51 protein-coding genes, 1 tRNA gene and 2 pseudogenes (1 of these 54 running past the window's edge) are annotated in these 57,671 nt (G+C 37.8%); 42 read left to right on the top strand and 12 right to left on the bottom strand.

The window, feature by feature from the left end; genetic code table 11:
* The 3 genes from M030_RS0120615 to M030_RS0120605 form a co-directional block, all read right to left on the bottom strand.
* Window position 1, bottom strand: partial view of an LptF/LptG family permease gene (locus M030_RS0120615; RefSeq protein ID WP_027375128.1) — a 1-nt sliver only. It extends 1,457 nt beyond the left edge of the window; just 1 of its 1,458 coding nucleotides falls inside the window; its start codon straddles the left edge of the window (only 1 of its three bases is visible, at window position 1); its stop codon lies off the left edge, out of view.
* A 109-nt stretch (window positions 2-110) separates the two neighbouring features.
* Window positions 111-758 (bottom strand): LolA family protein, encoded by a 648-nt coding sequence (locus M030_RS0120610; RefSeq protein WP_027375127.1) that lies wholly within the window; start codon window positions 756-758, stop codon window positions 111-113.
* Between the two features lie 194 nt (window positions 759-952).
* A complete protein-coding gene (locus tag M030_RS0120605) occupies window positions 953-3,517 on the bottom strand; it encodes an FtsK/SpoIIIE family DNA translocase (RefSeq protein WP_027375126.1) in 2,565 nt (854 codons plus the stop codon).
* 633 nt (window positions 3,518-4,150) lie between these two features.
* On the opposite strand from M030_RS0120605, the gene M030_RS0120600 reads away from it, so the two are divergent.
* From M030_RS0120600 to M030_RS25120, 8 genes are all read left to right on the top strand, one after another.
* Window positions 4,151-7,111 (top strand): hypothetical protein, encoded by a 2,961-nt coding sequence (locus M030_RS0120600; protein WP_027375125.1) that lies wholly within the window; start codon window positions 4,151-4,153, stop codon window positions 7,109-7,111.
* Window positions 7,112-7,121: 10 nt separating this feature from the next.
* Window positions 7,122-7,622 (top strand): hypothetical protein, encoded by a 501-nt coding sequence (locus tag M030_RS0120595; protein ID WP_027375124.1) that lies wholly within the window; start codon window positions 7,122-7,124, stop codon window positions 7,620-7,622.
* 140 nt (window positions 7,623-7,762) lie between these two features.
* On the top strand, window positions 7,763-8,407 hold the full coding sequence (locus M030_RS0120590; RefSeq protein WP_081735634.1) for a cysteine hydrolase family protein: 645 nt from the start codon (window positions 7,763-7,765) through the stop codon (window positions 8,405-8,407).
* Window positions 8,408-8,475: 68 nt separating this feature from the next.
* Window positions 8,476-9,048, top strand: a complete 573-nt coding sequence (locus M030_RS0120585) for a Crp/Fnr family transcriptional regulator (RefSeq protein ID WP_027375122.1) — start codon at window positions 8,476-8,478, stop codon at window positions 9,046-9,048.
* Window positions 9,049-9,486: 438 nt separating this feature from the next.
* Window positions 9,487-12,741 carry a cytochrome c biogenesis protein CcsA gene (gene ccsA, locus M030_RS0120580; protein ID WP_027375121.1) on the top strand — a complete coding sequence of 1,085 codons (3,255 nt, stop codon included), beginning with the start codon at window positions 9,487-9,489 and terminating at the stop codon, window positions 12,739-12,741.
* A 388-nt stretch (window positions 12,742-13,129) separates the two neighbouring features.
* Entirely contained in the window at window positions 13,130-13,996 is an 867-nt protein-coding gene (locus tag M030_RS0120575; RefSeq protein ID WP_027375120.1) for an SPFH domain-containing protein, read from the top strand.
* Between the two features lie 58 nt (window positions 13,997-14,054).
* A complete protein-coding gene (locus tag M030_RS24670) occupies window positions 14,055-14,243 on the top strand; it encodes a hypothetical protein (protein ID WP_034722922.1) in 189 nt (62 codons plus the stop codon).
* Window positions 14,244-14,403: 160 nt separating this feature from the next.
* Complete coding sequence (locus M030_RS25120; protein ID WP_052003837.1) at window positions 14,404-15,792, top strand: T9SS type A sorting domain-containing protein; 1,389 nt, start codon at window positions 14,404-14,406, stop codon at window positions 15,790-15,792.
* A gap of 53 nt (window positions 15,793-15,845) precedes the next feature.
* Here M030_RS25120 and M030_RS25820 read toward each other — a convergent pair whose 3' ends face one another.
* Window positions 15,846-15,995 (bottom strand): histidine kinase, encoded by a 150-nt coding sequence (locus M030_RS25820; protein WP_027375119.1) that lies wholly within the window; start codon window positions 15,993-15,995, stop codon window positions 15,846-15,848.
* Between the two features lie 136 nt (window positions 15,996-16,131).
* Here M030_RS25820 and M030_RS0120555 point away from each other — a divergent pair, with 136 nt between their 5' ends.
* The 8 genes and pseudogenes from M030_RS0120555 to M030_RS0120520 all read left to right on the top strand — a co-directional run bounded on the left by M030_RS0120555 (window position 16,132) and on the right by M030_RS0120520 (window position 26,535).
* Window positions 16,132-17,682: an aldehyde dehydrogenase family protein gene (locus tag M030_RS0120555; RefSeq protein ID WP_027375118.1), complete on the top strand. Its 1,551-nt coding sequence runs from the start codon at window positions 16,132-16,134 to the stop codon at window positions 17,680-17,682.
* Window positions 17,683-17,795: 113 nt separating this feature from the next.
* Entirely contained in the window at window positions 17,796-19,121 is a 1,326-nt protein-coding gene (gene lat, locus M030_RS0120550) for an L-lysine 6-transaminase (protein WP_027375117.1), read from the top strand.
* 62 nt (window positions 19,122-19,183) lie between these two features.
* Window positions 19,184-19,411, top strand: a complete 228-nt coding sequence (locus tag M030_RS0120545; RefSeq protein WP_027375116.1) for a DUF2007 domain-containing protein — start codon at window positions 19,184-19,186, stop codon at window positions 19,409-19,411.
* Window positions 19,412-19,623: 212 nt separating this feature from the next.
* Window positions 19,624-20,132, top strand: a pseudogene (locus M030_RS24660) (GNAT family N-acetyltransferase).
* Between the two features lie 117 nt (window positions 20,133-20,249).
* The gene (locus tag M030_RS0120535) at window positions 20,250-20,705 is read left to right on the top strand and encodes a transcriptional regulator (protein ID WP_027375115.1); all 456 of its coding nucleotides are present in this window, start codon (window positions 20,250-20,252) and stop codon (window positions 20,703-20,705) included.
* Between the two features lies 1 nt (window position 20,706).
* A complete protein-coding gene (locus tag M030_RS0120530) occupies window positions 20,707-21,894 on the top strand; it encodes an efflux RND transporter periplasmic adaptor subunit (protein WP_027375114.1) in 1,188 nt (395 codons plus the stop codon).
* The gene (locus M030_RS0120525) at window positions 21,894-25,040 is read left to right on the top strand and encodes an efflux RND transporter permease subunit (RefSeq protein WP_027375113.1); all 3,147 of its coding nucleotides are present in this window, start codon (window positions 21,894-21,896) and stop codon (window positions 25,038-25,040) included. The genes M030_RS0120530 and M030_RS0120525 overlap by 1 nt, the downstream gene beginning before the upstream one ends.
* 79 nt (window positions 25,041-25,119) lie before the next feature.
* Window positions 25,120-26,535: an efflux transporter outer membrane subunit gene (locus M030_RS0120520; protein WP_051585200.1), complete on the top strand. Its 1,416-nt coding sequence runs from the start codon at window positions 25,120-25,122 to the stop codon at window positions 26,533-26,535.
* A gap of 119 nt (window positions 26,536-26,654) precedes the next feature.
* On the opposite strand, the gene M030_RS0120515 is transcribed toward M030_RS0120520, so the two are convergent.
* The gene (locus M030_RS0120515; RefSeq protein ID WP_027375111.1) at window positions 26,655-27,644 is read right to left on the bottom strand and encodes a BtrH N-terminal domain-containing protein; all 990 of its coding nucleotides are present in this window, start codon (window positions 27,642-27,644) and stop codon (window positions 26,655-26,657) included.
* A 134-nt stretch (window positions 27,645-27,778) separates the two neighbouring features.
* Between M030_RS0120515 and M030_RS0120510 the strand changes: the two genes are divergently transcribed.
* The 4 genes from M030_RS0120510 (at window position 27,779) to M030_RS0120495 (ending at window position 30,069) form a co-directional block, all read left to right on the top strand.
* Window positions 27,779-28,267 carry a GNAT family N-acetyltransferase gene (locus M030_RS0120510; RefSeq protein ID WP_027375110.1) on the top strand — a complete coding sequence of 163 codons (489 nt, stop codon included), beginning with the start codon at window positions 27,779-27,781 and terminating at the stop codon, window positions 28,265-28,267.
* Between the two features lies 1 nt (window position 28,268).
* Window positions 28,269-28,754: a MarR family winged helix-turn-helix transcriptional regulator gene (locus M030_RS0120505; RefSeq protein WP_027375109.1), complete on the top strand. Its 486-nt coding sequence runs from the start codon at window positions 28,269-28,271 to the stop codon at window positions 28,752-28,754.
* A gap of 173 nt (window positions 28,755-28,927) precedes the next feature.
* Window positions 28,928-29,689: a T6SS effector amidase Tae4 family protein gene (locus tag M030_RS24655; RefSeq protein WP_051585199.1), complete on the top strand. Its 762-nt coding sequence runs from the start codon at window positions 28,928-28,930 to the stop codon at window positions 29,687-29,689.
* On the top strand, window positions 29,674-30,069 hold the full coding sequence (locus M030_RS0120495; protein WP_027375108.1) for a hypothetical protein: 396 nt from the start codon (window positions 29,674-29,676) through the stop codon (window positions 30,067-30,069). Before M030_RS24655 ends, M030_RS0120495 begins: the two co-directional genes overlap by 16 nt.
* A 97-nt stretch (window positions 30,070-30,166) precedes the next feature.
* On the opposite strand, the gene M030_RS25815 is transcribed toward M030_RS0120495, so the two are convergent.
* A complete protein-coding gene (locus tag M030_RS25815; RefSeq protein WP_051585198.1) occupies window positions 30,167-30,799 on the bottom strand; it encodes a hypothetical protein in 633 nt (210 codons plus the stop codon).
* A gap of 359 nt (window positions 30,800-31,158) precedes the next feature.
* Between M030_RS25815 and M030_RS0120485 the strand changes: the two genes are divergently transcribed.
* The gene (locus M030_RS0120485) at window positions 31,159-31,383 is read left to right on the top strand and encodes a hypothetical protein (RefSeq protein WP_027375107.1); all 225 of its coding nucleotides are present in this window, start codon (window positions 31,159-31,161) and stop codon (window positions 31,381-31,383) included.
* 77 nt (window positions 31,384-31,460) lie between these two features.
* Here M030_RS0120485 and M030_RS0120480 read toward each other — a convergent pair whose 3' ends face one another.
* Together M030_RS0120480 and M030_RS0120475 are read right to left on the bottom strand one after the other, a co-directional pair.
* Window positions 31,461-34,070 (bottom strand): TonB-dependent receptor, encoded by a 2,610-nt coding sequence (locus tag M030_RS0120480; protein WP_027375106.1) that lies wholly within the window; start codon window positions 34,068-34,070, stop codon window positions 31,461-31,463.
* Window positions 34,071-34,422: 352 nt separating this feature from the next.
* Window positions 34,423-35,991: a T9SS type A sorting domain-containing protein gene (locus M030_RS0120475; RefSeq protein ID WP_027375105.1), complete on the bottom strand. Its 1,569-nt coding sequence runs from the start codon at window positions 35,989-35,991 to the stop codon at window positions 34,423-34,425.
* Between the two features lie 350 nt (window positions 35,992-36,341).
* On the opposite strand from M030_RS0120475, the gene M030_RS0120470 reads away from it, so the two are divergent.
* The 3 genes from M030_RS0120470 to M030_RS0120460 all read left to right on the top strand — a co-directional run bounded on the left by M030_RS0120470 (window position 36,342) and on the right by M030_RS0120460 (window position 38,006).
* Window positions 36,342-36,929, top strand: a complete 588-nt coding sequence (locus tag M030_RS0120470; protein ID WP_027375104.1) for a Crp/Fnr family transcriptional regulator — start codon at window positions 36,342-36,344, stop codon at window positions 36,927-36,929.
* A 55-nt stretch (window positions 36,930-36,984) separates the two neighbouring features.
* Complete coding sequence (locus tag M030_RS0120465; RefSeq protein WP_027375103.1) at window positions 36,985-37,668, top strand: MBL fold metallo-hydrolase; 684 nt, start codon at window positions 36,985-36,987, stop codon at window positions 37,666-37,668.
* A 264-nt stretch (window positions 37,669-37,932) separates the two neighbouring features.
* Window positions 37,933-38,006 (top strand) — tRNA-Ala (locus tag M030_RS0120460).
* A 110-nt stretch (window positions 38,007-38,116) separates the two neighbouring features.
* On the opposite strand, the gene M030_RS0120455 is transcribed toward M030_RS0120460, so the two are convergent.
* Together M030_RS0120455 and M030_RS0120450 are read right to left on the bottom strand one after the other, a co-directional pair.
* Window positions 38,117-38,296 carry a DUF2158 domain-containing protein gene (locus M030_RS0120455; RefSeq protein WP_027375102.1) on the bottom strand — a complete coding sequence of 60 codons (180 nt, stop codon included), beginning with the start codon at window positions 38,294-38,296 and terminating at the stop codon, window positions 38,117-38,119.
* Window positions 38,297-38,671: 375 nt separating this feature from the next.
* A complete protein-coding gene (locus tag M030_RS0120450; protein ID WP_027375101.1) occupies window positions 38,672-39,355 on the bottom strand; it encodes a hypothetical protein in 684 nt (227 codons plus the stop codon).
* A 380-nt stretch (window positions 39,356-39,735) separates the two neighbouring features.
* Between M030_RS0120450 and M030_RS0120445 the strand changes: the two genes are divergently transcribed.
* Window positions 39,736-40,113 carry a hypothetical protein gene (locus M030_RS0120445; protein ID WP_027375100.1) on the top strand — a complete coding sequence of 126 codons (378 nt, stop codon included), beginning with the start codon at window positions 39,736-39,738 and terminating at the stop codon, window positions 40,111-40,113.
* Window positions 40,114-40,146: 33 nt separating this feature from the next.
* Here M030_RS0120445 and M030_RS25110 read toward each other — a convergent pair whose 3' ends face one another.
* The gene (locus M030_RS25110; RefSeq protein WP_027375099.1) at window positions 40,147-40,779 is read right to left on the bottom strand and encodes a hypothetical protein; all 633 of its coding nucleotides are present in this window, start codon (window positions 40,777-40,779) and stop codon (window positions 40,147-40,149) included.
* Between the two features lie 147 nt (window positions 40,780-40,926).
* Between M030_RS25110 and M030_RS0120435 the strand changes: the two genes are divergently transcribed.
* A complete protein-coding gene (locus M030_RS0120435; RefSeq protein WP_228375318.1) occupies window positions 40,927-41,505 on the top strand; it encodes a C40 family peptidase in 579 nt (192 codons plus the stop codon).
* A gap of 101 nt (window positions 41,506-41,606) precedes the next feature.
* Here M030_RS0120435 and M030_RS24640 read toward each other — a convergent pair whose 3' ends face one another.
* A complete protein-coding gene (locus M030_RS24640) occupies window positions 41,607-42,794 on the bottom strand; it encodes an MFS transporter (protein WP_051585197.1) in 1,188 nt (395 codons plus the stop codon).
* Window positions 42,795-42,882: 88 nt separating this feature from the next.
* On the opposite strand from M030_RS24640, the gene M030_RS0120425 reads away from it, so the two are divergent.
* The 16 genes and pseudogenes from M030_RS0120425 to M030_RS25810 all read left to right on the top strand — a co-directional run.
* Window positions 42,883-43,731: an AraC family transcriptional regulator gene (locus M030_RS0120425; RefSeq protein WP_027375097.1), complete on the top strand. Its 849-nt coding sequence runs from the start codon at window positions 42,883-42,885 to the stop codon at window positions 43,729-43,731.
* Window positions 43,732-44,070: 339 nt separating this feature from the next.
* Complete coding sequence (locus tag M030_RS0120415; protein WP_034722921.1) at window positions 44,071-44,682, top strand: methyltransferase family protein; 612 nt, start codon at window positions 44,071-44,073, stop codon at window positions 44,680-44,682.
* An 83-nt stretch (window positions 44,683-44,765) separates the two neighbouring features.
* Window positions 44,766-45,578, top strand: coding sequence for a 2,3,4,5-tetrahydropyridine-2,6-dicarboxylate N-succinyltransferase (locus tag M030_RS0120410; protein WP_027375095.1), 813 nt, complete (start codon window positions 44,766-44,768; stop codon window positions 45,576-45,578).
* Between the two features lie 30 nt (window positions 45,579-45,608).
* On the top strand, window positions 45,609-46,778 hold the full coding sequence (locus tag M030_RS0120405) for a glycosyltransferase family 87 protein (RefSeq protein WP_027375094.1): 1,170 nt from the start codon (window positions 45,609-45,611) through the stop codon (window positions 46,776-46,778).
* A gap of 3 nt (window positions 46,779-46,781) precedes the next feature.
* Window positions 46,782-47,711: a glycosyltransferase family 2 protein gene (locus M030_RS0120400; RefSeq protein WP_027375093.1), complete on the top strand. Its 930-nt coding sequence runs from the start codon at window positions 46,782-46,784 to the stop codon at window positions 47,709-47,711.
* Entirely contained in the window at window positions 47,712-48,488 is a 777-nt protein-coding gene (locus M030_RS0120395; RefSeq protein WP_027375092.1) for a polysaccharide deacetylase family protein, read from the top strand.
* A complete protein-coding gene (locus M030_RS0120390) occupies window positions 48,485-49,582 on the top strand; it encodes a glycosyltransferase family 4 protein (protein ID WP_027375091.1) in 1,098 nt (365 codons plus the stop codon). The genes M030_RS0120395 and M030_RS0120390 overlap by 4 nt, the downstream gene beginning before the upstream one ends.
* A 247-nt stretch (window positions 49,583-49,829) precedes the next feature.
* Window positions 49,830-50,687: an ATP phosphoribosyltransferase gene (hisG, locus tag M030_RS0120385; protein WP_027375090.1), complete on the top strand. Its 858-nt coding sequence runs from the start codon at window positions 49,830-49,832 to the stop codon at window positions 50,685-50,687.
* 10 nt (window positions 50,688-50,697) lie between these two features.
* Complete coding sequence (gene hisD / locus M030_RS0120380; protein ID WP_027375089.1) at window positions 50,698-51,972, top strand: histidinol dehydrogenase; 1,275 nt, start codon at window positions 50,698-50,700, stop codon at window positions 51,970-51,972.
* A gap of 4 nt (window positions 51,973-51,976) precedes the next feature.
* Entirely contained in the window at window positions 51,977-53,008 is a 1,032-nt protein-coding gene (hisC, locus tag M030_RS0120375; RefSeq protein WP_051585213.1) for a histidinol-phosphate transaminase, read from the top strand.
* Window positions 53,009-53,014: 6 nt separating this feature from the next.
* The gene (gene hisB, locus M030_RS0120370) at window positions 53,015-54,109 is read left to right on the top strand and encodes a bifunctional histidinol-phosphatase/imidazoleglycerol-phosphate dehydratase HisB (protein WP_027375087.1); all 1,095 of its coding nucleotides are present in this window, start codon (window positions 53,015-53,017) and stop codon (window positions 54,107-54,109) included.
* Between the two features lie 2 nt (window positions 54,110-54,111).
* Complete coding sequence (gene hisH, locus M030_RS0120365) at window positions 54,112-54,690, top strand: imidazole glycerol phosphate synthase subunit HisH (protein WP_027375086.1); 579 nt, start codon at window positions 54,112-54,114, stop codon at window positions 54,688-54,690.
* A complete protein-coding gene (gene hisA, locus M030_RS0120360; RefSeq protein ID WP_027375085.1) occupies window positions 54,690-55,412 on the top strand; it encodes a 1-(5-phosphoribosyl)-5-[(5-phosphoribosylamino)methylideneamino]imidazole-4-carboxamide isomerase in 723 nt (240 codons plus the stop codon). Before hisH ends, hisA begins: the two co-directional genes overlap by 1 nt.
* Complete coding sequence (gene hisF / locus M030_RS0120355) at window positions 55,405-56,157, top strand: imidazole glycerol phosphate synthase subunit HisF (RefSeq protein WP_027375084.1); 753 nt, start codon at window positions 55,405-55,407, stop codon at window positions 56,155-56,157. Before hisA ends, hisF begins: the two co-directional genes overlap by 8 nt.
* Window positions 56,154-56,741, top strand: coding sequence for a bifunctional phosphoribosyl-AMP cyclohydrolase/phosphoribosyl-ATP diphosphatase HisIE (hisIE, locus tag M030_RS0120350; protein WP_027375083.1), 588 nt, complete (start codon window positions 56,154-56,156; stop codon window positions 56,739-56,741). The genes hisF and hisIE overlap by 4 nt, the downstream gene beginning before the upstream one ends.
* Before the next feature lie 361 nt (window positions 56,742-57,102).
* A pseudogene (locus M030_RS25810) lies at window positions 57,103-57,671 on the top strand (T9SS C-terminal target domain-containing protein); the annotation flags it as partial.

Genomic DNA, 57,671 nt, shown 5'->3' with positions numbered 1-57,671 from the left:
TGCGCCAAAATTAATCAAAAAGCCACAAAGTTTACTTGTGGCTTCTTATATTTTGTTATTTTTTTAACGTTAAAAGCAAATTTACCCTTTGTGAATTCGCTATCAGGTTTTTAAAGTTCCGTAATGACGTAGTTTTTAAACTTATTCTTGTCAAACACAAACATATTAGGATCCAGTTCCTGATTTTCCTTGTATTCTTTGATAGCGATTACTGCAACATCTTTATTGCTTCCGTGCTGCTCAAGCTTTACCATTTGCTTTTTGGCGGAATCTACAAAAAGATAGACATATTTTATTCCGTTTGACTTTACCGGAGTAAGCTTAATGAAATCTGCATTCACACCGTTTACTGTTTTCTTACCATTATACGTTACATTATAGTCGTTTCTGTAAGTGCTCAGGTAATTGATAGGGGAGAAGAGCGCACTGCTTCCGTTAGGCTTTGCTATCGTCACTTCCATATCATCAGCGTTGATGTTATAGATTTTATTTCCGTCAAAGATCTGTTCGGTATCCATGATCTTTAATTTATACTTATCTCCGGCAGAATAATAAATACCGGGTTCAGTTTTGGTTACCTGCTCGTTCAGACCACTTCCAAAAGAAAATTTGAAGTAAGAATTCTTTTTAGATTTATAGTTGGCTGTAATGTCATCTAATATTTTTTTAGCCTTTGCATCAATTTTCTGGGCACTTGCCATACTTACCGCACCTACAACGAAACTTCCTAATATAACTTTTGAAATAATATTTTTCATTTTACTAATAATCTTTTAAATACTTTTAACTTTAGGGATCAAATCACTCGTTTTCCCTGTATTGACGCAAATATTTCAAAAACTGTTCCAAAGGATGAGAGAGGCTGTTCCTGCTTTTGATTGTTGTTTGAAAATAAACAGGTTAGCAAATCGGATTCGTTTTTTTATTTGAAATCATTTTGAATCAAGACTGATTAATTTCTCAAATCTTCAAGAAACTGTTCCAGAGAATGAAGGTCACTGATCAGTACCTCTCTTGCTTTAGCACCGTTAAAACCTCCGACAATGCCGCTTGCTTCAAGCTGGTCCATAATTCTTCCGGCCCTGTTGTATCCCAGTTTCAGCTGTCTCTGAAGCATAGAAGTAGAACCTTGTTGCGTAGAAACAATAATTCTTGCCGCTTCTTCAAACAATGCATCTTTTTCGTTCGGGTCAAAAGCTCCTACCGAACTGCTGTTTGAATCTTCAGATACATATTCAGGAAGTATAAATGCAGATGAATATCCTTTTTGCTCTCCGATGAATTCTGCAAGTCTCTCAACTTCCGGTGTGTCTACGAAAGCACACTGAAGTCTCAAGATTTCATTACCATTAAAATATAGCATATCTCCTTTACCAATCAGCTGATCCGCTCCCGGAGAATCCAGAATCGTTCTTGAATCTACACTGGATATTACTCTGAAGGCCGCCCTTGCAGGGAAATTGGCTTTGATCATACCTGTAATTACATTTACCGAAGGTCTCTGTGTAGCTACGATAAGGTGGATACCTACGGCTCTTGCAAGCTGAGCTAATCTGGCGATTGGCAGTTCAACCTCTTTTCCAGCGGTCATGATCAGATCGGCAAACTCATCCACTACCAAAACGATGTATGGTAAGAAACGATGGCCGTTTTCCGGGTTTAATTTTCTTTCTGCAAATTTTTTGTTGTATTCTTTTAAGTTTTTACAGAAGGCATTTTTAAGAAGATCATATCTGGTATCCATCTCAATACACAAAGAGTTCAGGGTATTGATCACCTTGTTGGTATCTGTGATGATAGCTTCTTCCGCGTCAGGAAGCTTGGCCAGATAATGTCTTTCAATTTTTGAATATAATGAAAGTTCCACCTTTTTAGGGTCAACCATTACGAACTTCAGTTCACTGGGATGTTTTTTATAAAGAAGAGAGGTAAGAATGGCATTAATACCTACCGACTTACCTTGTCCTGTTGCCCCTGCCATAAGAAGGTGAGGCATTTTTGAAAGATCCGCCATGAAAATTTCATTAGAAATCGTTTTCCCGAAAACTACCGGAAGATCCATGTCCGTATTCTGGAATTTGTGAGAAGCAATTACAGAACGCATAGAAACCATGGTAGGGTTTTTTCTGGGAACTTCAATACCGATTGTTCCTTTACCCGGCATAGGTGCAATAATCCTGATACCTAAGGCAGAAAGATTCAACGCAATATCATCCTGTAACTTTTTAATTGCTGCTACTCTGATTCCGGCTTCAGGAACAATTTCATATAATGTTACTGTGGGCCCGATCGTCGCTTTAATTTCTGCTATACCAACGTTGAAGTTTTTAAGGAGTCCTACGATTTTATTTTTGTTTTCTTCAAGTTCTTCTTTATTGATAGAAATTTCTTCATTTCCATAATCTTTCAGCAGGTCCACAGGAGGCATCTGGAAATTGACAAGGTCCAGTTTGTGATCATAAAGGCCATGCTTTTCTACCAATTCCTGAGATTTTTTGTCAGAATCATCCAAAACATCAATCACCGGAGCAACTTCTACATTGAACTTAATGTTTTCCTGGCCCGGGATGGTTCCTGCAATCGAAGGAGATGGAGCTGAAGGCCTGATGTCAAAAGCATCTTCAGGACTTGAAACCGGAACAACAGGTTTTGTCGAAAGATTCAGACTCACGGGCTGAGGAATGTCCTTAGGTTCATCTTCAAAAGAAGTATGGTTAGGAGTGCTGATTGTTTCTATATTCGTAGAAACCGGAACCTCAGGGAATCCCTTCGGAACACTTACCGGTTCCTGCTCTTTCATTTTATTATTTGGAATATCCTGTGCAACTTCGCTTACAGTAATATGGGAAAGTTCTTCTTGAGCTTCCTCTTTCAATTCTTCATCTGCCTCAAAATCTTCTGAAGAATCCGGCATCATAGATTTTACTTTTCCGATCGTATTCTCGTTAATTTTACTCAGTTTTGCTTTTACAGAACTTGGACGCAGATTAAATTCCAGAATGAAATACAGCAAAATACTTGAGACCAATACAGTCCATAAACCTACACTTCCTATGATAGAATTGAGGTAATCCATGATCTGATATCCGTATACTCCTCCTAACACGCCCTGTCCTTTGGTCAATGCTCCCATAAAAATAGGAAGCCAGCAGATAAAAAACAAAGAATGCCCAATGGTTTTCCAAGGCTTGAATATTTTCTTTTTAAGGATTAATGTTCCTACTACAAGGAATAAAAAGGCAATAATAAAGGAGGCGATCCCTATACTTTCAAAAATGAAAATATTCCCGAACCAGTCTCCGGCTTTACCAAAAATGTTGGAAGATTTTATCGTTTTATCAAGCATGGTACCAGCCTGGCTTTGGTCTGCCTTCCAATTCATCAGATAAGAAATGAATGATAGGGCCAGGACGATTGAGAAAAGTATAAAACTTAGCCCGAAAAATATACGGGGCTTAGATAAAATTTTGCCTGATTCCGGCGTTTCAGTCTGTTTTTTTTGTGTCTTTTTGTCCATAATATCAATGTCGCAAATTTAATGTTTTTTCAATACTAAAAGAATCTTTTTTTCTTCAAAAAACATTTTGCAATTCCCCTTTTTACTGCGGTTGTTTAAGTTTGATGAAAAGAATATTTTCAAGTGTTAATTTGAATAAAATAAGGTAATTTTTTTTGTTTTTCCAAATCCGAACCTGTTAAATTGTATGAATGGGTATCCTTTTTCGCGTTACAGGGGCTGAGTGAGGGGAATAAAATTCTATTTAAAGCTTATGATATTTATAAAAAATAATAATTTATGGTAAAAAAGTTAATATTTTAAAACACTTCACTGTTTTTTCTTGTTGCATGTAGAGTTTTTTCATAAATTTAATGAAATATATTAATAAATTTATATAAATTATTGTAATTTCATTAAAAAAATATATTATACATTTGCGGTAAATATCAAAAAGATAAAGTTTATTCTTTAGCATTGTTTCTGTATTTCACCAGAAATTATAAGTCACAATGCCAGCTGTCCTACAACTGCCCTGATTAATGGCTTTATTTTTTTATTATTTTCCATATTCCACCTATTCCCAATGAATTAGTACATTTTTAAAGATTTACTAATTTTTTTAATTAAATACAAACCTTAAAAGATACATGAATGAAAAAGCAGTTATTCTTTGTGTTCTCGTTAGGTAGCTGTACGCTATGGGCACAATCTCCGGGTGGTGTCTCCGGTAATCTCCAGATTTGGGTAAAAGCGGACGCAGGAACGGGCACAACAACAGATAATACACAAGTTTCCATCTGGGAAAACCAAAAAGTCGGTGGAGTTAACGGGATAGCCAATCAGGGGATGCCAGGATACTATGGCGATCCGGGTATTGGGGCAAGACCCGTTTACCGTTCGGCCACGTCGATCCCCAGTTTTAATTTTAATCCGGCAATTCAGATTGTCAGTACAGACGGATATCGATCAGGATATAAATTCCCTTTAGGATTTCCGGATAATACAACGAATGCACTTACCTCGTATACCCATCTTTCAAGAACGACATCGGCCTCGTACAGATCTGTATTTGTCATGAATGGGACAACAAGAAATTCCAATCCGGGTACCATCGCGGGTGTATGGCAGTCTCCGTTTTTCGGAACTCAAAACAACCGACCTGAATTTTACAATGAAAAAGAATCGGGGGATGTTTTTTTTGGAACCAATACCATTAATACGGTAGGAACTAATATGCCGAGTATACAATCTTATTATAATAGTTTATCGGGTGCAAACATGAACTATTTTTTTGATAATAATGGTTTAACGTACGGACAGCCTTCGAATAATGTTTCCTCTACAAGTAATTATCCTGGTCTTGTTCTCCTCATGGACAATGACGGAGGTAATGGAAGCACTTCGTTAGCAGGAGACAGAATAGGGGAATTTATTTTGTATTCCGGAACCCAGACACCGGCGGAAAGACAAAGAGTAAATTCTTACCTGGCCTATAAATATGGAATAACTTTAGATCAAAGTACTCCACAAAGTTATATCGCATCTGATGCAACGACCGCAATGTGGAATCACACGAGCACTAATGCTTCTACGTATAATAAAAATATTGCAGGAATTGGTAGAGATAACGGATCTGCTCTGAATCAGAAGCAGTCTAATTCGGTCAATGAAGACGTATCCCAAGTTGTGATTTCGGCAGGAAATTTTGTAGCTTCCAATGCAGACAACACCAGCAATTTGGCAGATATGCAATTTTTGAGCTGGGGAGATAACGGATTGAGAAGAAGTTATAATGCTCCGGTTGTTCCTCCTAACGGAAGCAGGGCTAATTACCGCATGGCTGCAGTATGGAAAGCTCAGCGTACTTCAGGATTTACACAACCTGTGACGGTAGCGCTACCGGCTGTTCCCGTAAATACAATTTATATGGTAAGGTCTACTGATACGGTTTTTGACGGATCAGATACATGGGTTCCTATGTCTGTGACGACAGTGAATGGGGAAAGCTATGTGCAGACACCTGCCAACATAGATTTTTCTGATTCCGGTGGTGATTATTTTACTTTTGCAACCTTTGTGATTGGTCCCGGAGGTGTAGATAGCGGACTACGAATGTGGCTAAGAGCTGATAAGAATTTTTCCCCGTCTATTTGGGAAGACCAGTCTATTGCCGGAAATGATTATACACAGACCAACGCAACAAGACAACCAAGCCTGGTGCCGGCAGATATAAAACATAACTATAATCCGTCGGTTGATTTTGGAGATGCTACGGCTGCGGGAGCAAAATTTATGTCTATTCCCAATGGTCAGCCATATACCGCCAATGGCATGGACTCTTCTTTCTTTATGATGATTAATCCGAGAAGTTTCGGGCCAAGTACTTATAATGAGTATTTCGGTTTTGGAGGAACTACCACAACGGCCACGCTTACCGAGGCTAACTGGCCTTCATATACAAATAACGGAAATAACGGAAGCATGCAGGTTTATCCATATGGAGTCTCTACCATGAACAGGATAAAGGATAAAACCCAACTGCCGGATTATTCTTACACCATCGGAGGTTCTATAACTTACGGTTTAGATGGACAAAACCAAAATGTGAGTGCCGTAGTTGCTGCCACAAACAGCAGAACGGCAAGTGGTGCTATTTTAGGAAGTCAGCCAAGCTATTTCCCTAACGCAGATATCGGAGAAGCAATCGGATATGAAAGAGAGCTGCCCGCCATAGAAAAACAAAGAGTCCGTTCTTATCTTGCGGTAAAATATGGGGTGACTTTACAGCAACCTCAAAATTATATTGCTTCCAATCAGTCTGTCACCTGGGACTCTTCTTTAAATACAGGTTTTAATAATAATGTATTTGGAATGGCAAAAGACGATGCTACTATTTTGGATCAGGTCGTTTCAAGCAGTATCAATTCCGAAAATAATATTATTCTTACCATATCCACAAGTAATGATTTTGTTTCGTCCAATATAGATCCGGGTAGAGTTACCTTTCTTCGGGATAATACGTTCTTGATGATGGGCGATAATAATAACCAAACTCTTTCACTTCTGAATTACGGAACTGCCCCGGGAAAAATCATTCAAAGGTCCTGGTTGGCGCAAAGAAAAAATAATACAGCCGCTACGTGGCTTCAGGCTGATCTTTCCGGATATACAGGTATTGTTGCCACCGATAAAGCCTATATGGTAATTGCTGATGATGCGGCATTTTCACAAAATGTGCAGCTTGTTCCTGCAACCGGTTTCACAGGAGGAAAGGCCGTGTTCAGATATTCATTTCCAAGTAATAAGTATTTTACCTTCGGGATCAATCTGCAGACCTATTGTACAAAAGATCCTGCGGCCGGCACTCCGGATGCTTATACTAAAATAGGGATTTCGGGCTATACCAATATACAAAACGGCTGGCCGGGAGCTGTTCCGAACGGATTTATGGCTTTGGAATCAAAAGATAAAGGAATGGTCATTACGAGAACAACATCGGCAAACATAGCTTTACCGGTTGAGGGAATGCTGATTTACGATACATTCGATAAATGTTTTAAATTATACAATGGCACAGCTTGGAATTGCATCACAAGATCTTGTAACGACTAAAAAACAAAAAATGAAAAAAATAATTGTCATAATAACATTGTTTCATATGGGAGCGTTATCAGCACAAATTGCTATCGAAAAAAACCAGGTAGACGGCGATGGCCTTTTGGATTTTGCTCCTAATACGACAAAAGGTATTTTACTGCCAATTGTTGAAACCCTTCCTGCCAATGCAGTCGGAGGTACACTTTTAATGGATAAGAATGATCAGACATTGAAAATGAACGTGGAAGCTGCCTGGGTCCCTTTGAGTGATGCCGGTTCGGTTGCCGGTGCAGTTTTTAATACTAATAATGAGATAGCAGGACAAAACAGGATTATCGTGGGCTCCGACACCACCACAGCACCGGGAGTACTGGTTATGGAATCATCAAATAAAGCGCTTATTCTGCCTAAAGTGGCAACTCCTCATCTCAATGTCAAAAACCCTTATCCCGGGATGATATGTTATGATACCGTCAGTAAAACGATGGCAGTATTCGATGGGCTGAAGTGGAGCTACTGGAAATAGATCACTTATACTTATACATAATTTAATTACAAGGCTGTCTCAATTTTAAGGCAGCTTTTTTTTGCTGAAAAACGTTTTTTGAACTAGTTCAAAGGCCGGCAAGTTAAGTGTTTATAATTTTGAACCATAAAATATGGTCAATGAAAAAATTATTCAGAGGTATGCTGGCTTTTAGCCTGATTGTAATTTCAATACTACCAATTAAAGGACAACAAAAAAGAAAAATGGAAAACACCGCATTATTAATTATCGACATTCAAAATGATTACTTTCCCGGAGGAAAGATGGAACTGAAAGGAGCAGAACAGGCTGGCAGGAATGCAAAACAGATCCTTGGATTTTTTAGAAAAAACAATCTTCCTGTTATTCATATTATGCATGTTTCAACCAATGAAGGAGCCACTTTCTTCCTTCCCGAAACCTCAGGGGCAGAAATCAATATTCTTGTTTCGCCACAGAGAGATGAGAAAATTATTACAAAACATTTTCCGAACAGCTTCAGGGAAACCGACCTGCTGCAATATCTTCATTCAAAAAACATTCAAAAGCTGGTAATTACCGGTATGATGACGGATGTCTGTGTAGAATCTACGACAAGGGCTGCTTTTGACTTTGGTTTTAGTACTGCCGTTATCGGAGATGCTACCGCAACAAGAGACCGGGAGTTAGGTGGTGAAATTGTGCCGGCAGATGATGTACAAAGATCATTTTTAGCAGGAATATCAGCTTTGGGGAATCTGTATGCTGAAATTGTTAATACAGAAGATTTTTTGACAGGTAAGTAATCTTAAATCTCGTTTCATAGATAAAGGTATCATGAATAATGGTATCTTTATTTTATTTTAAAAAATATATGTCCGATTTGCTTTATCAAAATATCAGTAGGTATATTGACCTTTCCCAAGAAGAGTTCAGCCAATTTGCGGAACCTTTTCAACTCAAACATTATAAAAAGAAAGAGATTGTCCTGAAAGAAGGTGAGTACTGTTATTTTGAAGGCTTTGTTTTGAATGGCTGCTTTAAAATTTATTATCTGAATGAAAACGGCTTTGAACAGACGTTATATTTTGCAGTACAAGGCTGGTGGATTACGGATCTTGACAGTCTCATCAATCATGTGCCGACTATATTGAATATTGAAGCCGTTGAAGATAGTGAGGCCTTGATGATTTCAAAAAAAGATAAGGCTATTTTATACGAAACCATGCCGCAGACAGAAAAACTTTTCAGGATAATGAATCAGCAATCGTCTGTCGCGTTACAGAGAAGGATTCTTTCATTAACAGGTAAAACGGCCGATAAAAGATACGTGGAGTTTTTAGAAAAATATCCGGGACTTGAGCAAAGGCTGACTCAGCAGCAGGTTGCTTCTTATCTGGGAATTACCCATGAGTTTTTGAGCAAAATAAGGAAAAAACTTCTTTAAACAATAAGGGGTTATCACTGTGCCTGAAATTTTTATTGAAATGATTAAATCGTAAATGCCAATTCGTTTATTTGGAATAAGGTCGAATAAGACAAAAGTGATATACTTTTTAATCCCAAAAAAATGGTAATTGTGATCAAATTATTTTTTAAATTTTCATCTTGTTTACAATATGTATTGATGTGTTTTTTTAACTTATTTGTTATGAGTTGTTTGCCATTAGGTTAAATCTGTGGTATAGAATAATTCAATTGCTGATATAGTCACAATGAATCCGTATTCTTTCGGATATTGAAATTGAATTTTCCTTAATGTTTTTCATGTTATTAAGAACCGTTCAAAATAAGCCAAACCGGCTCCAAAATGACAAAAAACAGCTTTTTTTAAGCTCTTTATCCTTTATCATCCTTATTTTTGCATGTCAAGTACAATTAAATCATGAAGAAGCTCCAAGATATTCTTATCTCAACCAGAACAATGGCTGTATTGTTGCTGGTGTACGCATTTGCGATGGCTTATGCAACGTTCTTAGAAAACGACTACGGAACTCCTACAGCAAAAGCATTAATCTATGAGGCCAAATGGTTCGAACTGATCATGGTCCTGCTAATCCTTAATTTCATAGGAAATATCGGAAGATACAGACTGTGGAAAAGAGAGAAATGGCCGGTTCTGGTTTTTCACCTTGCCTTTGTATTCATTTTTATCGGAGGTGCCATTACCAGATACATCAGTTTTGAAGGACAAATGCACATCAGAGAAGGAGAAACCTCCAACGAAATCGTAACGGATAAAAACTTTTTTAAAATCCAGATCGAAGAAAAAGGGGATGTTTTGAATTATAAAGATGTACCATATCTGATGTCTCCGTTACACAAAGATTTCCAGGCCACATACGATTTTCATGGAAAAGAAGTAAAAGTGGTCGCTAAGGAATACATCCAAAGAAAAAAAGACAGTTTAGTAGCTGAACCAAACGGCGCAGAATATCTTCACCTTGTTTCTACGGGAAGTACAGGTAGACAGAATATCTACATCAAACCGGGAGAGACAAAATCGATCAACGGAACATTAGTGACCTTCAACAGAGCTATTGAAGGCGCTGTGGAATTCAAAAACGAAGGTGGGAAATTATTCATCAAAACTCCTGTTGATGCAAGTTATATGACGATGGCAACTCAGGCTACGGGAAATACGGTGAAAAATGAATTTCAGCCTCTGGCATTGAGAAGCTTATATACCATCAATGAACTGAAACTTGTAGTTCCGGAAGGTCTTAAAAAAGGAAGGCTGATGGCGATTGAAGGAGACAGAAAGAAGGATGTAAATGTTCCGGATATGCTTCAGATTGAGCTGCAAGGCCCAAAAACAAAACAATTGGTTGACCTTTCTGTAGAGAGAGGAAACCCAAATGCCTATAAGCAAGTTACCATGGATGGCTTAAACATTATGGTAGGTTTCGGGCCTAAAGTATACAATACTCCTTTTGCCCTGAAATTGGATGACTTCGTTATGGAAACTTATCCGGGAAGTTCATCACCGAGTGCTTACGAAAGTCACGTTAAAATTATTGACGAAGGAAAAGAAACTCCTTATAAAATCTATATGAATCATGTTCTTAATCACAAAGGATACCGTTTCTTCCAGTCCAGTTTTGATCCGGACAGAATGGGAACCGTACTTTCTGTAAACCACGATTACTGGGGAACACTGATCTCTTACATCGGATATGCACTGTTATTTTTAGGAATGTTTGTGATCTTCTTCTGGAAAGGAACTCACTTCTGGAAACTGAACAAAATGCTGGTTGATGCTAATAAAAAGAAGGCAGCAATCGTATTATTAATGTTTCTGAGTTTAGGACTGAATGCACAAAAAATCGAAACCCACGGAACAACCGACGGAAGCAGGGAACATGTACACGTAGAAGGTGAAGATCATATGCATGCTCAGCCGCTGGACGGGGCATCTCCAAAGCAGAATTCATTAGCGACCCCAATGGGTAAAATGAGAACGATTTCTCCTGATGAAATAATTGCAAGAAACAAAATCAGCAAAGATCACGCGGATAAATTCGGATATCTTCTGGTTCAGAATTTTGAAGGAAGAATCGTTCCGATCAACACGGAAGCATTAGATATTTTAAGAAAATTATACAAAAAAGACGAGTTTAAAGGAACAGACGGGAAGTCTCTTACCGCTAATCAGTGGTTCCTTTCTATCAATACCGATACTCCGAGCTGGACGATGGTTCCTATCATCAAAGTAGGAACGAAAGGTGGAGATGAGCTGAAAAATAAAACAAAAGCAGATGAGGAAGGATATACTTCATTGATGAACCTTTTCCCTGCAGATGCAAACGGTAACCTCACTTATATTTTGGAACACGACTACAATACGGCGTTCCGTAAAAAACCGTCCGAGCAGACCAATTATGATAAAGAAGTTATTGCCGTAAACGAAAGAGTACAGATCTTTAACGAGTTTTTCAGCGGACAATTCATGAGAATCGTTCCTGTGAAGAATGATGCGAATCATACCTGGCATTCATGGCTGGATCAGAAATTTGAACCGGATATGGAATCCCAACAGGTAATGGGACCGTATTTTGCAGAAGCACTGACAGCGCAAAAAACCGGAAACTGGAGCAAAGCTGATGCAGAATTGGTAAAGCTTTCAGATTATCAGCAAAAGTGGGGGAAAGCAGTTGTTCCTGCAAAATCTAAAGTTGATCTTGAAGTATTCATGAATAAAGTGAATATCAACTTCAAATTATTGATTTTCTATACCATCATCGGTGGACTTCTTTTAATCTTAGGTTTTGTGGAATTATTCAAATCCAGCAAGATTTTAAATAAATCTATTAAGGTGATCATTGTCATAGGAATAGTAGGATATGTATTCCACTTCCTTGGTCTTGTGGCAAGATGGTATATTTCAGGTCATGCACCTTGGAGTAACGGATATGAAGCAATTATCTTTATTTCCTGGGTAGGGATCACAGCCGGATTAATTCTTTACAGAAACGCCAATGCATTGATTCCTGCAGCAGGATTTATGGTAGCGGTCATTATGATGGGATTTGCACACGGAGGCTCAGCGCTTGATCCGCAGATTACACCACTGGTGCCGGTATTGAAATCTTACTGGTTAATTGTTCACGTAGCCATTATCACTTCAAGTTACGGTTTCTTTGCCCTGTCGATGATCATAGCAGTAATCTCTTTGGTATTCTATATCATTTCAAACAAAGAAACCTATAAAATTCATCATGATACCACATTGAAAGAATTGGTTATTGTTTCCGAAATGTCACTCACCATTGGTCTTTTTGCTCTTACCGTTGGAAACTTCTTAGGAGGGATCTGGGCCAATGAATCATGGGGGAGATACTGGAGCTGGGACCCGAAAGAAACATGGGCTTTCATCTCGATTATGGTGTATGCTTTTGTACTGCACATGAGATTAGTGCCGGGATTGAGAAGCAGATGGGCGTTCCATGTAGCGACGATGTTTGCTTTCTGCTCTATGGTAATGACATATTTCGGAGTAAACTATTATCTGAGCGGACTTCACTCATACGCAGCAGGAGATCCCGTTCCGGTACCGGCTTGGGTATACATCGGAATCGCAACAATGATTGCCTTATCAGCAGTTTCTTATTTCAAGTTTAAAGCTTTAACAAAGAAATAATAATCTTTTAAACATATCACTCAAAATCCCGGAAATCAATTCCGGGATTTTTTTGTGTCTATTGAAATGAAAAGATATTTTTTTTCATATTGAGAATAGTGAGAATTCACTAAAATTAGAATGAGTTTTAACACTATGCTCGCAAGGTTGATTATACTAGCTTTTCATTTTCCGTTCGCAATGGCACTGCGTTCAGCAAAGTATGGGGTTCTTAGCTGAGTGAAACGCCTCAGTCATCTTTTTAACTGTAATTTATAAATTCTTTGCGAACATTGCGTTTATATCTTTTAGCCTTAATTCTGTTTTTCATCAAAAAATCCAAAATTATCATTCAGAATTCCAAAATTACTGCTATCTTTATGATATCAAAATAATATCAAATTTAATCATGGAAAAAACATTAAAACCCATGTCAGGCTATCTTACCTTAGTAATCTGCCTGGCTTTATTTGCAGCTTCGGTTTACTTTTTTATTTCCGGAGTAGATCAGAGTATTGCTTACGTTGTTATAGCAATGTTGTGTTTCTTATTATCATGCTTTTTCTTAAAAGGTCTGATGATCATTCAGCCTAACCATTCAAGAGTATTAAACTTCTTTGGAAAATATGTAGGTTCGGTAAAGGAAAACGGGCTGTTTTTTATCAATCCTTTATATTCTTCACAGAAGATTTCGTTACGTTCAGAAAACCTGCAGGGACAAACATTGAAGGTGAATGATAAAATGGGAAACCCTATTGAGATTGCGGTAGTCATTGTTTGGAAAGTGGGTGATACCTACAAAGCAGCCTTTGATGTTGAGCGCTATTCGGATTTTGTAAAAATGCAAAGTGAAGCGGCAGTAAGACACCTGGCCATGAGTTTTCCGTATGACAATTTAGAAGATGATCATGCTCCCATTACTTTGAGAGAAGGCGGAGATAAGATCAATTCTATTTTGGAACAGGAGCTTACAGACCGTCTTTCAAAAGCAGGAATTGTTATTCAGGAAGCAAGAATTTCACACTTGGCTTATGCCTCTGAAATTGCCGGGGCTATGCTTCAAAGACAGCAGGCAACGGCCATTGTAGCAGCCAGAACAAAGATTGTGGAAGGTGCTGTGGGAATGGTGGATCTGGCTTTGAAAAAATTGTCAGAAGATAATATCGTAGAGCTTGATGACGAAAGAAAAGCCGCGATGGTAAGCAATTTAATGGTTGTTCTTTGTGGTGAAAAAGCAGCCACTCCTATATTAAATGCAGGTACTTTGTACAATTAAAAGAAATAGTTTTCAGGGTATGATAAAATAAGCCCGGAAAAATCCAAAAAATAACAAAATGAAATCAGAAAAAGCTCAGAATAGTTCGGAAAACAAAGGCAAAAAATCTTTTGTGATCAGAATAGATGAGTCTACTTACAAACTCCTTGAAAAATGGGCTAACGATGAATTCAGGAGTGTGAACGGGCAGATTGAATATTTGCTGCATCAGAGTCTGGTCAATTCAGGGAGAAAGAAAAACGAATAAATCATGACGAACTTGTTTTAACAAATAATCCGTCTCAATTTTTATTTGAGACGGATTATTGTTATCTTAAAAATAGCTCAAAAAGCCTTTTCGTACATACATATTTTAAATGTTTGAAGATTTTCAATTTTTAACATTTATCTTTGCAAAAAAATATATTTTGAAAAAAACACTAATAACCTTAACTGCCATTCTTGGGCAGTTATATTCATCACAATGCTTTAAAGAATTTAGTCCTTCAAAAATAGGTAGATACACAGCAGGCATAAAATCTGATGGTACACTTTGGACATGGGGAGAAAACAGTGATGGAGGACTGGGAAATAATACACCAAATTCATCTTATTTCCCGAAACAGATTTCTTCAGATACCTGGAAGAGTTTCTCTCTGGGAAGATATCATACATTAGCCATTAAATCTGACGGTACACTCTGGGCGTGGGGATTAAATAATTACGGACAGGTTGGTGACGGAACAAATACAAAGAAGCTTGCTCCTGTACAAATTGGAACAGGCACTAACTGGATTTTTGTAATGGCCAGTGAATACTCTTCTTTTGCTATTAATGAAAACGGTGAGCTTTGGGCCTGGGGAAATAATGCCAATTATACTTTGGGATTAGGTGATGGTGCAGACAGAAAAGTTCCTAACAGATTAGGTACAGATACAGATTGGAAAAAACTTTCAGGAGGCGGAAGTCATGTAATTGCACTTAAAAACAATGGAAGTATCTGGGGTTGGGGATCCAATTCAGCAGGGCAGGTAGGTACTGGGAACACGTTTGTGAAAATTCCAAAGCAGATTGGTACAGACACCAACTGGAGAGACATATCGGTAGGATATATAAGTTCTTATGGTATAAAAAACGATAACACCATTTGGGCATGGGGTGATAATTATGGCGGACAAATAGGAAATGGCGGATGGGGCGCTCAGATATATGCCCCTATTCAGGTAGGAACCGACAATAATTGGAAATCTGTAAAAGCGGGCTCCTATCAGGTGGTAGCTTTGAAATATGACAACACCTTATGGGGATGGGGTTCAAACGGATTGTCACAATTAGGTGGGTATCACGGAACTCCCAGTTATAAAACTCCGGTGAGGATTGGTCTGGATTCTGACTGGAAAAATATTTATCCGGGATATGCTGCGACCTACGCTGAAAAAAATGATAATACCATGTGGGTAACAGGAGATCAGTGTTGCGGAGAGTTTGGAAGTAACTTCTCAAGCGGTAAGCATTATCCTCTGGCAATCGTTTCCGGCTACTGTGCAGACTCTGTACTTGGTACAGCAGATTTGCCTAAGAAAGAGAATGCAATAAGCTTTTATCCCAATCCTGTAAGAGATGTACTTACCATTTCTTTAGATTCAACCATTGAAAAAGTCGAAGTATTTGAAATGAGCGGTAAAAAGATTAGAGATTATATTGATGTGAATAATTTCCATTTAAAAGTTAATTTTTCGGAAATACTTCCTGGTACTTATATGGTGAAAATTAAAACCAGAAATGAAGAGAAGACGGTAAAAATCATCAAAGAATAGCAGCAATTAAATTTGCAGACAAAAAGAAAAGCAGAGAAAATTTCTCTGCTTTTTTATTTGATACAACTTTGAAGCGTGTCTGCTCCAAAGTAGAATATTACGAGCCAAACCAAACCTTTAATGGTAAAGAAAGCCAATCCTGCCCATCCTACACGCTTGAACCATTTTTTAAGCTTTGAGTTATTTTCTTGTGAATTTTCCATTGGTGAATATCAAAAAGATTACCCTACAAAGATAAGCATGTTTATAATTAGTCCAAATAAAAAACGACTTAAAAAATTAAAGTTTTGAGGTTCGCATAATATTTTTATCTTTAGAGAGAACGAAAAGTAAGATTTTATGTCAAAAAAAGTAAAGGATTTCGGAATCGAAACATCACTCAAGAACCTAGGGATTAAAGCTGAAAACAAAGGGACTTCCACAGGCGGAAAATATTTCGCTTCTGGAAAGACTATTGAAAGCATTTCTCCCGTAGATGGGAAATTGATTGCTAAAGTAAAGACTTCCGGAGAAAGTGATTATGACAAAGTAATTGAAACGGCCCAAAAGGCATTTCAGGAATTCAGGTTGATCCCGGCTCCCAAAAGAGGAGAGATCGTAAGACAACTGGGTCTAAAATTAAGAGAATATAAAGATGATCTGGGTAAACTTGTTTCATACGAAATGGGTAAATCATTGCAGGAAGGACTAGGAGAAGTACAGGAAATGATCGATATCTGTGACTTTGCAGTAGGACTTTCCAGACAGCTTCAGGGATACACGATGCATTCCGAAAGACCTGGTCACAGAATGTATGAGCAATACCATCCGCTTGGGGTCGTAGGAATCATTACCGCTTTCAACTTCCCGGTTGCCGTATGGTCCTGGAATACAGCATTAGCATGGATCTGTGGTAACGTTACCATCTGGAAACCATCAGAAAAAACTCCGCTTTGTGCCATTGCATGTCAGAATATTATGAATGAAGTTTTAAAAGAAAACAATCTTTCGGAAGGAATTTCAAGCGTATTGGTAGCAGATCACGAAATCGGACAAAAACTGGTTGATGATAAGAGAGTGGCATTAGTATCCTTCACAGGTTCTACCAGAGTAGGAAGAATGGTATCTTCTAAAGTGGCAGAAAGATTCGGAAAATCAATCCTTGAATTAGGAGGAAATAACGCGATTATCATTACCAAAGAAGCTGACATCGATATGTCGATCATCGGAGCTGTTTTCGGAGCGGTAGGAACTGCCGGGCAGAGATGTACATCTACAAGAAGGCTGATCATCCATGAAAGTGTGTACAATGAAGTGAAAACCAGATTAGCAAAAGCATACGGTCAGCTGAAAATCGGAAATCCACTGGATGAAAAGAACCATGTAGGACCATTGATCGATACTGACGCTGTGAATCAATACGAAGAAGCGATCAAAAAATGTAAAAAAGAAGGTGGAAAATTCGTTGTTGAAGGAGGTGTTTTAAGCGGAAAAGATTACGAGTCCGGCTGCTATGTGAAACCATGTGTAGCGGAAGTGAAAAACTCTTATGAAATCGTACAACACGAAACTTTTGCGCCGATCTTATATTTGATTAAATACAAAACACTGGAAGAGGCTATTGCGATTCAGAACGATGTGCCTCAAGGATTATCTTCAGCAATTATGACCCAAAACCTTAGAGAAGCAGAATTATTCCTTTCTCATGCAGGTTCAGATTGTGGGATTGCCAACGTAAATATCGGTACTTCGGGTGCAGAGATCGGTGGTGCTTTCGGTGGTGAAAAAGAAACCGGAGGCGGAAGAGAATCCGGATCCGATGCATGGAAGTATTACATGAGAAGACAAACTAATACTATAAATTATACAGCCCAACTTCCTTTGGCACAAGGTATTAAATTTGACTTATAAAAGCTTTACTTAAAGCACTTTAAAAACAAAAAACAAAAATTAATAACCGAATGATGAAGCGATTCATCAGGATCATTTCATCATTCACTTATTAAATCACACATCAATTTATTATGGAACAGACATTAGATATAAAAGCAAATAAAGTAAAAGAAACAGTAGGAAGACACGTGCTGGCTGACGGCTTCGATTTTGTGATGGATATTGAAAAATCACACGGATCATGGCTTTACGACAAACAGACAGACAGAGAATATCTGGATATGTTCTCCATGTTTGCTTCAGCTTCCGTTGGATACAATCACCCTTATCTTGTAGAAAGATCAGAATGGTTGGGAAAAATGGCAGTCAATAAACCGACCTTAGCTGACGTATACTCAGAAGAATATGCGCACTTTTTGGAAGTATTCGAAAGAGTGGTTATTCCTGAAGAATTACAATATGCTTTCTTTATCGAAGGCGGAACTCTGGGAGTGGAGAATGCTATGAAAGCATGCTTCGACTGGAAGACCCGCAAAAATTTTGAAAAAGGACTTCAGACGGAAGCTGGAATCTGTATTCATTTCAAACAGGCTTTCCATGGAAGAAGTGGCTATACATTAAGCTTAACCAATACTTCTGACCCAAGAAAGTACCAATATTTTCCTATGTTCAACTGGCCAAGAATCTTAAATCCCAAATTGAAATTCCCTATTACGGAAGATAATCTGGAAGAAACGATCAAAAATGAAAACCTGGCCCTGGTACAGATTGAAGAAGCTATTCTGATGAACCCTGATAAAGTGGCTTGTATCATCATTGAACCTATCCAGGCAGAAGGAGGAGACAACCATTTCAGAGACGAATTCCTATTGGGATTAAGAAGGATCTGTGATGACAACGAAATCTTACTTATTTTCGACGAAGTTCAGACCGGTATCGGTATCACAGGAAAGATGTGGGCATTCCAGCACTTTACTGCAAAACCGGACATCATTTCCTTCGGTAAAAAAGCACAGGTTTGTGGTGTATTGGCTAACAAAGAAAAATTTGACCAGATTCCCAATAATGTTTTCAGAGAAAGCTCAAGGATCAATTCTACATTCGGAGGAAACTTTATCGATATGCTTCGTTTCCAGCTGGTAATGGAAGTGATTGAAAAAGAAAACCTTGTGGAGAATGCCCGGGTAGTAGGTGACTTTCTTTTGGAAAGCCTGAAAGCTCTTGCTGAAAAATATCCTGAAAAAATTTCTAATGCCAGAGGAAGAGGATTGATGTGTGCTGTAGATTTACCATCCGCTGCACAAAGAAATCATTTGATGAATGAATTATTCAATGATGGATTAATCATTTTACCTTGTGGTGATCAGTCTTTACGCTTCAGACCACATCTGAATGTAACCAAAGAGGAAATCCAGTTGGCATTGGATAAAATTGAAAATAACATTAATAAAATTTAAAACCAAACATTTGTAATTATCCAAAAAACATTGTATATTTAGATACTCAAACAATATAGGATATGGAAAGAAGCACGAGAGTATCAGTTTTTGAAAGTGATAAACCTTCAGAGATTCAGTTGGTTAAATCTAAATTGGATGATGCACAAATTACAAACTCAGTTGAAAATAGTTATCTTACATTCACCACGACGCCAACGGCCACTTCGCTGAAGCTCATGGTAGATCTTGATGATGAAAAGAAAGCATTTGAGATTATCGATGCCTATCTTCAACAAAATGAAAATTAATAAAACAATTTCATAATTTTAAATTTTACTACTTCGAACCGAAAATTAATTTTAATTAATTTTCGGTTTTTTAATTGATAAAAATAATCGTTAAACTATTATAGATTAAATAATTATATGATTTAATAAATTCTCAATGGAAAAGTTTAAGTTTATATTAATAATTTTTGCTTTAACCTTTGAGTTTTTTTTAATCTAAAATCCAATAAACAATGAATTCAGAAATTAAACTAAGAAAAGCGGAAATTGAGGACAGAGATATTATTTGGGGAATTCTTCAGCAGTCTATCGAAAGAAGAAAACAGGATGGGAGCACGCAATGGCAGAACGGATATCCGAACCTTGGGACTGTAGAAAGTGATATTGCCAAAGGATTTGGCTATGTACTGTAGATGGAGAAATTGGCGTATATGCTGCTTTAATTTTAAACGATGAACCTGCCTATAGTAAGATAGAAGGAGCATGGTTAAGTAATGGGGAGTTCGTTGTGGTTCACAGAGTTGCAGTAGAGGGAAAATTTGCAGGACAGGGAATGGTAAAAAAATTATTTGATCATATTGAAGATTTTACAAAATCTCACGGAATTCAAAGTGTAAAAGTAGATACCAATCACGACAATATTGCCATGCTGAAAATTCTTGAAGGAAAAGGATATTCCTATTGTGGAGAAGTCCTTTTGAGGGACGGAATGAGGAAAGCTTTTGAAAAGATTATAATTTAAGCAGAAAGTTAAATTGATTTCCATTGAATTTTTAGAACAGCGTGTATTTATAAACTCTATCATGTTTGTTCGTTTAGTTCTGAACTAATTTTTACTTTTGTTCAAAATTTTTATATTATGCACCAAAGTATAGAAGTTGATGATAAAATTTTTCAGGATGCTGTAAAATTCTATGGCACGGTGTTTAGCCTACCTCCTTTAGCTTCAAAGATCTATTCCTACCTTCTTTTTGACTATGAGAAAGTAGGAATTACTTTTGACGAATTTGTTGAAGTGCTCGCCGCGAGCAAAAGTTCTGTTTCTACAAGCATTTCGTTACTGTTAAAGGCCCAGCTTATTGTGGATCACAACAAGATGGATGAACGGAAGCGCTATTTTTTTATCAATGACGAATACAAGAAGATCCGATTTGAAAAAATTGTCCAGAAGATGAAGGACGAGTTAAAACTATTAGATGATTTAAACAATTTTAAAAAAAATAACGACGATGGATACAATGAAAGAATAGATAATTACAAAGCACTCTTAAATAAAAACATACAAAATATTCAGGAATCTCTTAATAAACTATAAAATGAATAATAAGCTAGTTATACTTTCTATTGCAGCGTTTTCTCTAACTGCCTGCAAAAAAGAAGCTCCCAAACAAGATGGTGCCAAGCCATTTCCTGTTGTTTCCGTGGAGTCAAAAAATATAGTGGGTTATCAGACGTTTCCGGCTACCATTCAGGGTAGGGTAAACAATGATGTACGTGCAAAAATACAGGGATATATCACCCAGTTATTAGTAGATGAAGGACAATATGTAACCAAAGGACAGCCTTTATTCCGTTTGGAAACCAATATTCTTAACGAGAATGCGGCAGCATCCAAGGCAGGGATCGGAGCCGCAGAATCCACTATTGCTGCTGCACAGGCTTCTGTAAATGCCGCCCAGCTTGAGGTCAACAAGCTTAAGCCGCTGGTTCAGAAAAATATTATCAGCAACGTACAGTTACAGACAGCGCAGGCCAATCTGGCTCAGGCTCAGGCTCAGCTACAACAGGCCCACGCTGCCAAAAGACAGGCTGAAGCCAATTATAAAGGAGTAGAAGCTAATATTGAATATTCTATCATCCGTGCGCCTATTTCAGGGGTAGTAGGAAGACTTCCGTTAAAAGTAGGAAGTTTGGTGGGGCCTTCTGATCAGACCCCTCTTACCACCATCTCCGATACTTCTCAGATCTACGCTTACTTCGCGATGAATGAAAAAGAATACTTTAATTTCCTTGAAAAAGCTCCCGGGGCCTCTATGCCTGAAAAAATCAAGAATCTTCCAATGGTTGAACTTCAACTGGCAAACGGAAGTTTATATCCTGAAAAAGGAAGAATTGAGGCTATTACAGGTCAGATCGATCCTACAACAGGGACCATTCAGTTCAGAGTAGGCTTTTCTAATGCCCAGAAACTTCTAAGCAACGGTAACAGTGGAACCATCAGATTCCCGCAACGATATGACAATGTATTGGTTGTTCCTGAAAGTGCTACTTACGAACAGCAAGGTATTGTTTACGTATACAAGATCGATAAAGGAGACACAGCAAGAAACGTTGTCATTAACGTTATCGACAGAATCGACAATATGGCTCTTATCAAATCGGGAGTTAATAAAGGTGAAACCGTTATTGCCGCAGGTATCGGAGGTTTGAAACCCGGAACAGCAGTAAAACCGAAACCCATCAAAATGGATAGTCTTGTTCAATCAATAAAACCGAAATTCTAATGATAAAAAACTTTATTAACAGACCGGTTTTATCTACCGTAATCTCAATTTTAATTGTGATTCTTGGGGTGCTAGGACTGATCTCGTTACCGGTTACACAGTATCCGGATATTGCACCACCCACAGTAAGTGTTTCTGCAAACTACACGGGAGCCAATGCAGAAACGGTAATGAAAAGTGTAGTCGTACCTTTGGAAGAGCAGATCAACGGGGTGGAAGGAATGGATTATATCACTTCTTCTGCAGGAAACGACGGTTCCGCACAAATCCAGGTTTTCTTCAAACAAGGAATTGATCCGGATATTGCTGCGGTAAACGTACAAAACCGTGTCGCCAGAGCAACACCTCTTTTGCCGTCTGAAGTAACGCGTTCAGGGGTTGTTACACAGAAGCAGCAGACCAGTGCCCTGATGTATATGTCTTTCTATTCTGAAAATAAAGATCTTGACGATGTATACCTTCAGAACTTTTTGAATATCAACATTATTCCAAACCTTAAAAGGGTAAATGGCGTAGGGGATGCCAACGTTTTCGGAGGTAAATACTACTCCATGAGAATTTGGCTGGATCCGGCAAAAATGGCTGCCTACAGCGTAACTCCTACAGATGTTACCAATGCAATCAACGAGCAGAGTAGAGAGGCTGCTGCCGGTTCTATCGGTCAAAACAGCGGAAGTTCTTTTGAATATATCATCAAGTATGTAGGTAAATTCAATGATAAGGAGCAATACGACAATATCATCATTAAATCTCTTGCAAACGGTCAGAACCTGATGTTGAAAGACGTTGCTAAAGTAGAACTGGCAGGCCAGTCTTACACAGGGATCGGGGAGAACGGAAACAATCCTTCCATCAGTATGGGAATTTTCCAGACACCGGGTTCCAATGCACAGGAGATCATTAAAAATATTAAAGCATATCTTAAATCTGCGGAAAGCACTTTCCCTCAGGGAGTAAAATATACATTTAACTTTGATACCAACGAATTCCTTGAAGCTTCTATTGAAAAGGTAGTACATACCCTTATTGAAGCATTTATACTGGTATTTATTGTAGTATATATTTTCCTTCAGGACTTCAGATCTACGCTGATCCCGGCCATTGCAGTTCCGGTATCGATTGTGGGAGCTTTCTTCTTCCTGAATTTATTCGGATATTCCTTAAACCTTTTAACATTGTTTGCATTGGTACTGGCGATCGGTATTGTGGTAGATGACGCGATTGTGGTCGTCGAGGCTGTTCATGCGAAGATGGAGCACGGTATTGCTGATGCTAAAAAGGCAACCGTTGAAGCAATGGATGAGATTACAGGAGCCATTATCTCTATTACCCTTGTAATGGCGGCGGTATTTATCCCGGTGACCTTTATTACAGGACCTACAGGAGTATTTTATCAGCAGTTCGGAATTACGCTGATCATTGCGATCATCATTTCTGCAATTAACGCATTGACATTGAGTCCTGTGTTATGTTCACTATTCCTGAAACCTCACGCAGAGCATCATGCAGAGTATAAAAACCTAAACCTGATGCAGAAGTTTTTCTATAAGTTTAATATAGCTTTTAAAACGACAACCGAGCGTTACGGAAGAGGATTTGTATTCCTGCTAAGACATAAATGGGTAACTCTTATCATTTTTGCGGTTACCGGAGGTATTTTATTCTGGGCAAGCAGCAGTATGAAGAAAGGGTTTGTACCTACAGAAGACAGGGGAATTATCTTTACCGATGTACAGCTTCCTCCGGGAGCTTCTATGGAAAGAACGTATAACGCCTTGAAAACGCTTCAGGCTAAGGCATTAAAAGTTCCTGGAGTTCAGAATGTAACGATTTCTACAGGTAGAGGGTTTTTATCCGGAAACGGAAGCAACAACGGTCTTGCCTTTGTTAAACTGAAACCATTTGAAGAAAGAAAAAAAGAGGGCCAGACTTCTGAAGATATCACCAAAAAATTATTCGGAATCGTAGGATCTGTTCCTGATGCTAAAGTAGTATTCTTCCAGCCGCCAAGTGTACCTGGTTTTGGTAGTAGTGCAGGTTTTGAAATGGTATTGCTGGACAAGGCAGGTGGAGAATATGTTGATTTGGATAATAAAACCAATGAATTCATCGGTAAGCTGATGCAGAGACCTGAAATTCAGTTTGCTCAAACATCATTTAATACCAGATATCCTCAGTACCAGATGGAGATTAATGTTCCTCTGAGCAAGCAGCTTGGGGTTTCTGTCAATGACATTCTGTCGACTATGCAGGGGTATATTGGAGGTATTTACACAGCCGACTTTACCAAGTATGGTAAACAGTTCAGGGTGATGGTTCAGGCGCTTCCTGAAAACAGAAAGAATATTGAAAACCTAAACGAACTCTATGTAAGAACAGGGTCAGGTGTAATGTCTCCGATCTCACAATTTGTAACCTTAACAAAAGCATACGGACCACAATCTGTAAGCCGTTATAACTTGTTTACATCCGTGAAAGTAACGGGAGCAAACTCTGAAGGATACAGTTCCGGGGATGCTATTGCTGCTGTACAGCAGGTGGCAAGTGAAACACTGAATCAAAACTATGCAGTAGAATTTACAGGGTTGACCAGAGAAGAATTGAATTCGGGATCCCAGACCCTTCTGATCTTTGCATTGAGTTTAATTTTTGTATACTTTATTCTTTCAGCGCAATATGAAAGTTATATCCTTCCGCTGGTTGTCGTAATCTCACTTCCTTTAGGGGTAATGGGTGCTTACTTAGGCCAGAAATTGATGGGTCTGGAAAATAATATCTACTTTCAGATTGCCCTGATCATGCTTGTTGGGCTACTCGCTAAAAATGCAATCCTTATCGTCGAATTTGCTGTTCAGCGAAGACACCATGGGGAGACCATTGTGATGTCTGCCATCAATGCAGCTAAAGCCAGGGTGAGACCGATTCTGATGACATCATTCGCCTTTATCTTTGGTCTGTTGCCGTTGGTACTGGCTAGCGGAATTGGTGCTGTGGGTAACAGATCTATTGCAACAGGTGCAGCAATCGGACTATTGATAGGGACTGTTTTAGGATTATTTGTAATCCCGGTACTGTACGTGATTTTTGAAACATTGCAGGAAAAAATCAAGCCTATCAAAAAAGAAGAGATCAATTTAGCAGAATAAAAATTAATGATCCAGATCTTAGAAGTCAGATCTGAAAACTGACTTCTAGTTTCCGGATGCTAACTTTCAATTTTAACTAATGAAGAGTTTATTAAACATCATAAAAGGAATAACTTTCTCCGTCTTCATATTGGGAGCCATCTCATCCTGTATGGCCAGAAAAGAATATGAAAGACCAAAGAATGTTGTTGACGAAAAGCTTTACCGTACTGATAATCTTCCTTCAGACAGTACAAGTATTGCCAATATCTCGTGGAAAGAAATTTTCACAGATCCGATCCTTCAGGGACATATCTCCAAAGCTTTGGAGAATAACCTGGATATCAGGATTGCCCTGGAGAGTATTAATTCTGCGGAAGCATATCTGAAACAGAGTAAGGCAGCGTATCAGCCGACACTTTCTATTGGCCCCAACTATACTTTCCAGACCCAGTCTATCAATACCCAGTTTGGGCAGATCATTGGGGAAAGACGGTACGTAAACCAGTTTGACATTACAGCCAGTCTGGGTTGGGAAGCGGATATCTGGGGTAAGCTAAGGGCACAGGAAAAAGCCCAGCTCGCAACATATTTAGGAACTGTTGCTGCGCACAAAGCGGTTAAAAGCAGTCTGGTTTCTTCCATTGCTTCTGCGTATTATCAGTTACTGACTTTCGATGCGCAGAAAAGAATTATTTCAGAAACAATTGCCGTTCGTGAAAAAAACTTAGAAACCACTAAAGCGTTAAAAGTCTCGGGAACAGTGACGGAAGTAGCCGTACAACAAAGTGAAGCACTTGTGTTCAATGCAAAATCATTACTGATCGACATTGATACACAGATTCAGTTGCTTGAAAATACGATGAGCCTTTTAATGGGCGTGCCGTCTCAGACTATTGCAAGATCTACCTTAGAAGGTCAGAATATTCCGATTGATTTAAAATTAGGATATCCTGCTCAATTACTGGCCAACCGTCCTGATGTCATGAGAGCAGAATTTAACCTGATGAATGCTTTTGAACTGACTAACGCGGCGAAAGCTCAGTTTTATCCTACTTTAAAGCTGACGGGAACCGGAGGGGTACAATCTGTGGATATTGATCACCTTTTCAGTGTGAATTCATTATTTGCCAATGTTGTAGCCGGATTGGCCCAACCGATTTTAAATAAGAGACAAATCAAGACCAACTATGATGTGAGTCTTGCCAATCAGGAAACGGCTTATTTAAATTTCAGGAAAACAGTTCTTACTGCAGGGAAAGAGGTTTCTGATGCCATCAGAGTATTTTCGGTGCAGGATTCATTTATTGAATTAAAAGAAAAGGAACTTGGCGCTTATAAAAAGTCCGTAGACTATTCTCAGGAATTGGTTAATTACGGAATGGCTAATTACCTTGAAGTGCTCAATGCAAGTGTGAATTCACTGAATGCAGAACTTAATATTTCGAATGCAAGATACAGCAAAATGAAAGCTGCCGTTGAGCTTTATCAGGCTCTTGGAGGAGGCTGGAAATAGTTGTTGCTCGGGAACAAAATAACAAACGTGTGTCAGTAATGGCGCACGTTTCTTTTTTACAGGACAGCGAATTATGATAGTTTCAGATATAGTATTGATTTTAAAATAATGAAAGCAGGCTAAGAATCAGCTATGGTTGCTAATATTTCCATTGTCTTTTTTTCTTTATCTGAAAGGGTTTTCAAAATATCCGATGCCTCTTGAACGTACTGAATATCTTTCGTTTCACTTGCTTTCTCAAATAAACTGGCTACAGAAGTCCACAGATTTGCAATTTCCGAAAATCCTTCATATCCTGTTTGTAATTGTTCAATCTTGAGTAGCTCATAGCTTTCTCGAAGGAAATCACGATATAAATTTCTGAACAAAGCTCCTCCTGTCCCTGCTTTCTCCATCATCATCGCTGACAGTCTGAACTCTTCCTGAACATTTTTACTTGTCTTAAACCATTTGATAATTTCATGACTTGTTTTCAAAATGCCTTTATATGAAATATTTGTAATAGGCGGGTTCAGGTATTCTGTGGCGTTATTTTTAATTGCAGTTGTTATTGCTTTTTTTAAATCGAAATTTTCATCCGTTTTGTGTAAGGTATAGTACAGATTTTTAGAAGCCATAGGTCCCTTTTCAGCACGGGCCAACGCAAGACTTTCTAAAGAGGTTTGTACCGTTCCGCCTTGTTGTCTGGTATCCACAAGGAAAGCATTTTGTGAATCGTAGCCATAGATGGCAGCATAATGTCCTGCAAAATGGAAGGGATTTGTAAAATATTCAAGGTGATAACAGTCCATTTTTAAGCCGACAGCCTGTCCCTGGTCGAGGATTTCTTTTACGGCAAGCCAGGCTTTTTGAGGAGAAGAAGTTTCTTTAACAGTTAAGGTTAGGTGTAAATTTCCGGCTATATTTTGGGTCAGCAAGTCGGTCTTTATTCTTCCTCCAATAAACGGAAAATCCATTGTTTTCATATTCCAGTAGATGAAGCCGAGTCCTTCACCCAACCCAAACAACATGGGCTCTGAAAGTTCAATTCCTATCTGTTGTAGCAAAGTACCCGTTGCTGTGGTTTCACAGTGCTGTCCGTCAAAGGGTTTTACATTTTCAATGATCATTGGTGGTTGTCAGGTTATTTCTGTGATGAAAATTACATAAATATCCGATTCAAATAACATTAAATTAAAATATTAAAAATTAATTTGTATATATGTATTTAACTACGTAGTTTTATACCTTAAATAAAAAATCTATGAAACTGAAAATTCAGCCTATTGGTAATGAATACTCAGAACAGGCGATTGATCTGATTCTGACGATTCAGCAGAAGGAATTTAATATTCCGCTTACGATCCACGACCAACCTGATTTATTAGAGATTGAAGATTTCTACCAGAAAGCAGGAGGTAATTTCTGGGGTGCTTTTATTGATGGAGAACTGGTAGGTTCCATTGCTCTGGTAAAATTTGATGAAAAGGCAGGAGCGGTAAGGAAAATGTTTGTGAAGAAGGAATTCAGAGGCAGAGAATTGAATATTGCACAGATTTTACTGGAGATTTTAATTTCCTTCTGTAAGGAAAACAGAATTGATGATATTTATTTAGGAACTATAAATGTCCTGAAAGCCGCACAAAGGTTTTATGAGCGGAACGGATTTTCGAAAATTGAAAAAGAAAAACTTCCGGACCTGTTTCCATTGATGAGTGCTGATGATATTTTTTACCATGTAAAAATAGACTGAGATGAATGTAATCAACGAAGCAGGAATTCTTGCGATATCTACGAGGCTGCACCGTCTCAGTGAGCAACTGAGGAAAGATGGCGCTTTGATCTATAAAGCATTTGGAATTGATTTTGAACTCAAATGGTTTCCCGTCCTTTTTACCATTTATAAAAAAGAATTGATAAGCGTTGTGGAAATTGCCAATGAGATAGGGTATACCCACCCTTCAACGATCACCTTACTCAAAGAATTGGAAAAACTGGAACTGATCCGGTGGGAAAAAGATCAACATGACGAACGTAAACGACTTTTTATGCTCACTTCAAAAGGCATTGAACTTATTGACAAAATGAAACCGGTTTGGGAACTGATGTCACAGGTATTGGGCGATATTGCGGATAACAGGAACAATCTGCTGACGGCTATTGATGAAGCAGAGGATAAACTTGCGAGTCAGTCTTTTTATCAAAGGGCGTTGCAGGTTAAGAATTCGGAAACAAGGTGATCGTAGTTTTACTACAATTTTAAAGATATCTGCGTAAAAAGTAATTTTCAATTTATTTTTTATCTAATTTTAAAAATATAATTAAACGATGTTTAACAATGCGTTATTTTCTCTAAAGCATGTATTGGGGTGCCTTAAAGCGAATGTAACGGTTTTTTAAAGCAGATAAGATTATGAATTTTAATAATTTAATTCCGGTTTTTCTTGAACAGCAGAGAAGTTTTGTTGCGACAAGCGGAACCCGACAGACAAAACCTATTAAGATTAAAAGGCCTAGCTGGGCTGACATGATTAAAAATTATCCCGGCACTTCTATAAAATCAAAGAAATTATATGATGATATAGGAGGAAGCTTTCCAAAATACAAGACAGATGAAGAATTATTGAGTTCTTATTTGGCCAATTCTTGTGCTATAAGGATGAGCAGAGGATTAAATTTAAGCGGATTTAAATTACCCAAAAGCAATAAAGGATACGGTACGAAAGGAGGAGTTATGAGTGGTGATAAAGATGTATCATACTGGCTCCGAGTTCGTGAACTAAGTCCGTATATCGCAGCGCATTTAGGGAAACCTGAAATTGATTATACATTAGCTAATCTGGCCATGCCTAATGAATACAAAAAAAGACAATCCTTAACACCTGCAGAATGGAATGGTCTGAAAGCTAAAAAAGAAAAACTTACAGATGAGCAATGGAAAAATATAAGGAAAACCAAAGGTATTATTGTTTTTGATGTATCCGGATGGGGAGATGCTACTGGACATTTTACATTGTGGGATCAATCTAATTTAATATATCCGGGTGGAGCAGATCATGACACCCCGGGAAATGAAAAATATTATTTCAGTTTATTATATTACGGCTGGAATTCAAAAAAGAATGAACTTACATTAATACAAACAAACAGAATAAGAATATGGGAGTTAAAATAATTGCTGCAGCAGCCACTTTGTTTTTAAGTAGTATTGTATCTGCACAAAGTGAGGGACAGATCTTAAAAAAATATTCCTTACATAAGTGTCTTGCCAATAATTATAAACTGGCTGATCCTTCATTCAACAGCCATGATTATTCGGCCTCCTATATGTTTCAGATTAAAAATGCTGATTACAAAAAACTTGAGCAGTTGGATCAGTATATTGAAAAGACAACTTCCAATTATTACAAAGCAGCAACTGCTGAAAATCTCGAAGACGGAAAAGCTAATTATATCTTTTGGTCCTGTATGGATTTTTATGAATCAAAAGGGCTTGACGGATTTATTAAAAAGCTGACAGGCGTAGCACGAAAAAAGAAAATCCAGGGAAAATAATGCAACAGACCAACTGACATTATTTATAATTTATAAGAAGACCCACCAAGCATGGCGGGTTTTTTCGTTTTCTGATAATTTGATGTAACTTTCATTTTTATTCTTTAATTATGTCAAGTGGTTCTCTAACAGGGCATATATTTTTCAGATATTGTTTATCTTTTTCCGTTAATGAATTTGTTCCAAGAGCAATATCTTCCCATGATTGTTCATTCTGACGTTTAAGAGCAAATTCAATGGATTCGATTTTTATTTTCTTATTTAGTCCCAGTATTCTCAAATCTATTCGTTGTCCTTCTTTTATTTCACCTTCAGTAATTTGTCCTATTAAGAAAAAATTTCTTTCTGTAATTTGGATGGTACTATTGATCTTAAATTTGGCAACAGTTAAGTAATGCCAGCTATATCCGCAATACCTGCACTGTTTAGCATGAGGAGTACGGGCTAGTTTGTCACACTTCGGACAATTGTTGAAAAATACTTTTTCAGAAGATTCATTCATGATTCGTCTGGCTACATTGAGTTGAAATTCTTCATACCCATTTTCTAATAAAGCTATTACCATAGGATCAGAGCTGATCCATCCTTTTTCTATCATCAACCGTTTCATAGTAGGATTGTTAGAGCTTTTATAATTAGATATATAATGTTTTAAGGTTAATTTTTCAATATCTGACATTAGGTAACTGAAATACTTAAAGACATAATGTATTTTTTCCTGATCTATCATAATATAAACTTATAATTGATTTTTAGTTTTGTCTAATGTATCACTTATTTTTTTTGATTTGTTATTCATAATAAGAAATCCCTGCAACATAGTCGTTTCCATCATATTTATCACCTAATAATTCTTGTTTAGAAGCTAAAAATTAATACTACTAACGAGCCGGAACTTTCAAAATCCATTGATATTTTTTGCTACGCAATATATTTTGAATTTAAATCATATACAGAATGATACATTAATTTTTCATAATATATCATTTAACGGTGAATTTTTTATATATTTATTCCTATATTAGTGAAATAATTATCGCGAAATTATAGCCAGCAAAAATTAATGATCAACATCAAATCAACAAAATCATGAACACAAGACATTCAAAGCTGAAAAATGCACAAAAACTAGCAAAAAACCAATTAAAAACTATTCAAGGAGGAGCAGGGGACTGTTATCTTTGTGCTTCCAAAAGACCTATATTAATAAATGGTGTTTACAGGATCGATGTACGTCCGATAACAGCAGCGGAAATACCAAGCTGTAATGCTGATCCTAAGTATCATGTAATCTCCTGTGGTGTTCCTGTTTAGTATTTATAGTTGGATACACTGAAAAATTAAACCCGCCGATACCGGCGGGTTTAATCATATTATTAAAAATATAGTGTTTAGAATCTAAAAGTAGCTGCAACTGACCATGTTCTTCCAAAACCAAGGAATCCTGTGTTACCGTCTGCAATACCCTGATATACTCTTCCTGCCTCCTGGTAAGTTTTTCCTGCATCAGGACCATTGGCAATTTTATCAGTAGTATGAATGTTTGAACTTAATTCAGAAATATAATACTTGTTGAATAAATTATAAACATTTGCTCGTAGTGTCAGAGATTTTTTCTGACTGATTTCAAATTTATAGCTTGCCCCTACATCAAACAGATTGTAGCTTGGTAATTTTACAATCCCTTTTTCTCTGTCTGCTTCTGTAAGGAAGTTGATAGGGTTGAATTGTGCATATAATTTGTCATAATACTCCCAGTTAGCATCAATACTGAAGGCCTTGGTAATATTATAATCAACACCTAAACTTGCTGTCGTCTGCGCAGCATCTCCCACTTTAAGATCTTTAATATTGATCGTACCCGTTGCTCCGGAAACTTCCTGATTGCTTTGAACATCAAGAATGTTGAAATTTGCATTTCCTTTGTATTTCCAGTTTCCTAACGATAGCATCCCTCTTACTTTAAGGTTAGCAAAAGGTCTTGCCTTTGCCTCCAATTCAACACCCTGGTGTATTTGTCCCACATTAAGGGCATTATAGAAATAGGCGTTTCCAAGCTGAAGCTGGGGGAACTTGGCCACATCCGCAGCCGTAGCATTGAACGTTCTTGAAATAAATCTGTCATCCCACTGCGTTCTGTATGCATTAATATTCACGTCGATATAACGGGATTTGAAACCATAACCCAATTCTAAAGAGAAGATTCTTTCGTTTTTAGCATCGTTATAAATGTTCTGGTTAGAAGGGAATAAAGCGTTGAACAGGGGCTGTCTTGAAATAACTCCTGCATTAAAAAATACATTGTGGTGGTCATCAATATTATAATTGGCCCCTCCTTTTACAATATATCCTGTTTTGTGATACCATTTTGTTTCCTGATTTCCCGGAGTGTACAACATATAATCTCTTCTCTTGTAGTACTGTTCAGAAACCGATCCCTGTACAGATGCACTTAGTTTTTCAGAGCTATATTCAACCATTCCATATACGCCGGCCCATTTTACAAGACCTTCGTTGTAGATCGATACTTTCTGAGCATTATTAAGCTTAGTAAGGGGTTCAGGTTTTACTGTACGGTCAATATAATAACCGTTTGGAGCATTGACTGTATTTTTAACATATAAGGCATTAGATCCCAACATATCGGTCACGATATCATAAAGGGCGCCTTTGTACGTTTTAAGATCGATTCCTCCGTTAAAGGTCCAGTTATTCTTTTTATAATTAAGGTCTGCAATGACTCCGTACCAGTCGTGAGCATTAATACTTTGCTTTCTTACAATACCGCTTGTTCCGTTCAGAGTGGATACATATTGTCCGTTATAATCGGTAGGTCCACCTGCAGGCGCTGTAAAGGTACCTTTCTGGAAAGAATTTCCGTTATAATCGGTTACCGTACCTCCCTGGTTGTAGCGGGAAATCATATCCCAGTTGATTGTACCATCTCCGCCCGGTCCGTAATTCATGAAATTCATGGTTTGCCCGTTAGCATTTTTAATGGAACCGTTCAGCCCGGTACCTCCGCCTCCGCGTCCCCATGAGCCGTAAACAACTGTGGATAATTTAAGGTTGTCATTGATATTCCAGTCCCAGTTTAAGGAAGCGATTGGCTTGTGATAAAAGTTAGGCGCTAAATTAAATTGAGAACCATTCATCATTCCGGTTTGCGGATTGTATCTTCTTCCATAGGTATCCAATTGGCGCAGAGTAGCTACATTGGCTCCGGTAGCAGAAGACCTTCTTGTATCGTGTACCTGTGGCGCTCCGGTTGCAATTAAGTTGAAGGCATGCTTTTCATTAGGCTTAAATCCTGTAGAGAAAAACCATGAATATCCTTCACCTTTTGTTCCGTTGATATATCCGTCACCTTGCCAGCGGGAAAGCAATACAGTGGTTCCCCACTTATTTTTTAACCCTGAAGAGTACATGGCAGATAATCTGGAATAGTTGTCGTTACCAGCCTCAGCTTTGATCATTGCTTTTTGTTCAGAATCAGTAGCTTTGGTTACAATATTGATGGTTCCACCTACGGAAGGAACTACAAATTTAGATGCTCCCAGACCTCTCTGAATCTGAATATTGCTTGCAATATCAGCCAAACCAGTCCAGTTAGACCAGTATACAGTACCTCCCTGCATATCATTCACCGGTTGTCCGTTGATGATCACTGCGATATTGGCACCGTCAAAACCTCTCATGTTGATTCTACTGTCACCGAATCCGCCACCAACTTTGGTGACATAGACGGATGGAGTAGACTTCATGATTTCAGGAAACTCTCTGTTTCCTAATTTCTCCTGAATTTCCGCTGCCTTAATTGTGGAAACTGCAACAGGAGTTTTTCTTTCTTTGGCTGTTTGAGATAGGTTTCTACCTACCAACATCACCTCATCAATAGATTTGGATTTTTCTAAAGAATCCTTTGTCGTCTGCCCGTAATATAAGGCAGCCGTAGGCAATACAAGCGCTATAAGAAGGCGCTTTTTAAAAATAATGCTCATGAAATAAACTAGCGTGTTTAAGTTTTAAGGCTGCAAAGATGACTATTTATTTTTGAATTGAGTGTTAAATCTTAAAGAAGTGATTTCATAAAAGTGAAATATTAACAGGTTTGTACTTGATATTAAAATTATGATATAAATATAATTTTTTAATTTACAGTTTGTTACAGATTATATAATGGTTGAAAAGGAATTTATTTAGAGAGATTATAATTAGACGATCTAATGCCTGTTTTTTAATTTTTAAAACAGATGTTTAATAATTAATCCCCTTATGAAAAGAAAATCCTGCAATCTGTTTAATTTGCAGGATTTATAGAGTTGATAAATGTAATACCTTACTTATATAGTATTAGTTTTTAATAAACTTAGAACTAATCGTTTCTTTGGCATTTTTTATCTGGATAAGGTAGTTTCCGGGTGTCAATCCAGAAACATCAATGCCCTTTTTCCCATCGGCATCATCTTTTGAAAGAACCAGTTTTCCATTCATATCATAGACTGTTACTTTTCCTTCGGTATTGAATTTCAGAATATCCTTTACAGGATTTGGATAGAATTGAGCATCTTGTTTAACAGGAGTACCTTCTTTAGTAGACAGGTTGGCAGAAGTATTTTTAAACTTTACGACAGCCGTTTTATATATATTATCTGTTGGGTTACTAAGATTTGCACTGACATAGATTTCTGTCATATCAGCATTGGTTCCTGCATCAATAAAGGTTTCAAAAGAAGCAGGATCAATATCATGTACTACATAGCCATTGGTTCCAAATGTACTGTCTAATGTTCCATCGGTATTAAAACGGGCTAACAATATTTCTTTATTCTGAGTGGTTGTAGAATTAACTACATACGTTGTATTACCGGCTAATAAGATTTTGCCATCCGGCTGTATGAACATTTTTCGGAAATTAGTTTTATAGGCGGTTATAGATGAAAAAGCAGCAGAAACATTCAAATATCCGGTAAAGTTAGTATTTCCGAAAGAGTAGTCTAGATTGCCATACTTATCTGTTTTATAGATTCGGTAATAATACAATGATGCTCCACTGCTATAGGAATTGTCTACAGCCATTACATAAAGATTATCCTGCGCATCCAGCTGATAATCTACACCACCATTGCTGCCACTATCTGAACCCTTAGAAGCATAAAAATTAAAATTATTGTCCTGGCCACCCTGAGAATTATACTTTGCTACAAATGCCATTGAACCTTGTCTGTGGCTCACCCCTGAATTATTATTAATTTTATATAAACCACCACCAACAAAATAATTTCCATCGGAAGCTTTAAGGATCTTTGCGGCGCCTGTACCCATATGAATTCCTGTACTCCCCGTTATAGCAGGGATATACACAGGTGAAATGGAAAAACCTGAAGTACCTGTTTCATTTTTTAAAACGACCACACCCCGGCCTCCCATATAATACCCGTCACTTGCCAGAATGAAAAAAGAATTAGTGCTGTTATCATTCGAAAGATGAATATTCGGTTTCTCTATACACGGAGAGCAGGACGAGTTACTAAAGTCAATACCATTATTTGGTGAAGTACCAAAAGTAGTATCTACACTTCCGTTTGAATTTAACCTTTTTACTCTCGTAGTGTATAAGCTGTTTTCTTCCTGCGTTAATAACTTTCCATTGGAATAAAGATAGATACTTTTATAAGGGTTCGCATTTGAAAATACTCCCGTATTCCCGAAAGTAGAATCTAATGTACCATTACTGTTTAGCTTTTTTATCTGGTTGTTCACCATTAAAAAAACTTTGCCATCATTTGTAACCTGAATATTCGGGGAGCCGGTTGGTGCTTCATAGCGCACTCCGTTCGTGCCAAATGTTAAATCTACCTGCCCGCTTTGTCCATAGAACGAGCCTGCTGAAAAAAATGCTAATAATAAGAAATGTCTCATGATTTTTTTAATTTTAGTTTTTCGGTTATTAGTTTGCGTGCAAAAATATAAAAAATGATTAAAAAAATTCCATAAAACAATCGATTTGATTAATAATTTAAGTAAAATAATTAATTTTTAGGATTTAATTCATTAAAAAAAACAAATGTCGGGTAAATATTGAAATTGTTTAAAGATGGGAGAAAACAAGAAAAAACCAAGGAATTGCATGACTTGAAATAGATAAATAAAGAGATTAAAAAAAGCTACAGATGTTACTTTTTTTGAATGTATATTATTTGTTAGTTTTGGATACTCGATGTGATGTTGTATCCACATAAGGAAAAATAAAATGATAAAAAGAATGATAAATGACTGATGAATTTGAAAATTACCTGTCCGGTATAGCAGAACTGTCAGCAGAAGAGGTCAATTTTTCTGTACAGTTCTTCAAATCCAAACATGTAAAGAAAGGTGAATTTTTTATTCGTGAGAATGAAGTCTGCCGTGATATTGGATTTATCAGTGTCGGTGCTGTAAAAGCATATGCTATCGACGAAGATGGGAATGAAAATATAACATGCTTCAAATTTGAAAATGAATTTGTAACCTCATTTTCGGAATTTGTGTCACAGGAAAAATCCAGAAGGAGCATCAGAGCTATAGAAGATACTGTAATCTATACAATAGGCTATCTTGATTATCAGCAACTCACAGATCAGGTAACCGCATGGAATAGCGTTATTAAATCGGTGATGGAGAAAGAGTATATCCAAAAGGAACGTTATATGCTGAGTTACAATAATAAGTCGGCTTTAGATAAATACCGCAATGTTTTGTCTGGTGAACCAATGCTCGCCCGGCGAATAGCAACACAGGATCTGGCATCTTATCTTGGTATTACGCAACGTTCACTTACCAGGGCGAAGAGGCAAATCCTCAGATCCGATATATTCTAGGACAAATGTCCTTATGCAGCTCTGATCAGCAATGTAGATTTGCAAAAAAAAAATTATGTTACGTGAAATTGCACCTGAAGTATTCCATATTCCGCTTATGCCAAGAAACAGCATCAACTGTTATATTATTGAAGGAGTACTGGTAGATTCCGGAATAAGGAATTCATATACCATTATAAAGAAGACCATCCGGGAAATTCCTGTTTATCAACATGTATTAACGCATGCCCATCCGGATCATCAGGGCTGCAGTGATCAGATATGTGCAGAGTCTGGGATCCCTTTGCTTTGTCATCCCGACGAGGTTGTAAGGACCGAATCCGGTATGGTAACCACTGAATATCCGACTCCGCAACATTGGATAGCACAACTTCAACAAAAGTACTGGGCTGGTCAGGGACATAAAGTTGATGAGACAATCGCCGAAAATGATATGATCGGAAACTTTAAGGTAATAGAAACTCCCGGACATTCAGCCGGTCATATTTCTTTATTCCGCGAGCGGGATGGTGTACTGATAATCGGGGATGCGGCGACCAATATGAATCTGCTTACCACAGTGGCGGGTCTGAGGCTTCCTCCAAACCTATTCACATCTGATCAGGAATCTAATATCAATTCGCTCCAAAAATTAGCACAGCTACATCCGGCTATCATATGTTTTGGCCACGGACCGGTCATGCAAAATAAGGATAGGAAGTTCGAGCAATTTGTATCTCAGTGCAGTCAGCTTATTTAAAGGAAAAGAGGCAAAGTGTCAATTGAAATCTTTACTTGTTTACAATGTAAATAATAAATATAGACTTTTACCACAAACTACATAGTTTAAAATACTTCTTCCTTTCGATTTTAAGACTTATCCGATATATTTTTTCTTGATTTTTTTATCTCTATAATACCTCTTTTTCCTTTTGTGGAAGATTTTGTATAAAAAATCAAGAAAAATTTGCGAAAAGATTTGCAAATATCAATTAAATACTTACTTTTGTACCGCTTTAAAGAAGGGGGATTGGCGCAGTTGGCTAGCGCGTTTGACTGGCAGTCAAAAGGTCACGGGTTCGAATCCCGTATTCTCCACAAAAATAAAAGAGCGGTAATGTATTTTATCGCTCTTTTCTATTGTAAACTGGGTGATACTATTATCAGAGAAGATATTAATAGTAGAATTGAAATTATTCGGCAGCTATTTATTTATCTCTGTTATATCGTACCAATGTATCTTTGTGAAAATGTCCCACCTGTAAAAGCTCCTGTGAAAACCAGACGCATTCGAAATATCCCTGGCCTTTATGTGAAACATCATTGATTGTCATAATTGTTCTTGCATCCGATTTTAAATACACGGTGTCTCCAATTTGTAATTCCATAGTTGTATGATTCTGTTTACTCAAATATAAAGAAATATATTGAGGTCTGTCTATTAATGCAAATTTGACAACTTATAAAATCCTGTATTATAATGAACTTTCTTTCCGATGTCAAACTGTTAAGACATTGTTTTATCAAAAGTATTGTAGATTCTAAAATAAATTACCGATGAAACCACTTATTATGATCATAATCATAAAGCAAATGCATGATACATTAATACTTTTATCGTAAGTTTTTCATCAATCCCTAATAGTTTTTAGCCTCCTTCCGGAGGCTTTTGTATACCACTGTTTTTCCTGTTGATCATAAATAAAATAAAGCAGCCGCAATACCTATTGCGATTGTTTTTATGAAAAGGAAATAAGGAAGTATTAGAAACTTTTAGAACGGGCAACCTCAATAAGGTATACCAGGTGGGCAAACATGCTTCGTTTTACAGACTCTACCTTTATCGCTCCTGTTGTAGCATTAATTGTCGTTACCAGATCCGTATTACATTGTCCGGAAAATGATCCGCTTCCCTGGTAATTGGCCATGTTGGCAGTAGGATAAGATATTCTTGGATAATCCGGCGGAATCTGGTTGGCAGTAGGCGCTGTACCGGTTAATCCTTTATTGTCAATATAGCGCGCTGCCCATGTCCCCAGAAATTGTCCGTTTCCGGTATTGATGGTTTGTCCTACAACGATTTGAGTTTCAACAGGATTTGTAAACCCTGAGCAGGAGCTATAATGATTTAATGTTATCGTACAGGATGAAGCATTATCTGAGGGTTGATAGCACGGGCCGTCATACACGGTAGATCTTTGTTCGGCGGGAGAGGTGGAAGTATTTAATATGGCTTTTGGGGAGAAAATTTCTTCCGGTGAAATTAAAGTAAGAACCCCCTGGGCATCAGCAGAAACAATCTTTCTGTCGGGATTAGCCAGATTTCTTACTCTCGCTGATCCGTTAACGTCTAATGTATTGGTAGGTGAGTTGGTGCTAATTCCTACTTGTGCGCTCATGAAACTGCATAAAGCAAGAGCGGCCAAAAAAGAAGTCGTTGTTTTCATGTTATAAATTGATTGTGTTTGAATTTTTCACTAAGGTAAGAAATATCTATGATTTATAATGAAAATCATATTAAAAATCGTTTATAGAAGCATATTAACGGAATATTTAGTATACCTGAATTTTTTTAATGTAACGAAACCTTTAATCTCAAGATCATAAATTTGTTTGAAAAATATTTGTATTTTAGCCGGAATGTTTTTGTTTTTAATAAAGATATTGCCCACTGCTTAAATTTCAGATAATCTGAATAAAAAAATTAGTAGATTTGCACGAAACAAAAAAATAAATATTAAGCTCTGTAATCTGTTGGTAAGAATTTTTCGAAACCTCCAGGAAATAGAGGATAACAGGATTTTAGGTTATAAAACTACTGAAAACTATGAAGAAACTATTTTTACTTTTATTAACGGCATTTTTATGTATCGGTTGTAGCTCAGATGATGAGACAATTCATGACTACGTTGGAACATGGTCTGGGACTTTTGAAGGAGGGGATAAAGGAGTATGGAACTTTGTTGTAGACAATACCGGTAAAGTGGTCGGAACCATGCATTCCGAAACCACTACTGATAACTATAGTATTTCTGGTAGTGTAAGTAACTCAGGAGATTTAACCGGTACACTGGGGCTTCCTGCAAAAGGCGAATTCAAAGGAAAACTGACTATAGATAAAACAGTTAAAAACGGAAACGGAAGCTGGGGCAATACACTTCCCACACCCGCACAATACGGAACCTGGAAAGGAACAAAAAAATAACATAAAAAGTCTGCATATCGCAGACTTTTTTATTTATACAAATCCCATATTAGAAATTTCATTATTTTTTTCCAGTACTACAAAATACAATAGAAAATCCTCTTCAGAAAACTGTTTTTTAAACTGAACTTCCGGCTGCAAAGGGGAAATCTTTTCTGCAGTACTTTCTGCAGTATAGTTCACAGAATCCAGCTTAATACAGATGATAGTGGCTTGGCTATCCCCATTATTTTCATTCAGATAAAGAACCCGGTCCTTCATTTCAGCCTGCGCGGAAATATTTCCTATTTTTCCCATTTGAAAATTTTTAAGGAGCTTTTTCCCTTTTTCAGTGGTAAGTCCGTTTACAACTGTTCTTTTTCCCCTTTCCGAAATCGTATCCAGATCTTTTATTTCCGTCATCAGCTTGGCAAATTTCTGGTAGAGTAGGGTATCACCTGCCTCCTTAATATAAAAGTCAAGACTCTTCCTGATAATCTTTCCCATTTTTGAACAGTGCCCGAATTCGGAACTGTTCTGCCTTACTTTTTCGTAAGACGCATTCTTTTTAAAAGCCTTTTTATTGAATCCGCTTTTTTTCCGAACTACATTTTTGCCGTTCAGATTATAAAAAACCAGATCACCTACAGCGCCTTTAATTTTAATTAGACTTTCATACGTTGCCATGTTGCAAAAATTGAACTCAAATATAGCAATAAATAAATGAATTCAAAATTTTAACATATATTTATCATATAGTTGTAGTATAGTTATAGTATAATTAAAATATAAAATGTATATTTGTGTACAATTCTTTAATCGGGTAAAAATCAGATGAATATGATATCGGAATTATTTCAGAATACACGATCAATAAAGCAGCTGTCGATCCTACTGATTGCCTCTGCTTTTGTAGTGTCCTGCGGGACTTCGAAGAAAGTTTCTTCCTCAAAAAAATCTGGCAACAAAACGGTAGTAAAAGCTGAAAACCTTAGAAAGCTGGACTCAAAATTTGATGGAAAAGTTCCAAGATCAGTTAATGAAATTTTAAAAGATGCTGAAAAGTATCTGGGAACCCCATATAAATTCGGAGGAAATACCTCTTCAGGCTTTGATTGTTCAGGATTTACAGTAAAAGTATTTGAAGAAAACAGTTTCAACCTTCCCAGAAGATCATCTGATCAGGCAGAAGCCGGACAGAATATTGATATCAGAGATGTAAAACCCGGAGACTTATTGTTTTTTGCCACTGCCGGTGGTAGCAGAGTTTCTCATGTAGGAATCGTACATGACATAGGTAATGACGGAGAGGTGAGATTTATTCATGCCTCAACTTCAAAAGGAGTAATTATTTCTTCATTGAACGAGAAATACTGGAACAAAGCTTACCTGCATGCCCAAAGAGTATTATAAACGTTGCAATTGCCAAGTAAAGATTTAAATTTATAAAAAAACAACCCGTCGCCAACGATGGGTTGTTTCTTTTTAAATTAAAATTTCAATATAATAATATATTAGGTTCTCTCACAAGCCGGTGTTACAAATTCACTTTGATCTGAATCTTTCTTTTCCGCAATATTTTTAGGAAAAGAAAAGAAACTTAAAACAAGCGTGACTGACAATAGCAATATACTTACGGTGAGCACATGGTGAACTCCGTAATGAGAACTGACAATACCTCCGAGAAATGCCCCTAATGAAATCCCGATGTTAAAAGAGGACGTCAGTAAGCTGTTCACAAATTCCAATGCATGGTGAGGAACCGTTTGCGTGGTTCGTATATTGGAAACCAAAAATCCACCGGTATGAATCATTCCCCAAAGAGAAACAATCAGAATCATAGGAATAAAAATACCTCCCATGAAATAAGCAAAAATTTGCACTGTAATTAATAACACTAAAAATACTCTTGTTGTAAGTTGTACATTTCTGTGTAAAGCAAGTCCCATCAGCCAATTTCCAAGAGTTCCCATACCCCCGAAAAGAAGAAGCATAACACTGATCTGCGCGCCGTTCATGTGGGTAATTTCCTCAAGATAAGTCGTAAGGTAGGTATAGCTGGAAAACATTGCCGCCAATGTACCAATGGTAGAAATCAGATTCATCCATAAAAAAGGGTTTTTCAATACAATAAACTGATTCTGTGCAGATTTTTCTTTTTCTGCAGGTATCGAGGGAATAAAAAGGAGTAATCCTATAAATGCGATCAGACTGATGGCGCTACTCAGGAAAAATGAAGCCTTCCAGTTGTGGAAGAGATCAGCTGCATACGTAGTCATAGGAATCCCGAGAACAGTAGCAAGGCTTAGCCCCAGCATTACTGTGGATACCCCTTTGGCACCCTTTTCCTTGAATGCAATGGCAATAGAAATATTCCAGAAAAGCGGATGCAATACTGCCGGTAATATTCGGGCAATCATAAGCATCGTAAAGTTTGTAGAAAAGGCAGAGATAATATTTGAAAGTACAAAAATACTCATCACCTGACATAGAAGAAACTTGCGGTTTATCTTATTGGTGAATGACGTGATAAAAGGCGATGAAACGGCAACCGTAATGGCAAACGCGCTCAGCAGCCATCCTGCCGTATCTATGGATACTCCGAACTGCCGGCTGAGTGTAGGTAAAATACCAACCACTCCGAATTCAGTGGTAATGATACCAAAAGCGCCCAGGGCAAGGACGTAAATTGATCTTTTCATTAATTTTAAAAATTTTGTTGTAGCAAATTTGGACAGAAAAATTGTAAAAAATCAGTATATTTTCATGATAAATAAGTATTTTTGCGGTATGAAAAGAGAGAATATTGACCAATTGGTAAAAGTTGAATATCACGTAACTGCAAATTGCCCGTTGAAAGGCAATAAATTCTCATTTTTTCAGATCATATATGTTATTTCCGGGAAAGGTTCTTTTACCATCAACAATAATATTGCCTCTTATGGTAAAGGCAGCCTGATATTACTGACACCTGATGATGAACATCATCTGGAAATTGAAGATAAAACAGAACTTCTACTGGTAAAATTCAGTGAACGGTATATAAAGGATTATAAATGGAACAATATTAATTCTATCGGATGCTTACTGTATGGGGCTTCCTATCTTTCAGGATGTATTTTACAGAATAAGCCGGATATTATTTTGGTGGAGTCCATCATCACCTCTTTACTCCATGGATTGAATCATCCGGATCTTTATCAGGAAGAACTGACCCTGCATTATGTGAACGCATTGATTGTGATTGCTGCAAGAAATATCTCAAAGATGCGCGCCGAAAGTGTAGGTTCCAATACTGATAAAAGGATACTCGATATCATCAACTATATTCAGGGAAACATCCATGATCCGTCTCTTTTGAAAGTGGGAGTCATTGCCCAGCAATTCGGGCTTTCGGAAACCTACCTCGGCAGCTATTTTAAAAATCATTGCGGGGAAACAATCACCCATTATATTCTGAACTACAAATTAAGACTCATAGAGCACCGGCTTCTTTTCAGTGATATGAGGATCAATGAAATCGTGACTGAATTTGGATTTTCAGACGAAAGCCACCTGAATAAGTTTTTTAAAAAGCAACATCAAATGAGCCTGACAGAGTTTAAAAAAAGCAAAGGTCTTTCTAAAGTGGCAATTTAGATGTACATTGTAGAGGTTATTATATTCAATAGGTACGGGCTGCAGCCGTACTATTCAACCGTTTTGCTCCATGGGCTTTAATCATAATTTAGCAGAGTAAGTTTTAAACTGGCCCACCAAATCATAGATTGCCATACCTGTAGAAGGAGGAATTTTATATCTTCAACTGTAATCATCAAATGAGCTGAAAATTTTTAAAAACTTATGAGTTGCTCATATCCCATAAAGTTTAGTACTTAATTAAGCTCATCTGTAGAAGGCTTTGTCACTTTTGTAGATCGCATAACGCAATAGTATTGCACTCTGAAATCCCTGAAATTTGCCAAAAACTATTCTTTCATGACAGATTACATCAGATTTTTTATTCCGGCTTACTTCATCTTGTTTTTCGTCATTGCTTTTTTAGGCATCAGTATTAAAGTTGCCCGGCGAATAGGAAAGAACCCCATCGTTTTTCCTAAAGATGATACCGCTTATGCATGTATTGGCAGGTATTTTAAAATTACTTTGTTAACGTTGTTCGGTTATACGGTTATAATTGCATGGATTCCTGATCAGATGCAACAATCTTGTATAATAAGCTTTTTGAATATTCCCATTGTAAAATATATTGGAATTGCTTTGATGATATCAGCACTGATCTGGACAATAACCGCCCAGGTTCAGATGAAAGATTCATGGCGTATCGGGATTGATCAAGACGCAAAAACAAGGCTTATTATCCACGGACTGTTCAGGTTTTCAAGAAATCCCATATTTTTGGGAATGACAGTCAGTCTCGTCGGATTTTTTCTTTTGTTTCCTACGCTGATCGCATTCCTGTTTTTAACAACAGGAAGCCTTTTAATGCAGATTCAGATAAGGCTTGAAGAAGAATATTTAGTAAAACAGCATGGCCAAATCTATCTGGCTTATAAAAAGAGGGTTGCGCGGATGTTGAGCCTTTATTAAAAGCGTGAGCTGAAAAACGGTTTTGCTGAACTTTTTTGTATCTTTGGGCGGTATAATTTTTCAAACTAATTTAAATAAGAAACATGTCGTTACAACAAACTATTGAAAACATTTGGGATAATAGAGACCTATTACAAAATGAAGACAGCCAAAAAGCGATTAGAGAGGTAATTTCTTTACTAGATTCCGGAGAACTTCGTGTAGCTGAACCTACAGAAAACGGTTGGCAGGTAAATGAGTGGGTGAAGAAAGCCGTAGTAATGTATTTCCCGATCCAGAAGATGGAAACTATTGAAGTAGGTCCGTTCGAATTTCATGACAAAATTCCTTTAAAGAAAAATTATGCAGAAAAAGGAGTAAGAGTAGTTCCTCATGCCATTGCGAGAGAAGGTTCTTTCGTAGCTTCAGGAGTTATTATGATGCCTTCTTACGTAAACATCGGAGCATACGTAGATTCAGGAACCATGGTAGATACATGGGCTACAGTAGGAAGCTGTGCGCAAATCGGTAAAAACGTTCACCTAAGTGGTGGAGTTGGAATCGGTGGTGTTTTAGAGCCATTACAGGCAGCACCGGTAATCATTGAGGATGACTGTTTCATCGGTTCAAGATGTATCGTTGTAGAAGGTGTACACGTAGAAAAAGAAGCTGTTTTGGGGGCTAATGTAGTATTGACTGCCTCTACAAAAATTATTGACGTAACAGGAAGCGAGCCTATCGAAATCAAAGGAAGAGTTCCTGCACGTTCCGTAGTCATTCCTGGTAGCTATACAAAACAATATCCTGCGGGAGAATATCAGGTTCCATGTGCTTTGATCATCGGTCAGAGAAAAGAATCTACCGATAAAAAAACATCTCTGAATGATGCATTGAGAGATAACAATGTTGCTGTTTAAGATTAATTTTTAAACTAATACCGCACAATCTTGAAAGAAAAATTTCTTAAAATATTGTTAAACCCCAAATACATATTTGGGGTTTATATTATTGTAGCCATTGCTACAGCACTTTCCAAATTCTCAAGAGGATATCAGGCGATCAATAATTACCTGATTTTCAAGGGAGTATTTTTTAATACCCTTGATCAGAAAAATCTGTATTTACAATATCCTGAGCAATACTCCGATATGAATCATTACGGAATATTCTTCAGTCTATTGATTGCTCCTTTTGCCGTAATGCCGGACTGGATGGGAATTGCCTTGTGGAATGTCGCCAATACCGCAATCTTCCTGTATGCCATTCATAAACTTCCGTTTTCAGATCCTAAAAAAGCCCTTTTTGCTTTATTGTGCCTGCAGGAATATATTACTGCAGCCGTAAGCTTACAGTTTAATGTGGCTTTGGTAGGCCTTCTGATGCTGTCTGCAATTTACATTTACGAAAGAAAAGAAGTACAGTCTGCAACAGCCATCGTTATAGGGATTTTCGTGAAATTATATGGAATTGTAGGGTTGTCACAGTTTTTCTTTATTAAAAATAAGGTGAAATTTATCCTGGCAGGAATGGCAGTGGCAGTATTATGTCTGTGTATTCCGATGATCTATTCAAGCCCGCAGTTTGTGATCCAGAGTTACTCGGATTGGGCTACCTCTTTGATTTCAAAGAACAATGATAATCAGGTATTGGGGAATATGCAGGATATTTCTTTAATGGGATTTGTAAGAAGGATTTTAGGCGATGCTTCCATTTCCAATCTTACATTTTTAGCCTTTGGGGTTCCTTTATTTGCCTTGCCTTACATCAGAATCAAACAATATAAAAACTATGCATTTCAATTGATGATTCTGGCCTCTACACTATTGTTTCTGGTTTTATTTAGCTCAGGTTCAGAATCGCCAACATACATTATTGCAGTAGCGGGTGTCATGATCTGGTTTACATTGCAAAAAGAAAAAACACCTCTTGTTATCGGACTGTTGCTGTTTGTGATTATCCTGACCTGTTTCTCACCATCAGATTTATTCCCGAAATTTATCAAGCAGAATTATATCATTAAATATTCTTTGAAAGCCGTACCTTGTATCGTCGTTTGGTTGAGAGTTATCTATGAACTGATGACTAAAGATTTTGATAAGGACTACACTTTAAATTAATCTATGAAGAAAATTTCTATTGTCATACCCGCTCACAATGAAGAAGGTAATGTGGCCCTGGTTCATGAAAAAATAAAAGAAGTTTTTTCAGGATTAGAGAATTATGCTTTTGAAATCATCTTTGTCAACGATGGGAGCCGCGACAATACCCAGCAAAAGCTGGAAGAATTGTCTCAGCGATATGAAGAGGTAAAGTTTATTGAGTTTTCCAGAAATTTCGGACACCAGCCGGCAGTAAAAGCGGGAATAGATCATGCCAGCGGAAATGCAGTCATCTCCATGGACGGAGATCTGCAGCATCCTCCTGAGCTTATCCCTGAAATGATAAAAAAATGGGAAGAAGGATACGATATCGTCTATACGGTAAGGACCTATCCAAAGCAAATTTCTTATTTTAAAAGGAAAACTTCAGATGTCTTCTATAAACTGTTGTCCAGTCTTTCCGATGTGAATCTTACCAAAGGAGGAGGCTCAGATTTCAGGCTGATGGATGCCAATGCCGTACAGGCCATGAGGGATTTTAAGGAAGATGATTTGTTTCTGAGAGGACTGACGAGCTGGATGGGTTATAAACAGATCGGAATCGATTTCACAGCCGGGGAAAGAATGGCCGGTGAAAGCAGCTACAATCTCAAGAAAATGCTCAAATTTGCCTTTACCGGAATTACAGCCTTTAGTGTAAAACCATTGTATCTGGCCGCTTATCTTGGGTTCTTATTCTCTCTGCTTTCAGTCATTGGTTATGTTGCTTATGTGATCCATTCATTTGTTGTACACACCGAAATCTCAGGTTGGGCATCCTTAATCATGACCATCGTATTCTTTGGAGGACTGCAACTGATTATTCTGGGAATCATCGGCATTTATTTAGGAAAAATCTTTAAACAGGTAAAAGAAAGGCCTAATTATATTATAAAAAATAAAAATTTTTAAATGGTTTTATTAAGTTTTGATATCGAGGAGTTTGACATGCCTTTAGAATATAAAGGAGAGATCTCTTTTGATAAACAAATCTCCATATCCCAGTACGGGCTCGAAAATATTTTAAATATTCTAAAAAAACATCAGGCAAAAGCTACTTTTTTTTCCACTGTAGTTTTTGCGGAAAACAGCAAGCATCTGATTGAAAGATTGCTGAACGAAGGACATGAACTGGCTTCACATACCTGGTTTCATTCGGAATTTGAGGATAAACACCTGAAAGAATCCAGAGAAAGACTTGAAGAACTGTTCTCCACAAAAGTAACCGGATTAAGAATGCCGAGAATGATGCCTGTGGATGAAAAAGAAGTGGAGAAAGCAGGTTATTCATACAATTCATCCATTAATCCTACGTTTTTACCGGGAAGATATAACAATCTTAAAGTCTCAAGAACTTACTTTAAAGAAGGGAATGTCATGCAGGTTCCTGCCTCCGTGTCCCCTAATTTCAGAATTCCTTTATTTTGGCTGAGTTTTCACAATTTTCCTTTGTCTTTGTATAAAAAACTGGCTTCCGATACGTTGAAGAAAGACAAATATCTGAACATCTATTTCCATCCGTGGGAATTTGCAGAAATTAAAGATGAAGCCTTTAAGCTACCCGGCTTTACCGTGAAAAATTCCGGAAAAGATATGGTGGAAAGATTTGATACCTTTGTAGGCTGGCTTAAAGAGAAAGGTCATACGTTTGGTACATTTCAGGAATTTCAAAAACAACTACACTCATGAAAATTGCTTTTGACGCAAAACGTTTTTTCCATAATACGTCCGGTCTGGGCAACTATTCCAGAGATCTGCTAAGAATTCTTTCAGAATATGAGCCGGATAATGAATACATCTTGCTCAATAAAAACAAATCTGAACGTGGGAAGGAAATTCTGGAACGTTCGAATGTGAAATTTGCGCAGACTTCAAAAGGCAACTTTTCACGCCAGCTCAAAATGGGAAAAGATGCCCAGAAACTGGGAGCCGATATCTTTCATGGTCTATCAGGTGAATTACCTTTGAAATGGGATCAGAAACCTATTAAAAAAGTGGTGACCATTCATGATCTGATCTTTGTCCGCTACCCTCAATATTATTCATTTTTTGACAGGAAAATACATTTCTGGAAGTTTAAAAAGGCAGCGGAGACAGCAGATAAGATCATCGCCATTTCAGAACAGACCAAAAGGGATATTATTGATTTTTTAAAAATTCCTGAGACCAAGATTGATGTCATTTATCAGGGCTGTCATAAGGCATTCAAAGAGGAACAATCCCCGGAATTGATTCAGGCTGCGAAGGAAAAATTTAATCTTCCGGAAAGATTCATTCTGAATGTAGGAACCATTGAAGACCGTAAGAACTTATTGAATATTGTCAGAGCGATCCATGAAACTGACATCCCACTGGTAGTTGTAGGAAGAAAAACCAAATACTACCAGAAAATAGCCGCTTTCCTGAAGAAAAACAAAATGGAAAATCAGGTAATATTCCTGGAAGGCGTTTCCATGGATGAGCTGGCAGTGCTTTACAAACTGGCAGATATTTTTGTCTATCCAAGTTTTTTTGAAGGCTTCGGAATTCCTGTGATAGAAGCGCTTTTCTCAAAGACTGTTGTGGTGACAAGCAATACCAGCTGTCTGCCTGAAGCGGGTGGAAAAGACTCTGTGTACATCGACCCGGATAATTATCTGGACCTTAAGGCTAAAATAAAATTTCTCTGGGAAAATGAATCCGAAAGAAAACGTCGTGAGGAAAAGGGTTTCACGTTTGTTCAGAAATTTAATGATGAGCCGATTGCCAGGGAGCTGATGCATTTTTATCAAAAAATTATCTGAAAAAACTTTGAAATTTAAAAATAAACCCTACATTTGTACCATAATTCAATACAATGAAACCAATTTTTTTAGCATTACATCATTACTATCATCATCTCTGTTAGGCGGAATTGATTGATATAAGTTTGTGCTAAAATCAAAAATAATTAAAACCGTCTGAGTAAATAGACGGTTTTTTTGTTTCCTGAATTCGCCTCAGAAATTTCAACAGATCAGTTTTTATTTACTCGGACCCAAAGAAAACGAAATGAGTAAATTAAAAATTGCGATTCAGAAAAGCGGCCGGCTGTACGAAGATTCTTTACAGCTTCTCAAAGACTGCGGAATCTATGTCAACAACGGGAAAGACCAGCTTAAAGTGCTGATAGATAATTTTCCCATGGAAATCATGTATCTCCGGAATTCTGATATTCCCCAATACCTCGAAGACGGAGTGGTAGACGTTGCCATTGTCGGGGAAAACCTCCTGATAGAAAAACAGAAAAAAATCCAGATCGTACAATCGCTGGGCTTTTCCAAATGCCGTGTTTCCCTTGCTGTTCCCAAAGACGTCGAAACAGATGATCTGGCTTATTTCCAGGGAAAAAAAATTGCCACTTCTTACCCCAATACCCTGACAAGCTTTTTAGAAAAAAACGGAATACAATCTGACATACACGTGATCTCAGGCTCAGTGGAAATTGCACCCAATATAGGCCTTGCAGACGGAATCTGTGATATTGTAAGTTCCGGCAGTACTTTATTTAAAAACGGACTGAGAGAAACCGTTACCTTACTGAAATCCGAGGCTGTACTGGCCCAAACCCCGCAATTATCGAATGAAAAGATACATATTCTCGAAAAATTCTTATTCAGAATCAGAGCCGTTTTGAAAGCAAAAAATTCAAAATATATTCTGATGAATGTTCCTAACAATAAAATTCAGAAAGTGGCTGATGTCTTACCGGTACTGAAAAGCCCTACCGTTATCCCTCTGGCAGAAGAAGGATGGAGCAGTATTCATTCTGTGATCGACGAAGAAAGATTCTGGGATGTTATTGACGAACTGAAAGAAAACGGAGCTCAGGACATCCTGATCATTCCGATTGATAAAATGGTTATTTAAAAATACAGATATGAAAATATACAGATATCCAACGAAAAACATATGGCCGGAACTGTTGCAGCGACCTGTTTTAGAACAAAAGGAAATTTCAGTGCTTATAGAAGAGATATTCAGTGAAGTTAAAACAAATGGGGATAAGGCTCTACTGGCATTTAACCGAAAATTTGATCAGGCAGAAACTGAAACGGTAATGGTTACAGAAGCTGAGTGTAAAGAAGCAGGGAATCTGATTGCTGAAGATTTAAAACTGGCGATTCAGGAGGCAAAAGAAAACATCTCCAGGTTTCACATTTCACAGAAACCGGAAATCCAGAAAATTGAAACCACAAAAGGGGTTGTATGCTGGAGGGAAAACAGAGCAGTAGAGAAAGTGGGAATCTATATTCCCGGTGGCACGGCGCCTTTATTTTCAACAGTTCTGATGCTTGCTGTTCCTGCCAATCTGGCGGGATGTAAAGAAATCGTTTTATGCACACCGCCGGACAAAAACGGAAATATCAATCCTGCTATTCTGTATGCAGCAATGATTTGCGGGATTTCTAAAATCTTTAAGACAGGCGGAGCACAAGCCATTGCTGCCATGACTTTGGGAACAGAAAGTATTCCGAGCGTGTATAAAATCTTTGGACCCGGTAATCAATATGTCGTTGCTGCCAAAGAATACGCCCAGCAATATGGAGTGGCTATTGATATGCCCGCCGGTCCCAGCGAAGTGCTCGTCATTGCAGACGAACAGGCAATCCCGGAATTTTGTGCCGCAGATCTTCTCTCACAGGCAGAACACGGAAGCGACAGCCAGGTAATTTTCCTGACCACGGATCTTAAAGTATTTAATGAGACCATTAGCGCTGTCGGTCAGCAAATCAAAGGTTTACCCAGGAATGAAATGGCCAATAAAGCATTAGAAAACAGTTCTTTTATTTTACTTGATTCTCTTGGAGAAGCCGTTGCCTTCAGTAATTTGTACGCCCCGGAACACCTAATTCTGGCCATCCGGGAATTTGAAAAATATATCCCAGTGATTGAGAACGCAGGCTCCGTTTTCCTGGGGAATTATTCCTGCGAAAGTGCTGGAGATTATGCCAGCGGAACCAATCACACACTTCCGACCAACGCCTACGCAAGAAATTACAGCGGGGTTTCCCTTGATAGCTTTGTGAAAAAAATAACATTCCAGCACCTGTCAAAAGAAGGATTACAAAATTTAGGAAAAACAATAGAAATCATGGCTGAAGCAGAAGGCCTGCTTGCTCACAAAAATGCAGTATCAATACGATTACAATAATATAATGGAAAATAAAATAATTAATATCAGTGCTTTAGTAAGAGAAAATATTTCAAAACTGCAACCGTATATAAGTTTCAGGGATCATAATGAATTTAATGAACCGGTTCTTCTGGACGCTAATGAAAGTCCTTTCGGAGAATTCAATCGATACCCTGATTCTACCCAGAAAAAGCTTAAAAATAAACTGGCAGGCCTAAAGAATATTTCTCCTTTACAAATAGCCATAGGAAACGGAAGTGACGAGTTGATTGATTTAATCATCAAAGTCTTTTGTGAGCCTAAAAAAGATTCCATTATGATGATGAATCCTTCTTTTGCAATGTATGGGTTTTATGCGGCAATCAATGAAAATAAGGTCTTGAAACTCAATCTTGATGGGAATTTTGAGATCGTAAAAGATGATTTTATGAAGATGACCGGTGAAGAAGCCATTAAAGTATTCTTTCTATGCTCACCCAATAATCCCACTGGAAACAGTGTAGAAGATATTGAATTTTATGTCCGGAATTTTAACGGAATTGTCGTGGTGGATGAAGCGTATATTGAATTTTCAGGAAAAAAATCAAGCATTGAACTTTTAAACAAATATCCTAACCTCATTGTTCTGCAGACATTTTCCAAAGCTTGGGGAGCTGCAGGAGCAAGGGTGGGTATAGCATATGCTTCCGAAGAAATTATAAGCCTGATCAATACAGTAAAAGCACCTTATAATGTGAATTCATTAAGCCAGGAGCTGATTCTGAAAACTCTTGAAGAAAAAAACAGGTTAGAAGACAATGTAGAAGACATTTTAGCGGAAAGAAAATGGCTCGAAGAACAGTTTAAAAATATTCCGTGTATTTCAAAAGTATTTCCTACAGATGCCAACTTTTTTCTGATTCAAATGGGAAATGTAGATCAGGTATATGGAAAAATGCTGGAAGAGGAAATTTTAACCAGCAGAAGAGATCCTGCGATACCGGGATGTATCCGCATTAATGTCGGAAACCGTAAGGAAAATGAAAAACTGATCAACATTTTACAAACAACATAGACAGATATGAAAAAAGTATTATTTATAGACCGTGACGGAACGCTTATCATTGAGCCGCCCATCGATTTCCAGGTTGATTCGTTGGAAAAGCTTGAGTTTTATCCGGGAGTTTTCAGAAACCTTTCAAAAATAGCCAACGAGCTGGATTATGAATTGGTGATGGTGACCAATCAGGATGGTCTTGGAACGGAAAGCTTTCCTTTTGAAGACTTTATTAAACCTCAGGAAAAAATGTTGAAAGCATTTGAAAATGAGGGGATTTTATTTAGTGATATTTTAATCGATAAAAGCTTTGAGCACGAAAATCTTCCGACCAGAAAACCGGGAACGGGAATGATGGCAAAGTATATGTACGGAAATTATGATCTTGAAAATTCATATGTAATTGGTGATCGAAGTAGTGATGTGCAACTTGCTGTGAATTTGGGATGTAGAGCTGTTTATCTTAATCAGAACTTAAATACAGATGTTGCGCTCTCCACTTCAAGCTGGGCTGATATTTACCAGTTTTTAAAATCGGGAATGCGAAAGGCCAAAGTATACAGAAAGACCAACGAAACGGAGCTAGAGATCGAGGTTAATATCGATGGAAGCGGAAAAGCAGAAATTTCTACAGGGCTTCATTTTTTTGACCATATGCTGGAACAGATTGCGAGACACGGTAATATGGACCTCAAGATTAATGTAAACGGAGATCTTGCCGTGGATGAGCACCACACGATAGAAGATACGGCTATCGTTTTGGGTGAAGCAATTGTAAAGGCTTTAGGAAAGAAAAAAGGTATTGAAAGATACGGTTTCCTTCTCCCGATGGATGATTGCCTTGCACAAGTGGCTATAGACTTCGGAGGCAGACCATGGCTGGTTTGGGATGTTCAGTTGAGAAGAGAAAAAATCGGTGATGTTCCTGCAGAAATGTTTTTTCACTTCTTCAAATCGTTTACCGATTCTTCTAAATCCAACCTGAATATCAAAGCGGAAGGAGATAACGAACACCACAAGATCGAATCCGTTTTTAAAGCGTTTGCCAAAGCGATCAAAATGGCGGTCAATCAGTCTGATGCCAATTATAGTTTACCATCAACCAAAGGAAGTTTATAGAGATGATTGCTATCATAAAATATAACGGAGGTAATGTAAGCTCTGTACAGAATGCATTAGACCGCTTAGGAGTTGATTCGGTTATTACAGATGATCCCGAACAGATTACAAAGGCAGATAAAGTTATCTTTCCCGGTGTAGGCGAGGCTTCGTCCACCATGAAGCTTTTAAAGGAGAAAGGTCTGGATGTATTGATTCCGACTTTGACACAGCCTGTTTTGGGGATATGCCTGGGGATGCAGCTGATGTGTAAGGAGAACGAAGAAGGAAATACGGAAGGAATGGGGATCTTTGATTGCAAGGTGAAAAGATTTCCTCCACAAGGGCTGGTTCCCCACATGGGCTGGAATACGATTTCAGGTCAGGGTTTATCTTTATTTGGAGGACTTGAGGCCGGAAGTGATGTCTATTTCGTTCACAGTTATTATTGTGAATTGTCGGACTGTACGACTTCGGTGTGTGATTATATTCTGCCATTCAGTGCTTCATTGCAGAAAGATAATTTCTATGCAGTGCAGTTTCACCCTGAAAAATCGGGAGGAATCGGAAGCCAGATTTTAAACAATTTTATAAGATTATGATGAAAATTATTCCGGCTATAGATATTATCGACGGGAAGTGTGTACGCCTGTCCAAAGGAGATTATAACACCAAAAAGATTTATAACGAAAATCCTGTAGAAGTAGCAAAAGAGTTTGAGAGCTTCGGCATTCAGTTTCTTCACCTTGTAGACCTCGATGGCGCAAAATCAAAACATATTGTCAATCAGAAAGTATTGGAGAATATCGCAAATTCAACGTCGTTGCATATTGATTTTGGCGGAGGATTAAAGACCGAAGAAGATATACAAACGGCTTTCAGTTCCGGTGCAAAACAGATTACGTTGGGAAGTATTGCGGTACAGGATCCCGAATTTTGTTTTAAAATGATTGAACAATATGGTCCGGAGAAAATAATCCTCGGAGCCGATTGTGATAACCGAAAAATTAAAACTTCAGGCTGGCTGGAAGAAAGCGACCTGGACGTGATAGACTTTATTTCGAAATACAAAGAAAAGGGAATCCGACATGTGATCTGCACAGATATTGCCAAAGATGGGATGTTGGAGGGACCTTCGACAGGGCTTTATATTGAAATTTTGTATAAGACATCGGTTCAGTTGGTGGCCAGCGGTGGCATTTCAGGCATCAAAGATGTTTATAAAATGAAAGATCTCGGCTGTTCCGGGACAATTATCGGAAAAGCTATTTATGAAGGAAAAATAAGCTTACAACAACTTCAGAATTTTATTGAAAATGCTTAAAAAGAGAATTATTCCGTGTCTGGATATAAAAGACGGAGCTACCGTGAAGGGAGTCAACTTTGAAGGGTTACGAAATGCCGGAGATCCTGTGGAGCTGGCCAGAAAGTACGAAAAAGACGGAGCTGATGAGCTTGTTTTTCTGGATATCACTGCTACCATTGAGAACAGGAAAACGTTTGCAGAGCTGGTGAAAAATATCGCTAAAGAACTGAGTATCCCGTTTACAGTGGGCGGCGGAATTTCCACAGTTGAAGATGTAAGAAAACTTTTGGAAGCAGGAGCCGATAAGATCAGTGTCAACTCATCTGCCGTGAAAAATCCTCAGCTTATTTCTGACCTGGCGAAAGAATTCGGAAGCCAGTGTGTCGTGGTGGCTATTGATACCCGCTTGGTTCACCAATCGCATTTTGTTCACATCAAAGGAGGAAGGGAAGCTACTTCTCTCAATACCATTGAATGGGCAAAGCAGGCTGAAGCTTTGGGTGCCGGCGAAATTCTTTTAACTTCCATGGATGGTGACGGCACCAAAAATGGATTTGATGTGCAGATTACAAAGCTGGTGGCAGATGAGATCAGTATTCCTGTCATAGCTTCAGGAGGAGCGGGGAGTATGGATGACTTTGTTCAAGTATTTAATGAGACCAGAGCAACAGGAGCATTGGCAGCCAGTATTTTCCATTTCAATGAGATAGGCATTCAGGAGTTAAAACAACAGTTAAAACAAAAAAAAATAGAGATGCGATGAAAATTAATTTCAACAAAGATAATGGCCTGGTTCCCGTAATAATTCAGGACAACAGAACGCTGCAGGTTCTGATGCTTGGGTATATGAATGAAGAGGCCTTCAAGAAAACAGAACAGGAAGGAATCGTTACTTTTTTCAGCCGTTCCAAAAAGAGACTCTGGACAAAAGGAGAGGAGTCCGGTAATTTTTTAACGGTTAAAAGTATAGCCATCGATTGTGATCAGGATACCATTTTAATTAAAGCAACTCCAACCAATGTAGTTTGCCACACGGGAAGTTTCAGCTGCTTTGGAGAGAAGGCTCCAAAAGGCTTCTTATACGAGCTGGAAGAAAAGGTCTCTCAAAGAATTGATGATAAAACACAAGGATCATATACGTATTCACTCTACCAGAGAGGAATCAATAAAGTAGCTCAGAAAGTGGGGGAAGAAGCGGTGGAGGTCGTGATAGAAGCCAAAGATGATAATGCTGAACTCTTTAAAAATGAGGCTGCTGATCTGATGTATCATTTTTTGATCCTGTTGAAAGCGAAAGGTTTCTGTTTGGAAGATGTGGAAAAGGTTTTACACGAGCGAAATAAATAGTGTTTTCATGATGAATAAAATATTCCTTACGAAATTTAATCTCACTTCGGAATAAATAGTAAAAATGCTGATATTTAACTATACAAAGGCTATCTCATGTTGGGATAGCCTTTATTTTTTCTCTTTAGATGATAAGTGATAAAATGTTATGCTATTGAAAAGTGATTGATTATATAAGCTTATAAAATGAAATCATTAATTTTTTAAAATAATCTCAGTTATTTGATGATTAATGTGCATTAAATCAAGTTGTTGTATTGACTGATGTCCTTAAAATGGATTAGCTTTCATCCCTCAAAAATAAAACATAAATATGAAAATGCTTTACCTATGCGTAATTTTTTTATACGCATATCCAAACATGAAGGCCCAGGAAGTCCTCTGGCAGAAAGACATCAGATCCTCAACTCAGGATTTTCTCAGCCAGGTCACTACGACAATTGACCAGCAGTATCTTATCACAGGCAGTTCTATCCGGTCAGCAAGCGTGAAGCCGGAGGTTGGAAAACAACAGAATAACGGTTACGATTTCCATGCAGTCAAACTCAACCAACAGGGCGAGCAGGCTTGGGAAAAGTATTTCTCAGGATCAAATCATGATTATTTATCCTCTACAGTAACCACTCAGGATGGTGGATTTCTCTTGGCCGGAACTTCTTATTCCGGGAAAGGATTGGACAAAAAAGATGATTCCAAAGGCAGTTCAGATATCTGGCTGATCCGAATCAATGAATTCGGAGATGAGCTGTGGCAAAAAACGTTGGGGAGCTCGGCGGATGAAGAAGCCAGGGCAGTTATTCAGACTACCGATTTAGGATTTTTTGTAGCCGGAAATGTACAAAATTCATCAAAAGGATATGGCTCCAAAGATGTCCTGATCACCCGATTGGACAAAGACGGAAAAGAATTGTCACAATTGATTGTAGGGGG

The organism is Chryseobacterium sp. UNC8MFCol, from assembly GCF_000482305.1.
Classification (GTDB): Bacteria; Bacteroidota; Bacteroidia; order Flavobacteriales; family Weeksellaceae; genus Chryseobacterium; species Chryseobacterium indologenes.
The sequence above is the reverse complement of the archived record's forward strand: the minus strand, read 5'-3'. Positions and strand labels throughout refer to the sequence as shown.

Coding starts and splice junctions, on each gene's coding strand:
- M030_RS0120610 (WP_027375127.1), bottom strand. CDS start 758: ATGAAAAATATTATTTCAAAAGTTATATTAGGAAGTTTCGTTGTAGGT.
- M030_RS0120605 (WP_027375126.1), bottom strand. CDS start 3,517: ATGGACAAAAAGACACAAAAAAAACAGACTGAAACGCCGGAATCAGGC.
- M030_RS0120600 (WP_027375125.1), top strand. CDS start 4,151: ATGAAAAAGCAGTTATTCTTTGTGTTCTCGTTAGGTAGCTGTACGCTA.
- M030_RS0120595 (WP_027375124.1), top strand. CDS start 7,122: ATGAAAAAAATAATTGTCATAATAACATTGTTTCATATGGGAGCGTTA.
- M030_RS0120590 (WP_081735634.1), top strand. CDS start 7,763: ATGAAAAAATTATTCAGAGGTATGCTGGCTTTTAGCCTGATTGTAATT.
- M030_RS0120585 (WP_027375122.1), top strand. CDS start 8,476: ATGTCCGATTTGCTTTATCAAAATATCAGTAGGTATATTGACCTTTCC.
- ccsA (WP_027375121.1), top strand. CDS start 9,487: ATGAAGAAGCTCCAAGATATTCTTATCTCAACCAGAACAATGGCTGTA.
- M030_RS0120575 (WP_027375120.1), top strand. CDS start 13,130: ATGGAAAAAACATTAAAACCCATGTCAGGCTATCTTACCTTAGTAATC.
- M030_RS24670 (WP_034722922.1), top strand. CDS start 14,055: ATGAAATCAGAAAAAGCTCAGAATAGTTCGGAAAACAAAGGCAAAAAA.
- M030_RS25820 (WP_027375119.1), bottom strand. CDS start 15,995: ATGGAAAATTCACAAGAAAATAACTCAAAGCTTAAAAAATGGTTCAAG.
- M030_RS0120555 (WP_027375118.1), top strand. CDS start 16,132: ATGTCAAAAAAAGTAAAGGATTTCGGAATCGAAACATCACTCAAGAAC.
- lat (WP_027375117.1), top strand. CDS start 17,796: ATGGAACAGACATTAGATATAAAAGCAAATAAAGTAAAAGAAACAGTA.
- M030_RS0120545 (WP_027375116.1), top strand. CDS start 19,184: ATGGAAAGAAGCACGAGAGTATCAGTTTTTGAAAGTGATAAACCTTCA.
- M030_RS0120535 (WP_027375115.1), top strand. CDS start 20,250: ATGCACCAAAGTATAGAAGTTGATGATAAAATTTTTCAGGATGCTGTA.
- M030_RS0120530 (WP_027375114.1), top strand. CDS start 20,707: ATGAATAATAAGCTAGTTATACTTTCTATTGCAGCGTTTTCTCTAACT.
- M030_RS0120525 (WP_027375113.1), top strand. CDS start 21,894: ATGATAAAAAACTTTATTAACAGACCGGTTTTATCTACCGTAATCTCA.
- M030_RS0120520 (WP_051585200.1), top strand. CDS start 25,120: ATGAAGAGTTTATTAAACATCATAAAAGGAATAACTTTCTCCGTCTTC.
- M030_RS0120515 (WP_027375111.1), bottom strand. CDS start 27,644: ATGATCATTGAAAATGTAAAACCCTTTGACGGACAGCACTGTGAAACC.
- M030_RS0120510 (WP_027375110.1), top strand. CDS start 27,779: ATGAAACTGAAAATTCAGCCTATTGGTAATGAATACTCAGAACAGGCG.
- M030_RS0120505 (WP_027375109.1), top strand. CDS start 28,269: ATGAATGTAATCAACGAAGCAGGAATTCTTGCGATATCTACGAGGCTG.
- M030_RS24655 (WP_051585199.1), top strand. CDS start 28,928: ATGAATTTTAATAATTTAATTCCGGTTTTTCTTGAACAGCAGAGAAGT.
- M030_RS0120495 (WP_027375108.1), top strand. CDS start 29,674: ATGGGAGTTAAAATAATTGCTGCAGCAGCCACTTTGTTTTTAAGTAGT.
- M030_RS25815 (WP_051585198.1), bottom strand. CDS start 30,799: ATGATAGATCAGGAAAAAATACATTATGTCTTTAAGTATTTCAGTTAC.
- M030_RS0120485 (WP_027375107.1), top strand. CDS start 31,159: ATGAACACAAGACATTCAAAGCTGAAAAATGCACAAAAACTAGCAAAA.
- M030_RS0120480 (WP_027375106.1), bottom strand. CDS start 34,070: ATGAGCATTATTTTTAAAAAGCGCCTTCTTATAGCGCTTGTATTGCCT.
- M030_RS0120475 (WP_027375105.1), bottom strand. CDS start 35,991: ATGAGACATTTCTTATTATTAGCATTTTTTTCAGCAGGCTCGTTCTAT.
- M030_RS0120470 (WP_027375104.1), top strand. CDS start 36,342: ATGACTGATGAATTTGAAAATTACCTGTCCGGTATAGCAGAACTGTCA.
- M030_RS0120465 (WP_027375103.1), top strand. CDS start 36,985: ATGTTACGTGAAATTGCACCTGAAGTATTCCATATTCCGCTTATGCCA.
- M030_RS0120455 (WP_027375102.1), bottom strand. CDS start 38,296: ATGGAATTACAAATTGGAGACACCGTGTATTTAAAATCGGATGCAAGA.
- M030_RS0120450 (WP_027375101.1), bottom strand. CDS start 39,355: ATGAAAACAACGACTTCTTTTTTGGCCGCTCTTGCTTTATGCAGTTTC.
- M030_RS0120445 (WP_027375100.1), top strand. CDS start 39,736: ATGAAGAAACTATTTTTACTTTTATTAACGGCATTTTTATGTATCGGT.
- M030_RS25110 (WP_027375099.1), bottom strand. CDS start 40,779: ATGGCAACGTATGAAAGTCTAATTAAAATTAAAGGCGCTGTAGGTGAT.
- M030_RS0120435 (WP_228375318.1), top strand. CDS start 40,927: ATGAATATGATATCGGAATTATTTCAGAATACACGATCAATAAAGCAG.
- M030_RS24640 (WP_051585197.1), bottom strand. CDS start 42,794: ATGAAAAGATCAATTTACGTCCTTGCCCTGGGCGCTTTTGGTATCATT.
- M030_RS0120425 (WP_027375097.1), top strand. CDS start 42,883: ATGAAAAGAGAGAATATTGACCAATTGGTAAAAGTTGAATATCACGTA.
- M030_RS0120415 (WP_034722921.1), top strand. CDS start 44,071: ATGACAGATTACATCAGATTTTTTATTCCGGCTTACTTCATCTTGTTT.
- M030_RS0120410 (WP_027375095.1), top strand. CDS start 44,766: ATGTCGTTACAACAAACTATTGAAAACATTTGGGATAATAGAGACCTA.
- M030_RS0120400 (WP_027375093.1), top strand. CDS start 46,782: ATGAAGAAAATTTCTATTGTCATACCCGCTCACAATGAAGAAGGTAAT.
- M030_RS0120395 (WP_027375092.1), top strand. CDS start 47,712: ATGGTTTTATTAAGTTTTGATATCGAGGAGTTTGACATGCCTTTAGAA.
- M030_RS0120390 (WP_027375091.1), top strand. CDS start 48,485: ATGAAAATTGCTTTTGACGCAAAACGTTTTTTCCATAATACGTCCGGT.
- hisG (WP_027375090.1), top strand. CDS start 49,830: ATGAGTAAATTAAAAATTGCGATTCAGAAAAGCGGCCGGCTGTACGAA.
- hisD (WP_027375089.1), top strand. CDS start 50,698: ATGAAAATATACAGATATCCAACGAAAAACATATGGCCGGAACTGTTG.
- hisC (WP_051585213.1), top strand. CDS start 51,977: ATGGAAAATAAAATAATTAATATCAGTGCTTTAGTAAGAGAAAATATT.
- hisB (WP_027375087.1), top strand. CDS start 53,015: ATGAAAAAAGTATTATTTATAGACCGTGACGGAACGCTTATCATTGAG.
- hisH (WP_027375086.1), top strand. CDS start 54,112: ATGATTGCTATCATAAAATATAACGGAGGTAATGTAAGCTCTGTACAG.
- hisA (WP_027375085.1), top strand. CDS start 54,690: ATGAAAATTATTCCGGCTATAGATATTATCGACGGGAAGTGTGTACGC.
- hisF (WP_027375084.1), top strand. CDS start 55,405: ATGCTTAAAAAGAGAATTATTCCGTGTCTGGATATAAAAGACGGAGCT.
- hisIE (WP_027375083.1), top strand. CDS start 56,154: ATGAAAATTAATTTCAACAAAGATAATGGCCTGGTTCCCGTAATAATT.